Raw genomic sequence first — 54,484 nt, 5'->3', positions numbered from 1 at the left:
ACGCCAGCGCCGTGCCAGCGAGCGCACCTCGCGCTGGCTGCGGTTGCGCTGCGGCGGCCAGACCTATGCGCTGGAACTGCTCAAGGTCCAGGAAGTGGTCCTGCCGGTGCCGCTGCTCGGTCTGCGCGGCACCGCGCCCTCGATGCTGGGCATCATGAACCTGCGCGGCCAGGTGGTTCCGGTGATTGATCTGGGCCTGCACCTGGGCTTTGCACCGATCATCGAGGACAGCCAGACCCGCATCGTGGTGCTGGAAGAGAACGGCGACACCTTGGGACTGCGCGTGTCGGCGGTGGAGGACGTGGCCAACCTGACCGACTCCCAGATCGAGCCACCCGATACCGCGCGCATCTGCCAGATTTCCAACGCGCTGTTCCGTGGCGTGGCCCGCCTTGGCCGGCAACCGATGATCCTGCTGGATGCCGCGCAGCTGCTGCACTGACCCCGGCGCCGCTGCCCTGCCGGCCATCCGGCGCGGCGACAGCGCTAAAGATGCGCCAGAAGCGGCCGCTAATTGCCCTAGTAACGTTCGTCCGGAGCAATGATGAGCACAGTGGCACTGGCACAGGATCTCGGCATCGAGACCAGCAGCGATTTGAAACAACAGCTTGCCCCCTATCTGGAACAGACCGGCGAGCTGCGCGTGGATGCCAGCCAGGTCGGCCGCATCCACACCGCGGCCGTGCAGGTGCTGTGCGCCTTTGTGATCGCCCGCCGCCAGGCAGGCCACAGCACCGTCTTCGACAACGGCACCAACACCTTCCTCGACGCCGCGCGACTGCTCGGCGTCCTCCAGACCTTCGGGCTGGAAGCAACCTCTGATCAACTGAAATCTGTGGAGAACGCCGCATGAGCGCACGTATCTTGGTGGTGGACGATTCGGCGTCGATGCGCCAGATGGTCTCTTTCGCCCTCACTTCGGCCGGCTATTCCGTCGAGGAGGCCGAAGACGGCGCCGTGGCCCTGGGCCGCGCCAAAGGCCAGCGCTTCAACGCGGTGGTGACCGACGTGAACATGCCCAACATGGACGGCATCTCGCTGATCCGCGAGTTGCGCCAGCTGGCCGACTACAAGTTCACCCCGATGCTGATGCTTACCACCGAATCGGCGGCCGACAAGAAGTCCGAAGGCAAGGCCGCCGGCGCTACCGGCTGGCTGGTGAAGCCGTTCAACCCCGAACAGCTCGTCGCCACCGTCCAGAAAGTCCTGGGCTGATCGCCCTCCCCGCCCCCCACCACGGAACCCGCTGATGAGCATGGACCTGCAACGTTTCCACGCCACTTTCTTCGAAGAAAGCCGCGAAGGACTGGACGCAATGGAAGCTGGCCTGCTGGCGCTGGAAGGCGGGCAACTGGATCCGGAGATCATCAACTCGGTGTTCCGCGCCGCCCACTCGATCAAAGGGGGCGCCGGGACGTTCGGCTTCGACGCCATGGCCAATCTGACCCATGTGCTGGAAACGCTGCTGGACGAGCTGCGTGCCGGCAAGCGGGCACTGGAACCGGCCGCCATCGATGCGATGTTGACCTCGGTGGATGTGCTGCGCGCGCTGCTGCGGGAAGTGGAGCATGGCCAGCCGGCCGATCCGCAGGCCGTGCAGGCCGTGACTGCCCGTCTGCAGGCCGTGCTTTCCGGCCAGGCCGCCCCGGTGGCCGCCGCCAAAACCGAAGACGAAACCCCGGACGGCTGGCAGATCGGCTTCACCCCGGCGCCGTCACTGTTCATGAGCGGCAACGACCCGCTGCGCATCATCCGCGAACTGGAGACCCTGGGCTCGTTGCAGGTGGCCGCGCGCGTGGAGCGCCTGCCCGGCTTCAACCAGCTCGATCCGCTGGAAGCCTACCTGGCCTGGGATCTGGGCCTGATCGGCAAGGTGCCACGCAGCAAGATCGAAGACACCTTCGCCTGGGTGGTGGACGACTGCGAGCTGGATATCCGTCCGGCCGCACCGCCGAGTCTGGCGATGCCGGCTGCCGAGAACGGTGCTGTCGCCGAGCCGGCGCGTTCACCGGCCGCCGCGGCCACCCCCAGCGGCAACAGCCACGAAGCCGAAAGCTCGATCCGTGTCAGCGTGGACAAGGTCGATGCGCTGATCAACCTGGTCGGCGAGCTGGTCATCACCCAGGCCATGCTCAAGCAGGTGTCCGGCGGCCTGGATCCGGTCCACGCCGAACAGCTGTTCGCCGGGCTGGACCTGCTCGAACGCAACACCCGCGACCTGCAGGAAGCCGTCATCAGCGTGCGTATGCTGCCGGTGGACGCCGTGTTCCGCCGCTTCCCGCGACTGGTCCGTGACCTGTCCTCGCGACTGGGCAAGCAGGTCCGCCTGCGCACGATCGGCGAAGGCACCGAACTGGACAAGGGGCTGATCGAGAAGATCGCCGATCCGCTGGTCCATCTGGTGCGCAACTCGATCGACCATGGTCTGGAAATGCCCGACGTGCGTCGCGCCGCCGGCAAGGACGAGACCGGCACGATCACCCTGGCGGCCTCGCATCAGGGCGGCCATATCGTGATCGAAGTCAGCGACGACGGCCGCGGCCTGAACCGCGCCAAGATTCTGGAAAAAGCCTACGAGCGCGGCCTCAACGTGCCCGACAACCCGACCGATCCGCAGGTCTGGGATCTGATCTTCCAGCCCGGCTTCTCCACCGCCGATGCGGTGACCGAGCTGTCCGGACGCGGTGTGGGCATGGACGTGGTCCGCCGCAATATCCAGGCGCTGGGCGGCGAAGTGCAGCTGGAAAGCAATACCGGCGCCGGCACCCGTGTGCTGATCCGGCTGCCGCTGACCCTGGCCATCCTCGACGGCATGACCGTGTCGGTGGCCGGTGAAACCCTGATCCTGCCACTGGCCTACGTGCTCGAAGCGCTGCAGCCCCAGGCCGATGACATCCGCACCATGGCCGGCGAAGGCCGTGTGCTGCGCGTGCGGGGCGAGTACCTGCCAATCCTGTCGCTGAGTGAGCACTATGGCTACAGCGGCCGGACCAATGCCGATCCGCTGGTGGTCGTGGTCGAGGGCGATGGCCAGAAGATCGCACTGGAAGTGGATGAACTGGTCGGCCAGCAACAGGTGGTGGTCAAGAACATCGAGAACAACTATCGCCGCATCGCCGGCGTCTCCGGCGCCACCATCCTCGGCGATGGACGCGTGGCGTTGATTGTCGATATCGGCGGACTGGTCCGCTCGCTGCGCATGCAGCAAGCCGCCTGAGCCACGGCTGATCATCCCCGTTCCATCCGCAGCGCCATGATCTTCCGGTCATGGCGCTTCTTCTTGTGCATTTTCCCTGCCGTGGATCCGCATGAAACGTATCGCCCTGCCCTGCCTGCTGTTGTGCGTGACCCTGCCCGCCGCGGCCCAGACCCAGACATGGCCCCCCCGGCTGAAAACCGCCAGCGGCGACGAGCTGACGCTGACCGGCAACGTCGCCTACGACGCCGCCGATTTCTCGGGAAGCGGACATGCCGGTGCCGTGCTGCATGACGACACCGGTTGGCGCCGAAAGGAGTTCGGCATCGGCTACAAGCGCGCCGGCCGCTATGACGTCACTGTCGGCTACGACTTCCAGTCAAAGACCTGGCTGGATGTGGCGCTGCGCCTGGAGACCAAGGCACTGTTCGGTCGGGACCTGGGCAAACTGCGTCTGGGCCAGAGCAAGATGGCAGTGGGATTCGAGGGGGCGACCGCATCACGTGCCGGCAGCTACATCGAAGCCTCGCTGCCGACCCAGGCGTTCTATGAAAGCCGCCGCACCGGTGTGGACTGGGCATACGAGCAGCCTCTGTACATCCTCAACGCCGGGTACTACTTCGGCTCCGATCTGCAGGGCAACAACCGGGGCGACACCGCTGCGGCGCGGTTGGCATGGACACCCTGGAAGGCATCGGGAAACGTTCTCCACCTGGGCGTGTCCGCCTCGAAGGAATCCCCGGAAGGCGAAGTCGACGGACGCGACCAGTACCGCGCACCCACCGCCCGTTGGCGGGCGCGTGCCGGTTCAGCGCTGACCACCGACCGGCTGGTCGACTCGGGCACTGCGGGACATCCAGCAATTGCAGCGTCGGGGGATTGAAGCGCTGTGGATCAACGGGCCGTGGTCGCTGCAGGGCGAATACCAGCAACAGACGGCCCGGCGCGGCAGCGGCCTTCCGGACTACCGCGGGTATGGCGGCTATGCCAGCGCCAGCTGGCTGGTGACCGGCGAATCCCGTCCGTACTCCGCCGGCAATGTCGGCAACCCCAAACCGGGCCATCGCCATGGCGCAGTCGAACTGCTGCTGCGCCGCGATCACCTTGATCTGGACGACGCCGGCATCGCCGGCGGTCGCGCCAGAAGCTGGACGCTGGGTGCCAACTGGTACCTGGGGCCGAACCTGAAGTTCCAGGGCAACTACGTCCGTGCCGACGCCCGGCGGGCTGGGTCCCACGTCGACCCGCATCTGCTGAGCCTGCGCGCACAGCTGCATTTCTGACCACCGCAAAAACCCTGACCGCCGCGCCACCGCGCGGTCCTGGGCGGCAGCCGGCGCCTTCGCAACGCCCTTTCGCGGCCGCACTTCAGGAAATTCCGCGCGCGCCGCTACCCGTATCAGCCCGGCTGCCACCGGGCAAAGAACGCGCTTTCGAACACCTTTTCTCTCCCCCGTTGTGCCCGATCTGGCGCTTCTGGCGGGCATGCCCTACCTGTAGTCGATTCGGAGAGTCTGTAATGGAGTTCTTTCGCAACCTCACGATCGCACGGAAACTTGCGATCGCATTCACGCTGACAACACTGACCACCATTGTGCTGGGCGGTTTTGCCCTGTTGCGACTGGATGCCGCCAACAACCAGCTGCAAGCCGTCAGCAACCGCGACATGCCGTCGGTGCAATACATGGGCGAAATCCGCTCCCAGCTGGGCGAGTACCGCACCTTCGAGATCGCCCAGCTCACCCGTCTGAACGAGCCCGAGGCGGTCGCCGACTACGACCGCCGCATGTCCGAGATCGAAGATGCTGTCGCCAAACTCAAGACCCGCTATGAAGCGCTCCACAGCGACAGCCAGGAAAAAGCCCTGTACGCCAAGGTCGCTTCCGCGCTGGAAGACTATTTCGCCGCGCACCGCCTGATCGAACAGGCCCTGGCCAGCGGTGATCCGGTCAGCGCGCAGGCGGTCTCCGACGAGCAGTCCCGCCCCAAACGCCGGGTACTGTTCGATGCCTTGAAGGCCTTGAACGAGTACAGCGTCGCCACCCTCGACAGCCAGATCGCCAACGCCAACCGCAGCCACAGCCGTAGCAGCATGGCCATCGTGCTGTCGATCATTGCACTGGCACTGTTGTCAGCCGGGTTGGGCATGCTGATTGTGCGTGCCATCGTACGGCCCCTGGGTGATGCCGTCCGCGTCGCCAACGATGTGGCCGCCGGCAAACTCGAAGGAAGCATCGACAGCTCGCGGCAGGACGAAGTGGGCAAGCTGCTCAGCGCGATGCAGCGCATGCAGGCCCAGCTGCGGGCGGTGATCGATGCACAGGTTGAAATGTCACGCCAGCACGATGGCGGCAGCATCAGCTACCGCATCGACGCCGATGCCTTCCCTGGCGACTACAGGGTGATGGTGGCCGAGACCAACAATCTGGTCACCAACCATATCAACGTGAAAATGCAGGCCATCGGGATCGTCCAGCGCTATGCCATCGGCGACCTGACGCCGGATATGCCGGTGTTGCCAGGCGAGAAGCGTGTCATCACCGACACCATGGCGACGATCAAGCAGAACCTGGCCGCCATCAACAGCGAGATCAAGCGCCTGGCCTCGGCCGCGGCCGTCGGCGACTTCAAACAGCGCGGCGATCTGGACGCCTACCAGCACGATTTCCGTGACATGGTGGCCGGCCTGAACAGCCTGATGGAAACCACCGATGACAACCTGCTGGAAGTCTCCCGACTGCTGCAGGCCATCGCCAGTGGCGACCTGAGCGCGCGGATGCACGGCCAATTCCATGGTGTGTTCGCCACCATGCGCGACGACGCCAATGCCACGGTCTCGCAGTTGACCGGCATTGTCGGCCGCATCCAGCACGCGGCATCGAGCATCAACCAGGCCGCCGGCGAGATCGCCACCGGCAACCAGGACCTGTCGCAGCGGACCGAGCAACAGGCCGCCAACCTGGAGGAAACCGCCGCCTCGATGGAGGAGTTGACCTCCACCGTGCGCCAGAACGCCGAATCGGCCCGCCAGGCCAACCAGCTGGCCATCGGCGCGCACACCGTCGCCTCACAGGGCGGTGAAGTGGTCGGCCAGGTGGTGGCCACGATGGATGCCATCGAGGGTTCATCGAAGAAGATCGCCGACATCATCTCGGTGATCGATGGCATCGCCTTCCAGACCAACATCCTGGCGCTCAACGCGGCGGTGGAAGCGGCGCGCGCCGGCGAACAGGGCCGCGGTTTCGCCGTGGTCGCCAGTGAAGTGCGTACCCTGGCCCAGCGTTCGGCCGCGGCTGCCAAGGAGATCAAGGAGCTGATCGATGCATCTGTGCAGAATGTGACCGGCGGCAGCAAGCTCGTCCGCCAGGCCGGCACCACCATGGGCGAGATCGTCTCTTCGGTGCAGCGCGTGACCGACATCATGGCCGAGATTTCCGCCGCCTCGCAGGAGCAAAGCGCAGGCATCGAGCAGGTCAACCAGACGGTGATGCAGATGGACGAAACCACCCAGCAGAACGCCGCGCTGGTGGAGGAAGCCACCGCCGCCGCGCGCGCGATGGAGGAACAGGCCCGGTTGCTGGCCGCTGCTGTGGCGGTATTCCGTTTGGATGCCACCGCTGCCCCCGCGGCGATGGCACACGTGCACCGTGCCCCGGCGATTCCCGCACTGAAACCGGCACGGCAGCCGCGCGCGATGACCGCCAATACACGTCCACTCCCGCTTCCCTCCAGCAACGAGGACAGCTGGCAGGAATTCTGAAACCCGCCGCAGCCGTGTTCGTCGCGCTTGCAGCCCTCGCCCCTTCGGGCGGGGGCTTTTTACTTCAGAAACAGGCCCCTCATGTCGCCGCGCATTCACGCAAGTGATTATTTTGCATAGACATTTCGGACCATCCAAAAGCGTCTTTTACTCAAGCGACACCGTCCCAAGTCGCTATCAGTCCAGGCAACGACGAAGCCGCCTCCCCAGCAGCCTCGGCCCCCTCCCCTGTTCCGATACGAGCACCCGATTCCCATGAAGTGGTTCCTTGACCTTCCCATTGCCCGAAAGCTGGCAGTGGCATTCACCGTAACGACGCTGATGACCATCGCCCTGGGCGTGTTGTCTTTGATGCGCCTGTCCGCACTGAACACGCAGCTGGAGGCGATCCGCGACAACTGGATGCCGGCGGTGGAACATCTGGGCGAAATGCGCGCCTCGCTGGGCGAGTTCCGCACCTTCGAGCTGGCCCGCATCGCCCGCAGGAACGATCCGCAGGAGGCCGACCGTTTCATCGCGCAACTGGCCAGCGCCCGCAGCGTCATCGAGAACGCCGAGAAGGCCTATGACGCGATTCCCAGCGAATCCAGTACCAACGAGCGTGCGATCTACGACCGCGTCATCGCCGCACGGGTAGCCTATTTCGCTGCCCATGAACGTCTGGCTGCGGCCTTGGATGAGCGCGACCATGATGCGGCGGAACTGATCTCGACCACAGAGTCGAATCCGGCGCGCTACGCCCTGTTCGGTGCGGTCAAGGAGCTGTCGGACTACAACATCAAGCATCTCAACCAGCAGATCGATGAGACCAGCGCCATCTATCGCAACACCGTGATTGTCACGCTGGTCGTGATGACGGCACTGGTACTGCTGGCCGTACTGCTGGGTTGGGCAATCGCCCGCTCCATCGTCAGTCCACTGCGCAATGCCAGCCAGGTCGCACACGCCATCGCCCGCGGCCAGCTCGACAACCGGATCCTGATTGAGGCCCGCGATGAATCCGGCCAGCTGCTGCAGAGCATGGACGAGATGCAGAACCAGTTGCGCGCGGTCATCACCGCCCAGCGCGAGATGGCCACACTTCACGACGAGGGCCAGATCAGCTTCCGCATCGACCACAACCGTTTCCCCGGCGACTACGGGCTGATGGTGGCCGAACTCAACGCCCTGGTCGGCAGTCATATCGATGCGGCCAACGCGGTCAGCGCGCTGATGGGGCGCTATGCCATTGGCGACCTGAGCGAAAACTTCCTGCGCTTGCCCGGCGAGAAGGCGGTGCTCACCCAGACCATGGATACGGTCAAGGCCAACCTGCTGGCCATCAGCAACGAGATCGGCACCTTGAGCCAGGCGGCGGTGCGCGGCGATTTCTCCGCACGCGGCGACGAATCGCGCTTCCAGTTCGGCTTCCGCGACATGGTGTCGGACCTGAACCAGCTGATGGCCCGCTCCGATGCCAACCTGCACTCCCTGTCGGTGCTGCTGCAGGCCATTGCCGAAGGCGACCTGACCCAGCGCATGCAGGGGGATTTCCAAGGGGTATTCGCGCAGATGCGCGACGACGCCAATATCACAGTGGAAAAACTGACCGATATCGTCAGCCGTATCCAGGGAGCCGCAGGCAGCATCAACCTCGCCGCCAGCGAGATCGCCACCGGCAACCAGGACCTGTCGCAGCGTACCGAGCAGCAGGCCGCCAATCTGGAGGAAACCGCCGCCTCGATGGAGGAACTGACCTCCACCGTCCGCCAGAACGCCGAGCATGCCCGTCAGGCCAACCAGCTGGCGATCGGCGCGCATACCATCGCGTCCCAGGGGGGTGAAGTCGCCCTGCAGATGGTCACCACCATGACCGCGATCGAGCAGTCGTCGAAGAAGATCGCCGACATCATCACGGTGATCGACGGCATCGCTTTCCAGACCAACATCCTGGCGCTCAACGCCGCGGTGGAAGCGGCGCGTGCTGGCGAACAGGGCCGCGGTTTCGCCGTGGTCGCCTCGGAAGTGCGCACCTTGGCACAGCGTTCGGCCGCGGCCGCCAAGGAGATCAAGACCCTGATCGATGACTCGGTGGAGAAAGTGTCCGAAGGCTCCGCACTGGTGCACCAGGCCGGCACCACGATGGGTGAAATCGTCGGCAGCGTACAACGCGTGACCGACATCATGGCCGAGATCTCCGCCGCCTCGCAGGAGCAGTCGGCCGGCATCGAGCAGGTCAGCCAGACCGTGATGCAGATGGATGAAAGCACCCAGCAGAACGCCGCGCTGGTGGAAGAAGCCACCGCCGCCGCCCGCGCGATGGAAGAACAGGCCAGCGCCCTGAGCCAGACGGTCGCGCTGTTCCGGCTCGACAGCGTCATGCCACGAATGGAATAGCACCAGCAGGTAGCAAGCTGACGGCAAAAGCATCCCGCGCGACAACCAGAGCTCCGATCAAGCCAGCACTTCGCAAAACCGTGCGCGCAGAGCAGGCAATGATCGACGCCGGCAACTGGCAGGAGTTCTGAACGACACCGTAGCCCCGCCAGACGGGGGGCTTGGGTCTTTGCTGAGCGTGATGGTCCTCGTTGCAACCGATATCGGGAAACCAACAAGGAACTGACCCCGCAGCAGCCAGCCTTGCTCCAACCGGATCAGCCAGGACAGGAACCTCGCGTAAGAAAGTGGCTGAGAACCGCGCGCAGAACGCCAGCACGGTGGATATCACTGCAGAAACCCGGCGCCCTGCCGATATCAGGGCGCTGGGGAGCGTTCCGCGAGGAACCAACGTTCCCCGCCGCCCCTTCTTTCGACTCAAGTGCATCCGCCATGAAGTCAAGTCTGTTGCTCCGTGCGTTCCGCAATCTACCTTTGAAAAAGAAGTTCATGCTGATGCTCGCGGTACTGGCTGTCGGCATCGTCACGCTGTGCGTTGTCACCGCACAGCGCAACCACTCCGAGCTGATCCAGAACGAGCGCAACACACTGCATACCCGGGTGGAAGCGGCGCTGGCGTTGGCAAACCGTTACGCTGACCGCGCCGAAGCAGGCGAGCTGAGTGAAGACCAAGCGCAGCACCTGGCCCTGTCCGCACTTGAATCGCTGCGCAGCGCCAACGGCAGCGATTACGTCTGGGTCAATGACCTGCATCCCACCATGCTGATGCACCCCCACCAGAAGGCACTGAACGGCACAGACCTCAGCAACTCGACAAGTGCCGATGGCAAAAAGATCTTCGTTGAGATGGCCCGTCTGGGCCGCGTCAGCGGCGGTGGCTTCCTCGATTACACCTGGCCCAAGCCCGGCACCGATGCCGCCGTGCAGAAAATCTCCTATGTCGGCCTGCACAAACGCTGGGGCTGGATCATCGGCAGCGGTGAATACACCGATGATATTGAAGCCCGCGCCTGGAGCTTCACCCGTGCGCTGATTATTGCCTGCACGCTGGTCATGCTTTCCGCCCTGCTGCCGTGCCTGTATATCGCCCGCTCGATACTTGGTCCGCTGTCCGCCGCATCCAGGGCCGTTCGCGCAGTTGCCGAAGGCGATCTTTCAGTGCGTCCCCTGCCTGAAGCGTGTGACGAGATTGGGCGGATCCATGCCGACATCGGCCACATGGTTGTGCAGCTGCGCTCGCGCAATGAGCGCGACCAGGCGTTGGCCACCGAGAACCTGCGCATCCGTACCGCACTGGATGATGTCACCACCAACATCATGATCTCCGATGCGGACCTCAACATCCTCTATGCCAACCGGTCACTGTTCCAGATGCTGGAAAAGGCCGAACACGATATCCGCCGCGACCTGCCTGCATTCAACACCACAACACTCATCGGCGCCAATATCGACAGCTTCCACAAGAAGCCAGCACATCAACGGCACGTACTGGGTGAGCTGCGTGGCACCCACCGTGGACAGATCTCGCTCGGCGACCACGTGCTGCGACAGATCATCAACGGTCCGCGACGCCGAAGGCACCCTGCTCGGCTTTGTCGTGGAGTGGGCCGACCGGACCGAGGAGGTTCGGGTCGAACGGGAAGTCAGCCACATCGTGGAAGCCGCCGCGCGCGGCGACCTGTCAAAACGCATCGGACTGGAAGGCAAGGAAGGGTTCCTGCTGCAGCTTTCAGATCAGCTCAATGGCTTGCTGGAAACCTTCAACGGCAGCATCGGCCAGGTCTCGAGGGTACTGACAGCGTTGTCCAGCGGCGATCTGACCCAGCGCATGCACGGCGACTTCCATGGCGTGTTCGCGCAGATCCGTGACGATGCCAACACCACCATCGCGCAGCTGACCACGATCATCGGCGATATCCAGGGCGCAGCATCGGGCATCAATCTTGCCGCCCATGAAATCGCTAGCGGCAACCAGGATCTGTCGCAGCGCACCGAGCAGCAGGCCGCCAATCTGGAAGAAACCGCCGCCTCGATGGAGGAGCTGACCTCCACCGTCCGCCAGAATGCCGAACACGCACGTCAGGCCAACCAGTTGGCCATCGGCGCCCATGGTGTCGCCTCGCAAGGAGGCAAGGTGGTTACCCAGGTAGTCACCACCATGACGGCGATCGAACAGTCGTCGAAGAGGATCGCCGACATCATCTCGGTGATCGACGGCATCGCCTTCCAGACCAATATCCTGGCACTGAACGCCGCGGTCGAAGCCGCTCGCGCGGGCGAACAGGGTCGCGGCTTTGCCGTGGTGGCCTCAGAAGTACGTGGTTTGGCCCAGCGCTCGGCCGCAGCGGCCAAGGAGATCAAAAGCCTGATCGACGACTCCGTGGAAAAGGTGTCCGAAGGCTCCGCACTGGTGCGCCAGGCCGGCGCCACCATGGACGAGATCGTCGGCAGCGTTCAGCGTGTGACCGACATCATGGCCGAGATCTCGTCCGCCTCGCAGGAGCAGTCGGCGGCATCGAGCAGGTCAACCAGACCGTGGTACAGATGGACGAGACCACCCAGCAGAACGCCGCGCTGGTGGAAGAAGCCACCGCCGCCGCCCGCGCGATGGAAGATCAGGCCAACGCACTCAGCAAGGCCGTTGCGCTGTTCCAGCTGTCAACGACCGTGCCAGCTCCCGTGGCAAAGGTCGCCAAGGTTGCGAGCAAAATACCGAGCGATGCGGCACGCGCACGGCCGGTGCTGCGCGCGAAAGCCCCATCAGCGCCTCGTTCTGCGATCACAAGCGGCCAGGACTGGAGCGAGTTCTGATGCACCGTCGTGGAGGTGCCCCGGCACCTCCACGGCCGCAGATCGGCCCGGGACGCGTTACGGACCGGGCTAAAGCAATGGGAAAAGTGGCCGATATCACAGTTTGGCGCTATAGATAGCGTCTCCTGCAGCCCTTGGCCTACTTGCTTCCCGATCATGTCCGAGCTTGTACAGACCACCGCCAGCACTCCCTCCTTCGACGGCAATCTCTATGCCGACGACAAATACATTGTCCGCAATCCGCGCCAGATCCAGCTCCTGCTGCAGGCCCTGATCGACCAGCGCGCCACGGTGACGGCCCACCCGGAGGGGCGCGAGAACGGATTCCCGACAGCCGTGCTGGAGCTGGACGGCGACACCCTGCTGCTCGACGGCAGCCCGCTGGCGGCAGTCAACCGCGATGCCGCCAATGCGGGCTACCTGCTGTGCTTCGCCCTGGTGGACAAGGTCACCGTGCGCTTCCGTCTGCCACAGCTGGAACGCATCGAGGAGCACGGCCGGACCGCGTTCCGCGTCGAGGTACCGGACGAGATCCACCACCTGCAGCGCCGCGACTTCTATCGGCTGGAAACGCCAATTGGCGATTCCCCGCACTGCACCCTGCCCATCACCGGCGATGAGGAACCACGCGCCTGGCGGGTGGTCGATATCAGCGCCGGTGGCATCGCCCTGCTGTTCCCCGCGGACACCGTGCCACTGCAACTGCAGCAGCGCTATCGCGGCTGCGAACTCCGGCTGCCCGACACGCCGCCCATTCCCGTCACACTGATCGTATGCAACCAGCGGCTGCAGAAACAGCCCAACGGCAGCGAGCAGCTGCGCGTCGGACTGCGCTTTGATGACCTGCCGCGCGGCGCCGACGCGATGATCCAGCGCTACATCTTCCGCGTGGACCGCGAGCGCAAGGCCCGCCTGAACGGCGACTTCTGAGGCGCGGGACCTAAAGTCCTGGCGGCAAACGCCGATACCGGAGCTGTACCCAGCTCCGCACCGGCTCGACGCCAAGACCAGGAACCGCCATGAACGACACCCGCACGCTCGCCGCCAGCACTGGCGGTGAATACCTCAGCTTCACTCTCGGCAACGAGCACTACGGCGTGGATATCCTGAAAGTGCAGGAAATCCGCGGCTACGATTCGGTCACGCGCGTGCCCGATGCCCCCCACTACATCAAAGGCGTGATCAATCTGCGCGGCACCATCGTCCCGGTGATCGACCTGCGCCTGAAACTGCGCCTGGACGAGGCCCGCTACGACGCCTTCACCGTGATGATAGTGCTCAACGTCGAAGACCGGGTGGTCGGCATCGTGGTGGACAGCGTCTCGGACGTGATTCCGCTGACCGGCGACCAGATCCGCCCGACCCCCGAGTTCGGCGCTGCCGTCGACACACGGGTCATTTCCGGCATCGGTACGCACGACGACAAGATGCTGATCCTGCTGGATATCGAGACCCTGCTGGACATCACCGACCTCGGCCAGACCACCGCCCTGGAAGAAGCGTCCGCCTGAAACTGCGAATTGCATCGCATTTCCAAGCACATCCCTCAAGCACCGGCTCTCGCGGCCGATAGCGACATCATGTCCGCCTCCCCGCGGAACCCCAACACGCCATCCCGGAGATACCGATGTACAAGCATCTGACCCCGCTGCTCACGGCTGCTGTTCTGGCCACCGCCTCGTTCAATGCCGCCGCCGACACCGCGGAGATGATTCCGCCGGAAAACGCCGCGCGCTTTGCCGGCAAGGACGGCATGGTCTGCGGAAAAGTGGAAAAAGCCCGCTACGCGGAAGGTTCCGAAGGCCAGCCGACGTTCCTGCACATGGGCGGCGCGTTCCCGCGCCACACCTTCTCCGCCCGCATCGCCGGTGCCAACCGCGGGAAATTTGGTTTCCCGCTGGAATCGCTGGAAGGCAAGACCGTCTGCGTGATCGGCAAGATCCAGCGCGACGCCTCACGCGCCGAGATCGAGGTCACCGCACCATCGGGCTTGAAGCTGGCAAACATCAAGTAAACCGCATATCCCGCCAGCCATCATGCCGATGGCTGGCGGCATCGCCTTTCTGCCACCTCGGCAGCGTTTGTCACCGGAGATCTCACACTCATGCAGTGGATCCAATCCCTCAAATTGATGCCGAAGCTGATGCTCACCTTCGGCATCGTCCTGCTCTTGATGCTGGTCCAGGGCATCGTCGCCTATCGCGGCCTTAATTCACTGGACAACGTCACCACCGATCTGGTTGAAAGGCGCATGACTGGCCTGCGCACCATCGGTGAGTTGTCCAGCAAGGTCGGCGAGTACCGCAACGCTTTCTATCAGGGCCTAGTCCGCGCCAGTGACGATGTGAAAGCCGATGCAAAAACCCGCGCCACCGAGCTGCGCGGACAGATCGACGAAACCATCGCCAGCTATTCCAAACAGATCGACACGCCGGAACGGCGCAAGCTGTTCGACACCTTTGTCACCGACTGGAACGCCACCAAAGCGTCCTACGACTCGGTGACCGAATTGCTGGATCTGGATCTGCCGGACGATGCCGTCGACACCTTCGTCAGCGATACGCGTCTCCTGCACCGTAAAACCACCGCCTCGCTGGGAGCACTGTCAAACGACTCGAATGCCAGTGCCCAGGCAGCCAGTGAGCAAGCCGCCGCCACCTATACGTCCTCGACGGCGATGACCATGGCCACCGTCGTGATCGGCATCGGTGCCGGCCTGCTGCTGGCGTGGCTGTTCGCCCGCTCGCTGGTCGGCTCGATGCGCAGTGCGGTGAACGCCGCCGATGAAATCGCCAACGGCAAACTCGACGGCATTATCGATACCCGGCGCGCAGACGAAGTCGGCGACCTGCTGCGTGCCATGCAGCGCATGCAACGCGACCTGCGCGAACGGATCGAACGTGATCAGATCATCGCCAATGAGAACCTGCGCATCCGCACCGCGCTGGACTATTCCTCGACCGGCGTCTATCTGACCAACCCGAAGCTGGAAATCGTCTATGCCAACCGTGCGGTGCAGGAAACCATGGACCGCTATGTGGAAGACCTTTCCCATGCGTTGCCGCACTACAACACCGCCACGCCGCTGATGGGCAAGCTCGTCACCGAGCTGGAACCCGGCGGTGAAATCAGCAGCAATGTCCTGGGCACACTCGACAAGACCGGTGTCATCAAACGCGACCTCACTTTCGGCAATGCCCATTTCGCCCAGACCGTCTCGGTCATCCGCGACAATGATGCGTCGCCGTGGGTCATGTCGTGGAGTGGCGTGACCGCACCACCGAAGCCATGGTGGAAAAGGAAGTGGCCAGCGTGATCGAAGCGGCGGCCGCCGGCGACCTGAGTGGCCGTATCGGCACCACCGACAAGGACGGCTTCTTCCTGCAGCTGGCCAGCCAGTTGAACAGCCTGCTCGATGCCAACGCCAGCAGCCTGGAGCAGATTTCCAGCTTGTTGTCGGGCCTGTCGCAAGGCGATCTGACTGTTCGCATGCATGGCGATTTCCAGGGTGTGTTCGCCACCATGCGTGACGACGCCAATGCCACCACCGAGCAGCTGTCAGGTATCGTCAGCCGCATCAAGCAGTCGTCGGCCTCGATCAACTCGGCGGCCACCGAGATTGCCAGCGGCAACAACGACCTGTCCCAGCGTACCGAGCAGCAGGCCGCCAATCTGGAAGAAACCGCCGCCTCGATGGAGGAACTGACCTCCACGGTACGCCAGAACGCCGAGTCGGCCCGTCAGGCCAACCAGTTGGCCATCGGTGCGGCATCGGTCGCCTCGCAAGGCGGTGAGGTGGTCGGCCAGGTGGTGACCACCATGAGCCAGATCGAGCAGTCCTCGAAGAAGATCGCCGAGATCCTCTCGGTCATCGACGGCATCGCGTTCCAGACCAATATCCTGGCCCTGAACGCGGCGGTGGAAGCTGCACGTGCCGGTGAGCAGGGTCGCGGCTTTGCGGTCGTGGCGTCGGAAGTGCGTACGCTGGCACAGCGTTCGGCCGCTGCGGCCAAGGAAATCAAGACGCTGATCGACGAATCGGTAAGCAAGGTTTCCGATGGTTCGGCTCTGGTGCGCAAGGCCGGCTCCACCATGGGCGAGATCGTGGCCTCGGTACAGCGCGTGACCGATATCATGGCCGAGATCTCCGCCGCTTCGCAGGAGCAGTCGGCCGGCATCGAGCAGGTCAACCAGACCGTCGTGCAGATGGATGAAACCACCCAGCAGAACGCTGCGCTGGTGGAAGAAGCCACCGCTGCGGCACGCTCGATGGAAGAACAGGCCGGCCACCTGGCCGACGTGGTGTCGGTGTTCCAGCTGGAGGAAAGCCAGCTGGAGACCCGCGCGCCGTCCACCATCGCCGCTGCCCAACCTGTGCCGCGCAAGCCGGCCCCTGCCCCGGAACCCACGCCACGGCGCCGCAGCGCCAGCCCCAGAACCGCAGTGGCCGAACTGGCCGACTCGGACTGGCAGGAGTTCTGATCCACCCAAAACCCCGGCAAACGCCGGGGTTTTGCTTTGATGACGCTCAACTTTTCCTTGACAGCGCCGATACACAGGTATCCCGCTTACGCCCTGCTGCCCACAACCTCCTGTCAATGAATATCTATCGTCTCTGGTCGAGTTACATCAGCAACATCTCCGTACGCGGCAAGCTGAACCTGCTCACCGTACTGATCGTACTGGGCGTCATTGCCCTGTCGGTGATCGCCGCACGCATGCAGTACGTGGACCTGTATGAAACACGCAAGGACACGCTGCGCACGCAGGTGGAGCTGAGCTACGGCGTGCTGGACCACTATGCCCAGCTCGCCGAGAACGGCAGCGTGCCACTGGCCGACGCGCAGGAGCAGGCCATCGCCGCAGTGCAGGCCATGCGCTCGGATGGCGACGTCAACTACTTCAACATCTATTCCACCGATTACACGGTCCTGATGCATCCTTTCCGCAAGGATCTGCTCGGCAAGCCGATGAAGGACTTCCGCAGCGAGGACGGGGTGGCCGTCTACTTCGAACAGGTGGAGGCGGCCAAACGCGGCGGTGGCTATGTCGGCTACACATGGGCCAAACCCGGTCACGAAGAGCCGGTGGAAAAACTCGCCTACGCCGGCATGTACAAGCCGTGGAACTGGATCGTTTCCAGCGGTGTGTACATGGACGATGTGCAGTCGCAGGCACTGAGGTTCACCGCGATCATGACCGTGGCGGGTGGTTTTCTGGTGCTGCTGGTCGTGGCGCTGAGCTGGATCATCGGCAACCGTATCGTGCTGCCCCTGCGCAACGCCACCGCTGTTGCCAACGCCATCGCCCAGGGCCGCATGGACAACACCATTGCCGCAGCCACCCGCGATGAGACTGGCCAGCTGCTAGACAGCATGCGGCGCATGCAGGACCAGTTGCGCGCGGTGATCGATGCCCAGAATGAAATGGCCCGCCAGCACGATGCCGGCGCCATCGGCCACCGCATCGACGCCAGTGCCTTCCCGGGCAGCTACGGGGTGATGGTCGCCGAGACCAACACGCTGGTCGCAAGCCATATCGACGTGAACATGCAGGTCATCGCCATCGCCCAGCGCTACGCCATTGGCGACCTGAGTCCGGACATGCCGCTGCTGCCGGGCCAGAAGCGTGTCATCACCGAAACCATGGCGACGATCAAGCAGAACCTGGCCGCCATCAATGGCGAGATCAAGCGCCTGGGTAGCGCGGCCGCCGCCGGCGACTTCAGCCAGCGTGGCGACGAAAGCCGCTTCGAACATGACTTCCGCGAAATGGTGGAAAGCCTCAACGCCATGATGCAGGTCAGCGACCACAATCTGACCCGGATATCGGATCTGCTGCGCGCCATCGCCCAGGGCGACCTGACCGTACGCATGGACGGCAAGTTCAATGGCGTGTTCGCCCGGATACGTGACGATGCCAATGCCACCGTCGACCAGCTCGCAGGCATTGTCGGCCGCATCCAGAACGCCGCGTCCAGCATCAACCTGGCCGCCTCGGAGATCGCCACCGGCAACCAGGACCTGTCGCAGCGCACCGAGCAGCAGGCCGCCAATCTGGAAGAAACCGCCGCTTCGATGGAGGAACTGACCTCCACGGTGCGCCAGAACGCCGAGCACGCCCGCCAGGCCAACCAGCTCGCCATCGGCGCCGCGTCGGTCGCCTCGCAGGGGGGCCAGGTGGTTCATCAGGTGGTGACCACGATGAGCGGGATCGAGACCTCCTCCAGGCGCATCGCCGACATCATCTCGGTGATCGACGGCATCGCCTTCCAGACCAACATCCTGGCGCTCAACGCCGCGGTGGAGGCGGCGCGGGCCGGCGAGCAGGGCCGCGGTTTCGCCGTGGTCGCCAGTGAAGTGCGCACCCTGGCACAACGCTCGGCCGGTGCCGCCAAGGAGATCAAGGGGCTGATCGATGATTCCGTCGAGAAGGTGTCCGAAGGCTCGACGCTGGTGCACCAGGCCGGCGCCACCATGGGCGAGATTGTCAGCAGCGTGCAGCGCGTGACCGACATCATGGCCGAGATCTCCGCCGCCTCGCAGGAACAGTCCGCCGGTATCGAGCAGGTCAACCAGACCGTGGTGCAGATGGATGAAACCACCCAGCAGAACGCCGCCCTGGTGGAGGAAGCCACCGCCGCCGCGCGCTCGATGGAGGAACAGGCGCTGCTGCTGGACGAGGCGGTGTCCGCATTCCGCTTGACGGCAGAGGCCGGCCCATCCGCGCGGATGAACGCCACCCACACCCTCGCACTGGCCAGCTGACGCCGGATCATGACGACACTTCACTCCCCCAGCGCCGGCCGGGATTTCGAGTTCGACGACCGGGATTTCCGTCGCGTGTGCGAACTGATCCACCAGCGGGCCGGCATCGCGCTGGCACCGGCAAAGCGCGACATGGTGTACGGCCGCCTGTCCCGCCGTCTGCGCGTATTGGGCCTGCGGGACTTCAAGGACTATCTGGACAAGCTCGAACAGGACGGTGGCGACGAGTGGCAGGCGTTCACCAACGCACTGACCACCAACCTCACCTCGTTCTTCCGCGAACCGCATCACTTCGAGCGTTTGCACGACGAGCTGCGCGAACGCGCCGCTCACGCACCCTTGAATATCTGGTCCTGTGCGGCGTCCACCGGTGAGGAACCCTATTCGATCGCCATCACCGCCTGCGAGGCGTTCGGCAGCCTGACGCCGCCGGTGCGCATCCTCGCAACGGATGTGGACACGCAGGTGCTGGCGACCGCCGCGCAGGGCGTGTATCCGATCGAGCGTATCGCCGCGCTGGAGCCTGCAGTGAAGAAGCGCTACTTCCAGCGGGGCACCGGTCCCCATGAAGCAAATGCCGGGTGGTGCCGGCGCTGCGCGCACTGATCGATTTCCGCCCCCTGAATCTGCTGACCCCGCGCTATGACGTGGGCGGACCGTTCGAGGCGCTGTTCTGTCGCAACGTGATGATCTATTTCGACAAGCCGACGCAGCGGGCGATCCTGTCGCGACTGGTGCCGCATCTTGCCGAAGATGGATTGCTGTACACCGGCCACTCGGAGAACTACCTGCACGCCGCGGATCTGATCCAGCCGTGCGGTCGCACCCTGTACCGGCGCGCGAAAGGAACCCGTGCATGAAGTCCAGCACCCGCCACGACGACGGCGTGATGCGCTACCGCGACAGTCGTTTCCAGACGATTGCCGCCAAACTGCTGCCTACCCAATACCTGGTGGTCGATGACGACACCGCACTGACGACGACGCTGGGTTCGTGCGTGGCCGCCTGCATCCGCGATCCCATTCTCGGTATTGGCGGCATGAACCACTTCCTGCTGCCCGACGGCACCGTAAGCGACGGAGCTCCTGCGCGCTACGGCAGCTATGCGATGGAACTGCTGATCAACGATCTGCTCAAGCGCGGCGCCAACCGCAAGCGGCTGGAAGCCAAGGTCTTCGGCGGCGCAACGTGCTCAAGGGATTCACCAGCAACCCGGTGGGCACCCGCAATGCCGAGTTCGTCCGCCAGTACCTGCTGGCCGAGAAGATTCCGGTCATCGCCGAGGATCTGTGCGGCATCCATCCGCGCAAGATCTGGTTCTTTCCCATCACCGGCCGGGTGGTGGTGCAACGTCTGCCACATGCCCATGATGATGCCGCCGCCGTTGCCGCAACCGAATCGGCCGTCCGCGCGCAGCTCTCGCGCACGCCGGTCAGTGGTGGCGTGGAGTTGTTCGAATGACGCTGCAGCCTCCCTGCCGCGTGTTGATCGTCGACGACTCGGCGCTGGTGCGCCAGCTCCTGTCGGAAATCCTCGCACGCGATCCTGGCATTGAAGTGGTCGGCACCGCCGCCGACCCGCTGCTCGCCCGCGAGAAGATCAAGCGCCTGAATCCGGACGTGTTGACCCTGGATGTGGAAATGCCGCGCATGGATGGACTGGCATTTCTGGAAAACCTGATGCGGCTGCATCCGCTGCCGGTGGTGATGGTTTCCTCGCTGACCGAGCGTGGTGCCGACACCACCCTGCAGGCGCTGGCGCTGGGTGCCGTGGATTTCATCGCCAAGCCCAAACTCGACGTCGCGCGCGGACTGGAAAGCTACGCGGACGAGCTGTGCGAAAAGGTAAGAGCGGCGGCGCGTTCGCGCGTGCGGGCAATCGGTGCGCACCCCGGAAACCGTCGCCTGTCCGCACAAAGCACTGTCCCGGCGCCCACCCGTTTTCGCACCACCGACCGGCTGATCGCAATCGGCGCCTCGGCCGGTGGAACCGAAGCGCTGCGGGTGGTGCTTGAAGGCATGCCTGCCGACGCACCGGCGATAGTGATAACACAGCATATTCCCGCCAGTTTCAGCAGGGCCTTCGCCGAACGCCTGGACCGGCATTCGGCCATGTCGGTGCGCGAAGCGACCGACGGCGAAGCCATCCTGCCGGGCCACGCCTATCTTCCACCGGGCGGACGGCATCTGCGCATCATCCGCGACGGTGCGCGCTGGCGCTGCCGGATCGATGATTCCGCTCCGGTCAACCGGCATAAACCGGCAGTCGATGTCCTGTTCCGCTCCGTCGCGCTGGCCGCAGGTGCCAATGCCATCGGCGCGATTCTTACGGGGATGGGCGACGATGGCGCGCGGGGGCTGCTGGAGCTGAAACAGGCCGGCGCACCCACACTTGTGCAGGATGAGGCCACCAGCGTTGTCTGGGGGATGCCCGGCAGCGCGGTACGTCTGGGCGCAGCGGAGGAGATGCTGCCGCTGGAGCAGATCGCCAGCCGGCTGGTCACGCTTTCCCAGTCCTGACAGTCCCCACCCTACGCCATGGCCGGCAACGCAGCAGCTCCACTCAACCTACGGAAGAACGCATGGCAGCAATGCGGGAAGTGACGCCTGCTTCAAACGCTCCATCCACGCCCACCGTGGATGCACGCCAGCTGGCACTGGCGCTGGACCACAGCGCCAATGCGATCCTGCTGTGTGACCGCAATGCCGTCATCCAGTACAGCAACGACGGTTTCTTCCGCATGTTCGGCTATACCCGCGAAGAGGCTTGCGGCCGCCAACCGCAGCATCTGCTGTTGGGCACACACACCGATGCGGAGACGATCCGCCAGCTGGGGGCACATCACCTTGCCGGAAAGCCGCATCGTGCCGATGTGCTGGGCTATCGCCGTGATGGCAGCCCGCTGTGGGTGTCGGTGGTCGCCACACCGGTACCGGCTGCCGATGGAACGGTCGATTGCTTCATCAATGTCCTGACCGACATCACCGCGGCCAAGACCCACGAAGTGCTGCAGAACAAAGTGCTCGATGCGCTGGTGCGCGAAGTCTCGCTGGCCGAGACGATGAGCCTGATCTGCCGCGAGATAGAACGTGTGGCACCCGATCTGCGTGCCTCGGTCAGCCAGATCGATGCAAACCACATGTTGCGGATCATCGCCGCACCCAGCCTCCCCACGGCGCTGGTCGACTATCTCAATGGGCAACCGGTCGGCGTCGGCGGCGGCATCTGCGGTGTCGCAGCGTGGCGCAACCGTCCGCTCATCGTCGCCGATATCGCCACCGATCCCCTGTGCGCCGCGCATGCCGGCGAACTGCTGTCCTCCGGTTTGCGCGCCTGTTGGGCCAACCCGATCCGTTCCAGCAGCGGGCAGGTGCTGGGCACGCTGGCTTTCCACTACCTTGAAGCGCGCGAGCCTGCTCCCTGGCACCGCGCGCTGGTCGAACTGAGCCTGCATCTGTGCGCGCTCGCGCTCGAACGCGAACACACCCGCGCGCGGGTACACCAGCTGGCGTTCTACGATGCGCTGACCGGCCTGCCCAACCGGATGATGTTCACCGCCCGCGCCGAGCAATTGCTCGCCAGTTGCGAACAGAACGGGCAACAGGTCGCAGCGCTGTTCATCGGTCTGGACCGGTTCAAGCGCATCAACGAAAGCCAGGGCCATTCCGCCGGCGATGGTCTGCTGCGGGACGTGGCCCAGCGCATGGCCGGCGTCGTCGGCACCTCCGCCCTGTTCGGCCGGCAGGTCGGTGATGAATTTCTGCTCCTGGTACCCGGCTGCAGTGCGGTGCAGACCGCGGCCATCTGCGAGCGCCTGCTCGGCGCCATCGCCGCGCCACTGAACGTGGGCCAGATCACCGTCAACGCCAGTGCCAGCATCGGCGTAGCGATGTATCCGGTGGATGGTCGCGACATCGACACCCTGCTCCGCCACGCCGATCTGGCGATGTATCGCGCCAAGGACGAGGGCGGCTCGGGCTTCCGTTTCTTCAGCCTGGACATGAACCGCGTCGCACAGGAACGGGTGGTGATGGAGGCCGCCCTGCGCGAGGCCCTGCGCGGTGACCAGCTCACGCTGCATTACCAGCCGCAACTGTGCAGCCGTACCCAGCAGCTCTCCGGCGTGGAAGCCCTGCTGCGCTGGGAACATCCGCATATGGGCAGTGTCTCGCCGGCCCGGTTCATTCCGATGGCCGAGGAATGCGGCTGATGGACGAGCTCAGCCTGTGGGTGCTGCGACAGGCCTGCGATGACCTGGGCCACTGGCGGCAACGTGGCGTACCGGTTCCACGGATCTCGGTGAACCTGTCGGCGAGCAATTTCGACAACGCCACGCTGCCGGACCAGCTGCGCGGGCTGCTGCAGGAATACCACCTGGGGGCGGGCGACCTGGTGCTGGAAATGACCGAAAGCGTGATGCTCTCGGCGCATGCGCGCGTCCTGCGCAACCTGGATGCGCTGCACGCATTGGGTTTCTGCCTGTCGCTGGACGATTTCGGTACCGGCTATTCCAGCCTCAGCCACCTGCACCGCCTGCCAATCAGCGAGCTCAAGCTCGATCGCAGCTTCGTGCAGGACATCGAACACAGTGAAACCGCCCGCTCGCTGATCGTGTCGATCCTGCGCATCGGCGAGAACCTGAACAAACTGGTGGTCGCCGAAGGGGTAGAAACCGAGTGCCAGCGCCAGTTCCTGGCCGCGCACGGTTGCGACCTGCTGCAGGGCTTCCTGTTCTCACCCGCCCTGCCGGCACCGGCACTGGAGTCGTGGCTGGAACACCACCGAGGCGCCCTGCCAGCGGCCTGATACCGCCTCTTTCGGCGCAGCCACAACAAAGGAAGCCCGGCGATCGCCGGGCTTTCTTCTGTTGCTCAACCGTCAGTGTCAGGAGGTGACGGTGTCGGCCACATCCTGGTATTCCTGGATCTGGTCGAAGTTCATGTAGCGGTAGATCGAATCGCCGGCACCGGCCAGCACACCGGCCGCTTCCATGTACTCCTCACGGGTCGGGATGCGACCCAGACGCGAGCAGATCGCGGCCAGCTCGGCCGAACCCAGGTACACGTTGGTGTTGCGACCCAGGCGGTTCGGGAAGTTGCGGGTCGAGGTCGACATCGCCGTGGAGCCTTCACGGATCTGCGCCTGGTTGCCCATGCACAGCGAGCAGCCCGGCATTTCCATGCGGGCACCGGCGGCGCCGAAGGTGCCGTAGTGGCCTTCCTTGGTCAGTTCGGCGGCATCCATCTTGGTCGGCGGAGCGATCCACAGACGGGTCGGGATGTCGCGCTTGCCTTCCAGCAGCTTGGCCGCGGCACGGAAGTGGCCGATGTTGGTCATGCACGAACCGATGAACACTTCGTCGATCTGCGCGCCGGCCACGTCCGACAGGGTCTTGGCATCGTCCGGATCGTTCGGGCAGCAGACGATCGGCTCGACGATTTCGGCCAGGTCGATCTCGATGACCGCGGCGTACTCGGCATCGGCATCGGCTTCCAGCAGCTGCGGGTCGGCCAGCCAGGCTTCCATCTTCTCGATGCGGCGCGCCAGGGTGCGGGCATCGGCATAGCCTTCGGCAATCATCCACTTCAGCAGGGTGATGTTGCTGGTCAGGTATTCGATGATCGGAGCCTTGTCCAGCTTGACCGCGCAACCGGCGGCCGAACGCTCGGCCGAGGCGTCAGCCAGCTCGAACGCCTGCTCGATCTTCAGGTCCGACAGGCCTTCGATTTCCAGGATGCGGCCGGAGAAGATGTTCTTCTTGCCCTGCTTGGCAACGGTCAGCAGGCCCTGCTTGATCGCGTACAGCGGGATGGCGTGGACCAGATCACGCAGGGTCACGCCCGGCTGCATCTTGCCCTTGAAGCGGACCAGCACCGACTCGGGCATATCCAGCGGCATCACACCGGTGGCGGCGGCGAACGCGACCAGGCCGGAACCGGCCGGGAACGAGATGCCGATCGGGAAACGGGTGTGCGAGTCGCCACCGGTGCCGACGGTGTCGGGCAGCAGCATGCGGTTCAACCACGAGTGGATGATGCCGTCGCCCGGACGCAGCGAGACGCCGCCACGGGTGGAGATGAACTCCGGCAGGGTGTGGTGGGTCTTCACGTCCACCGGCTTCGGATAGGCGGCGGTGTGGCAGAACGACTGCATCACCAGATCGGCCGAGAAGCCCAGGCAGGCCAGGTCCTTCAGTTCGTCACGGGTCATCGGGCCGGTGGTGTCCTGCGAGCCGACGGTGGTCATCTTCGGTTCGCAGTAGGCACCCGGACGCACGCCCTGGCCTTCCGGTAGACCGCAGGCGCGGCCGACCATCTTCTGCGCCAGGCTGAAGCCCTTGCCGGTATCGACCGGTGCGGTCGGCTGGCGGAACAGGTCGGTGACCGGCAGGCCCAGCGCTTCACGCGCCTTGGCGGTCAGGCCGCGGCCGATGATCAGCGGAATACGGCCACCGGCGCGCACTTCGTCAAACAGCACGTCGCTCTTGACCTGGAACTCGGCGATGACTTCGCCGTTCTTCAGCGCCTTGCCGTCGTACGGACGCAGCTCGACCACATCACCGTGGTTCATCTGCGACACGTCCAGCTCGATCGGCAGCGCGCCGGCGTCTTCCATGGTGTTGTAGAAGATCGGGGCGATCTTCGAACCCAGGCACACGCCGCCGAAGCGCTTGTTCGGGATGAAGGGGATGTCTTCACCGGTGAACCACAGCACCGAGTTGGTGGCGGACTTGCGGCTGGAACCGGTGCCGACCACGTCGCCGACGTAGGCGACCAGGTTGCCCTTTTCCTTCAGCGACAGGATTTCCTGGATCGGGCCGCGCTTGCCGTCTTCCTCGGGCACGAACGGCGCGTCGGGACGCTTGTTCTTCAGCATCGCCAGCGCGTGCAGCGGAATGTCCGGGCGGGTGGTGGCGTCCGGTGCCGGCGACAGGTCGTCGGTGTTGGTTTCGCCCGGCACCTTGAACACGGTGATGGTCAGGCTCTGCGGCACTTCCGGCTTGGAAGTGAACCACTCGGCATCGGCCCAGCTCTGCAGCACGGACTGGGCGTTGGCGTTGCCGGTCTTTGCCTTTTCCTGCACGTCATGGAACGCATCGAACACCAGCAGGGTGTGCTTGAGCGCATTGGCGGCAATGGCGCCGACTTCGGCATCGTCCAGCAGCTGGATCAGCGGCGCGACGTTGTAACCGCCAAGCATGGTGCCCAGCAGTTCGGTGGCGCGCGCACGGCTGATCAGCGCATTGGTCTCGGTGCCGAAGGCAACGGCGGCCAGGTACGAGGCCTTGACCTTGGCGGCATCATCGACGCCGGCCGGCACGCGGTGGGTGATCAGGTCCAGCAGGAACTCGGCCTCGCCGGCGGGCGGGTTCTTCAGCAGCTCGATGACGTCGGCCGTCTGCTGTGCGGTCAGCGGCAGCGGCGGGATGCCAAGCGCGGCGCGCTCGGCTACGTGGTGGCGGTAGGCTTCCAACATGACAACTCCCGGGGGTACGGTTTGAGAATGGATGGGATCAGGCTTGCGGCACGATCAGCTTCAAGCCCTTGAAGTAATCGCGGTAAAACGTGTCGTTCCAGGTGATCAGCCCGTCGCACTGCAACAGGGCATGGGCACCGACCATGAAATCGTCGATGCGGCGGGTATCGCCGCTGCGCTGCCGGTGGCGGCGGTGCATCTCGCCGGCGCGCAGCGCGGATTTGGCTTCCAGCGCGTTGAAATGGACGCCCATTTCCTCCAGCGCTTCCTGCACCTCGGCACCGCCACGCAACGAGGCGCAGATCTCGGCGAGGGTTGTCCCGCAGATGACCACCCGGCCACCGACCAGCGCCTGCCGCAGGCAGGCCTCCACCGCGTCGGCACGCGGGCCGTCGCTGAGCAGTTCGATCAGGACCGGGGAGTCGACGGCGATCATGCGCCGTCCGTCTCGTCGCGGACGGTGCGCACCGCCTGCTCGGCCGATTCAAATCCGTCCAGCGCGAACTTGCCACGCGCGCGGGAAATGGCGTCGTCCACGCTTTTGCGCAGGATGATGCGGCTGCCGTCCAGCTCGACCTTCAACTGGGTGCCCTTGGTCAGGCCCAGTGCATCGCGTACCGCCTTGGGCAGGGTGATCTGCCCGCGTTCAGCTACGGTGGCTTCCATGGGACCTCCAGCAAAGTATGCATGAATTATACATACCTTGACCGGCATACCCCAATCGACCCGCTACCGTCCCGGTCCGTTGCGGCCGGATGTCGCGCTGGGCGCCGTTACATGGCCGCAACATGGCCCTGCCTAGACTGCGGCGGCTGGCAGCGCCCACCCAATCCGGCTTCGGCCATACTCGGGTACGCATTCACATCACCGGGCGCCGGCCCGGAACGCCCGCGCGGCCCTGCCGCGGCAAGCCATCTGCATGCAACAAGGAGCAAGCCCTATGAACGACTCATTCTCCACCCGCAGCGAGCTGGAGGTTGGCGGTCAGCGTTACACCTACTGCAGCCTGCCCACGCTCGGCCGGAAGTTCGACATCTCCCACCTGCCCTATTCGATGAAGATCCTGCTGGAGAACCTGCTCAGGCACGAGGACGGCGGCCAGACCGTAGGGCCGGAGCACATCGAAGCGGTGGCGACATGGAAGCCGACGGCGGAACCGGACACCGAAATCGCCTTCATGCCAGCGCGTGTGGTGCTGCAGGACTTCACCGGCGTGCCATGCGTGGTCGACCTTGCCGCCATGCGCGATGCGGTGACCCGGCTGGGCGGCAACGCCGAGCAGATCAACCCGCTGATCCCCTCCGAGCTGGTCATCGACCATTCGGTGCAGGTGGACGTGTTCGGCCGTCCGGATGCGCTGGACCTCAACGGCAAGATCGAATTCGAGCGCAACCGCGAGCGCTACAGCTTCCTGCGCTGGGGTCAGAAGGCCTTCGAGAACTTCAAGGTGGTGCCCCCCAACACCGGCATCGTCCACCAGGTGAATCTGGAGAACCTGGCCCGCGTGGTGATGGAGCGCGAGATCGACGGCACCCGCTGGGCATTCCCGGACACCGTGTTCGGCACCGATTCGCACACCACCATGATCAACGGCATCGGCGTGCTGGGCTGGGGCGTGGGCGGCATCGAAGCCGAGGCGGCGATGCTCGGCCAGCCCTCGTCGATGCTGATCCCGCAGGTGGTGGGCTTCAAACTGACCGGCAAACTGCCCGAAGGCGCCACCGCCACCGACCTGGTGCTGACCGTTACCCAGATGCTGCGCAAGTTTGGCGTGGTCGGCAAGTTCGTCGAGTTCTACGGCGACGGCCTGCAGCACCTGCCGCTGGCCGATCGCGCCACCATCGCCAACATGGCGCCGGAGTACGGCGCCACCTGCGGCATTTTCCCGATCGATGCCGAATCGTTGAATTACCTGCGCCTGTCCGGCCGCAGCGAGGCACAGATCGCCCTGGTGGAGACCTACGCCAAAGCGCAGGGGCTGTGGCATGACGCCGGCAGCGCGCCTGCGCAGTACAGCGCCACCTTGGAACTGGACATGGCCGAGGTGAAGCCATCGCTGGCCGGGCCCAAGCGTCCGCAGGATCGCGTACTGCTGGAGGACGTGCACAGCAATTTCGCCGAAGCGCTCAAGGGCCTGATCGCCCACCGCAAACCCAGGGTCGGTTGCGCGGTGGAAGACTTCAAGGAGGAAGGCGGCGCCCAGCCGCAGGCCACCCACCTGGCTGCCAAACCCATCTCGAAGATCCGCATCAACGATGAGGACGCCGAGCTGTGCGACGGCTCGGTGGTGATCGCCGCGATCACCTCGTGCACCAACACCTCCAATCCGGCGGTGATGCTCGGTGCCGGGCTGCTGGCCCGCAATGCCGCGCGCCTGGGCCTGAAGGCCAAGCCATGGGTGAAGACCTCGCTCGGACCCGGCTCACGGGTGGTCACCGACTATCTTGAAAAGGCGGGCGTTCTGGCCGATCTGGAGAAACTCGGCTTCTACGTGGTCGGCTATGGCTGCACCACCTGCATCGGCAACTCCGGCCCACTGCCCGAAGCGGTATCCGTGGGCATCGGCCAGAACGAGCTGGTGGTGGCCTCGGTGCTGTCGGGCAACCGCAACTTTGAAGGCCGCGTGCATCCGGAAGTGAAGGCCAACTATCTGGCCTCGCCGCCGCTGGTGGTCGCCTATGCCATCGCCGGCACGGTCAACATCGACCTGACCACCCAGCCACTGGGCAAGGGCAGCGACGGCAAGGACGTGTACCTGCGCGACATCTGGCCCAGCAACAAGGAAATCGGCGACACCATCGCCGCCACCGTCGGCCCGGAGATGTTCAAGCAGAACTACGCCGACGTGTTCAAGGGCGACAGCCGCTGGGCGCAGATCGCCTCGCCGGAAGGCCAGGCCTATCAGTGGAATTCGGACTCCACCTATATCAAGAACCCGCCCTACTTCGATGGCATGACCATGCAGGTCGGCAACATCGCCGACATCCACGGCGCGCGCGTGCTGGGCCTGTTCGGCGATTCGATCACCACCGACCACATCTCCCCGGCCGGCAACATCAAGAAGGACTCGCCAGCCGGCCGCTTCCTGCAGTCGCGCGGCGTGCAGCCGGTGGACTTCAACAGCTACGGCAGCCGCCGCGGCAACGACGATGTGATGGTCCGCGGCACCTTCGCCAACATCCGCATCAAGAACCTGATGTTTGGCGGCGAGGAAGGCGGCAACACCCTGTATTACGCCCCGGGCAGCCAGAGCGGCGAGAAACTGGCGATCTACGATGCGGCGATGAAGTACAAAGCCGATGGCGTGCCGCTGGTGGTGCTGGCCGGCAAGGAATACGGCACCGGCTCCTCGCGCGACTGGGCGGCCAAGGGCACCAACCTGCTGGGTGTCAAGGCGGTGATCGCCGAGAGCTTCGAGCGCATCCACCGCTCCAACCTGGTCGGCATGGGCGTGCTGCCGCTGCAGTTCCGTGACGGCCAGAACGCACAGAGTCTGGGCCTGGATGGCTCGGAGGTGTTCGATGTGACCGGGCTGGACGACGGCAAGGCCAAGACCGCGACGGTCACCGCGACCAGGGCCGACGGCAGTACCAGCACGTTCACTGCCAACGTGCTGCTGTTGACGCCCAAGGAGGTGGAGTACTTCCGCAACGGCGGTCTGCTGCAATACGTGCTACGCCAGCTGGCCGCGAAGAAAGCGGCCTGATCTTGGCAGGAAGCGCCCTTGACCGGGCGCTTCCTGCCCAGGCGCTGATGAGGCCTGGGGCGACACGGTGCGGCCCGGCTTAAAGCTCCGGCTCACCTGCCCTCTTCCACGAAGCGCTATACACCTGCCAGCGGCCATCCTCATCGCGCCAGCCGCTGACCACCTCCTGCATTTCGCCGCGCTCGGGCAGGAACCGCCCGCTGCCACCGACCATCAGCACCGTGAAACGCACCGTGGCAGTGCGCATGTCGTCGCCCATCGCCACCGTGACCGGGCCGGTCTGCACCGTCACCCGGTGGTTCAGCAGCAGCTGTGCCTTGAGCAGCCGCTCCAGCCCTGCGCGGTCCAGACCCTCGTTGCCGACGAAGTCGGCCGAAACGGACGCCATGAAGTCCCCAGGCGCCCCCCGCTCCACCGCTTCCTGCATTGCGGCAACCGTCTGGCGCAGCCGCTGCTCGGGAGGCGCCGCCTTGCAGGCGGCCAGTAAAAGCAAAATCAAGACACAAAGCAGGTAATTCGGGGCCGTTCGGGCCATATCTCCCTTCGCCTTTTCCATTCTGGACGGTATGCTGCCGACAACGGCCCGTGTCGCTGACGGCCGGTCGATGTCCAACTAGACCACATCCATTTCCTGGAGGGGAAGATGAATCAGGAACGTCCCTGGCTGCAAAGTTACCCGGCTGGTGTACCGGCCGAGATCGACGTCAACGAGTTCCGCTCCGTTGCGGCAGTATTCGATACGTCTGTGGCCAAGTTCCGTGATCGCCCTGCCTACTCCAACTTCGGCAAGACGCTGACCTACGGCGAAACCGATGCGCTGGTCAGCCAGTTCGCGGCTATCTGCTGGGCGAGCTGCAGCTCAAGAAAGGTGATCGCGTCGCGGTGATGATGCCCAACTGCCTGCAGTATCCGATTGCCACTTTCGGCATCCTGCGCGCCGGTCTTACCGTGGTGAACGTCAATCCGCTCTACACCCCGCGCGAACTGAAGCACCAGCTGGTCGACGCCGGTGTGGTGGCGCTGGTGGTGGTGGACAATTTTGGCGACACCGTGCAGCAGGTGATCGCCGATACACCGGTCAAGCAGGTGATCACCACCGGGCTGGGCGACCTGCTCGGCTTCCCGAAGGGCGCGATAGTCAACTTCGTGCTGAAGTACGTGAAAAAGATGGTCCCGGATTACCGCCTGCACGGCGCGATCCGCTTCAAGGAGGCGCTGGCGCTGGGCAAACGCCACCGGCTGCCGGCCGTGGACATCGACCACGACGACATCGCATTCCTGCAGTACACCGGCGGCACCACGGGCGTGGCCAAGGGCGCCATGCTCACCCACCGCAATCTGGTGGCGAACATGCAGCAGGCCTCGGCATGGATCAGCGGCTCCGGCGTGGAGCCGGGCAAGGAAGTGATCATCACCGCGCTGCCCCTCTACCATATCTTCGCATTGACGGCGAACGGCCTGGTTTTCATGAAGATCGGCGCGCTGAACTACCTGATCACCAACCCGCGCGACATGAAGGGCTTCGTCAAAGAGCTCAAGAACAACCGCTTCACCGCCATCACCGGCGTCAACACGCTGTTCAACGGCCTGCTCAACACCCCCGGGTTTGACGAGGTCGACTTCTCCGGCCTCAAGGTCACGCTCGGCGGCGGCATGGCCGTGCAGCGTTCGGTCGCTGAACGCTGGAAGAAGACCACCGGGGTGACGCTGATCGAGGCCTACGGCCTGACCGAGACCTCGCCGGCCGCCTGTATCAACCCGCTGGATCTGAAGGAATACAACGGCTCGATCGGCCTGCCGATCCCCTCCACCGACGCCTGCGTGAAGAACGACGACGGCCAGCAGGTTCAGGTCGGCGAAGTGGGCGAACTGTGCATTCGCGGCCCGCAGGTGATGAAGGGCTACTGGCATCGCCAGGATGAAACCGACCAGGCCATCGATGCCGATGGCTGGCTGCATACCGGTGACATGGCTCGCATGGACGAGAAGGGCTTCTTCTATATCGTCGATCGCAAGAAGGACATGATCCTGGTCTCCGGCTTCAACGTGTATCCGAACGAGATCGAGGACGTGATCGCCATGATGCCCGGGGTGCTGGAGGTTGCTGCAGTCGGCGTGCCCAACGAGAAGTCCGGCGAAGCGGTGAAAGTGGTCATCGTCAAGAAGGATCCGAACCTGACCGAGGAACAGGTCAAGGAATTCGCCCGCGCCAACCTGACCGGCTACAAGCATCCGCGCATCGTCGAGTTCCGCAAGGAGCTGCCCAAGACCAACGTCGGCAAGATCCTGCGCCGCGAATTGCGGGATGCGCCAGCGAGCACCTGAACCAGGCGAAATCGAGCGAACAGGACAGGGCCTCTCCGGAAACGGAGGGGCCCTTCGCATTTACGGTTGTCAAAGCCCGTGTAGCATCGCCACGTGCCAGCGTTTCGCCCGCCGCCCACGTCCCCTTCAGCGGGCCTTTGCAAAGGACCAAGCCATGAGCCTGATCGAACTGCTGCCTGCAACCCCCTCCTACGCCACCGTCCGCACCCGCAGCGATGCCACCCGCAGCGTGCATTGGCTGCACATGCACGCCGATGCCGCACCGGGCGTACGCCCGTGTTTCCGCAAGCCCCTGATGACGGACATGCACGCCTTCCTGGACAGCATCAGCGCCAAGCAGCCGGGGGAGCCGCGCCGGCTGCAGCACCTGGTACTTGCTTCCGATGCCGATGCCTTCAACCTCGGCGGCGATCTGGATGTGTTCTCAGCCTTGATCCGGGCCCGTGATGCCGAGGGCCTGCTGCGCTACGCCCGCAGCTGCATCGATGGCGTCCACCGTTTCGACCGTGGCCTCAATGGCGACTTCCGCACCATCGCCCTGCTGCAGGGTGACGCGCTCGGTGGCGGGCTGGAGATGGCCCTGTCGTGCCACACCATCGTGGCCGAGGAAGGTGTCGGCATGGGCCTGCCGGAAGTGCTGTTCGGGCTGTTCCCGGGCATGGGCGCCTACAACTTCCTCAGCCGCCGGGTATCGCCGCAACTGGCCGAGCGCATCATTCTGGAAGGCCGCGTCTATACGGCCGAAGAGATGCACGCCATGGGCGTGGTCGACATCCTGGTACCGCGCGGACAAGGCGAGCAAGCGGTCAACGACCTGATCCGCCAGCAGCAGCGCATCCCCCATTCCTGTCTGGCAATGAATGCCGTGCGCGGCATTTCCCACGCGGTCAGCTACCAGGAATTGCTGGACATCACCAAGGTCTGGGTCGAGGCCGCGCTGGCACTGGACGAGAAGTCGCTGCGCACCATGGACCGCCTGGTCAAGGCACAGACCCGCCGCAGCGGGCAGACCGCACGCTGATCAGCCTGCGGTTTCATCACCCTGGGGGTGCGTGCGCCGTGCCGCGCGCGCATCCAATGCCTGCCGCCCCTCCAGCAGCGCCGCCTGGAGACGGGGCAGGCACTGTGCGCCTTCACTGCGCAACTGCCAGTCGGCCATCGCCATCAGCTCGCCGCCCAGCGCTGCCACCCGGGTCAGACCCAGATTGCCGGCCACGCCCTTCACCGCATGGGCCTGCTCGCGCATACGCTCCCAGTCACCTTGCTCGCTGGCTGCCCCCACCGCGTCGCTGCAGGTGACAAGATCGGTCATGCACTGGCGTATGAACTCGCGCTCGAAGCCTTCGCCCAGGCCCAGCGTCGCCAGCTCATCCAGCACATCCGGGTTCAACACGTCATCGCCGGTCACCGGCGCTTCGATGACGGTGCGGGTCGCCGGGCTGCGCGCGTCACCTTCACCTGCGATGATTGCCAGGGTTTCCAGCAGTTTGGCCGCTACCACCGGCTTGGCCATGAACGTGTGCGCACCAGCCTGCGTACAGCGCTGGATCGCATCCGGGGTCACATCGGCACTGAGGATCACGACCGGGGTGCGCGGTCCACCACCGGCCTGCATCACACGCAGCTGCCTGAGCATGTCCAGACCACTCATGCCGGGCATGTGCAGATCGACAATCACCACATCGAACTCACACTCGGCGAGCAGATCAAGGACCGCCTCGGCACCGTTGACGCACTGCACGCGATGACCGGCTTTCTGCAGCATGCGCTGCAGCACCATCCGGTTGGCCTCGTGGTCATCGGCCACCAGCACCTGCAGGCTGGGAACCCGTGCCCGATGGCGCCGGAACGGGTCGGAAAACGAGATGACATTGGGGAACGCCTCGGCGATGGCCTCCGGGCTATCCAACGCGACCGGCGCACGCGCGACGTCCCCGGCCTGCGCCGGGACAAGCGGCACTTCCACCCAGAAGCAGCTGCCGCCGCCCGGGTTGTCCTGGTAGCCGATCTCACCTCCCAACGTCTGCGTCAACCCCTTGGCGATGGCCGTTCCCAGCCCGGTCCCTTCATAGCGCCGGGCCAGGGACACGTCCGCCTGCTCGAACGGCTCGAACAGGCGCGGGCGCAATGACGGGGCCACGCCAATACCCGTATCCAGAACATCGAAACGGATCCGCAGTGCATGATCGCCCGCTGCCGCCCGCATCGACACCCGGATTTCAACCCTGCCGCTGTCGGTGAACTTCACCGCATTGCCAGCAAGATTGAGCAGGATCTGGCGCAGGTGCGCAGCGTCGCCGTGCAGGCCATCGGGTACGCCGGTTTCCACGAACACCCGGTAGTCCAGCTGCTTGGCACGCGCTTGAGGCTGGAGAATCAGGCCGATGGACTGGATCAGCTCGGCCAAAGAGAAATCGCGCGCGTCCACGCGCAGCTTGCCGGCCTCGATCGCCGAGATATCCAGCACCTCCTCCACCAGCGCCAGCAGGCTGCTGGCCGATGCCTGGATCGTGTTCAGACACTCGCGCTGCTCATCATCCAGCCGCGTGGTGGCCAGCAGTTCGGTCATGCCCGACAGGCCATTGAGCGGCGTGCGGAACTCATGGCTCATATTGGCCAGGAACCGGCTTTTGGCATCACTGGCGCGGCGTGCCTCCGCCATCGCCTCGGTCAGCTGCTTCAACAGACTGGCGAAATACAGCGGAATTGCCGCCAATCCCACCAGCAGACCAACGCCCAGACCCAGATTGCGCTGCCAGTAGTCGCTCAGCGTGAGCGTCACCCCGAAACTGAGTGTCGCCATGGCCACTGCAAGCCACAGATAGCGGTTGCCATAGCGCATACCGTTGCCAACAGTGACCCACATCACCACGACATAGATGGGGGCCATCGGTTCGCCGATCGCACTCATCGCGATGGACATCAGCGCATAGTCATCGACCATGCCGAGAATGCGGCGCAGATCCGAACGCGCCGGACGCCACAGCAACCAGCCCATCAGCACCAGCGACAGGCCCTGGGCGATCAGGATCAATGTCACCACCAGCCGCAGCTGCCCGGCTGGCAAGCCCCAGCTAGGGGATGACAACAGCACATAAGCCAGGATCAGCGCGATCAGCACGATCCGCACGAACGCCTGTGCGTGCTCGCTATCGGTGCGCTGCGAAAGCCGCCGCTTCAGCCCGGCGAACACCGCACGCATCTCAGGCTTCCGGTCTCGGGAACGCGGACGAATACTGCGCGCAGACCTGTTCCAGCTCTTCGCGCGCACGCAGCAACGCATCGACACAGCGCGGGCAGAACAGACGCCCACGCTGGGCGTACAGATACGCAAGAGTTGCATCCATCGTCCACGCCTCCTTGTATGGCCGCGGCGAGATCAGTGCATCGAACACGTCGGCCACCGCCACGATCCGCGCTTCCAGAGGAATCGCCTCACCGACCAGGCCATCAGGATAGCCGCTGCCATCAAAACGCTCGTGGTGACGCAGCGCGATCGTGGCTCCCAGCTGGATGAAGCGGCTGTTGCTGCCACTGAGCAGCTCGTAGCCGATGCGGGGATGACGTCGCATGACCGCCATTTCGGCCTCGTCCAACTTGCCGGCCTTGAGCAGGATGGCATCGGGAATGGCGATCTTGCCCATGTCATGCAACGGCGCCGCCATCTCGATGGCGCGTGCTTCTTCGGGCGGCAGCCCGAGCTGCTCGGCGATCAGCCCGGCAACATGCGACATCCGCTCCAGATAGGCGCTGGTACCGGCATCGCGATATTCGATGGCCCGAGCCAGCCGCGACAGGGTTTCGCGCTCGCGCTCTTCGACCTCGTTCATGCTGGCCAGCAACCGCTGCTCCAGCGACAGCGCCCGCTGCTTCACGCTCTGCCCTTGCTGGCGCAGCTGCAGGAGGTTGTGGCAACGCGCCCTCAGTTCACGGGGGCGGATCGGCTTGACCAGAAAATCGATAACCCCGGCCTCCAGCGCCGCCTGGCGCAGCGGCTCATCACCCACCACCGTAATCAAAACGATGGGTATATCGCGATTGTGCGGGAGCCGCCGCAAGCGCCGGGCGAACTCCAGGCCATCCAGCTCCGGCATGCGGTAGTCCAGCAGCAACAGGTCGGCCTCATGGGTGTCACACCAGGCCAGCGCTTTGAGCGGGTCTGCAAAATCATGCACCCGCAGTTCGGATGCGATGTCCTCAATCACATGCCGAAGCATGGTCCGCGCAGACGTCTGGTCATCGACGATGACGATATCCAAGCCCATGTGGTTGTAGTGTCCGGTGAAACTGCTGTGATCTGGAAGTTGAGCAGCCTCGCAAGCATCGCGGGCTACCTGCTGCATGTCACACGCCATTTTCGCGCTGCCCCTGTGCGGCCTGATCGCTGCAACATATTCGACCGGGCCCGCGCACTGTGCAACATGCCACATCACAGATACGCACCAGCGGCACGGCCAGCGGCTATCGCTGGCCGTCACACTAGACCATATCCATGGACAGGCGCCATGCCTGCCGCGGAATGCCTCAGTTTTCCGGGCGCATGTAGGGGAACAGCAACACGTCGCGGATGGAGCTGCGGCCGGTCAGCAGCATCACCAGTCGGTCGATACCGATCCCCAGGCCGCCGGTCGGCGCCATGCCGTACTCCAGCGCACGGATATAGTCCGAGTCGTAATGCATGGCCTCGTCGTCACCCCCCTCCTTCGCCTCCACCTGCGCCTGGAAACGCGCCGCCTGGTCCTCGGGATCGTTCAATTCGGAGAAGCCGTTGGCCAGCTCCTTGCCATTGATGAACAACTCGAAGCGGTCGGTATAGCCGGGGCGGGTGTCGCTGGCGCGGGCCAGCGGCGAGACTTCGATCGGATGATCGGTGATGAAGGTGGGTTGGACCAGGGTGTGCTCGACGGTCGCCTCGAAGATCTCCAGCAACAGCCGACCCCAGCCATATGACGGCTTGACCTTGAGCTTGAGGCGTTCGCAATGACGCAGCAGTGCCGCATGGTCGGTGCAATCGGCCAGGCTGATTTCCGGATTGTGGTGACGCACTGCCTCATCCATGCGCCAACGACGGAACGGCGCGCCCAGATCGATGCTCGCTCCGTCCCACTCCACGATGGTGGTGCCCAGCACCTGCTGAGCGACATCGCGGATCACCCCTTCGGTCAAGTCCATCACTTCGTTGTACGTGGCGTAGGCTCGTACAGCTCCATCATGGTGAATTCCGGGTTGTGGCGGGTGCTGACGCCTTCGTTGCGGAAGTTGCGGTTGATTTCGTACACGCGCTCCAGGCCACCAACGACCAGCCGCTTCAGGTACAGCTCCGGCGCCACACGCAGGTACAGGTCCAGATCCAGCGCGTTGTGATGGGTGGTGAACGGCTTGGCCGTGGCGCCGCCGGGGATGTAATGCATCATCGGCGTCTCGACTTCCAGGAAGTCGCGGCTGTCCAGCCAGGCACGCATCGCACGGATGATCTTGGAGCGCTTGATGAAGACCTCGCGCGACTCCGGGGTCACGATCAGGTCCACGTAGCGCTGACGGTAGCGCTGCTCCACGTCGGCCAGGCCATGCCACTTGTCCGGCAACGGACGCAGCGATTTTGTCAGCAGGCGGATGCTATTGGCCTTGACCGACAACTCGCCGGTCTTGGTACGGGTCAGGCCACCTTCCACGGCAATGATGTCGCCCACGTCCCAGCCCTTGAAGGCGGCGTAGGCATCGCCCAGCGCGGTGGACTGCAGGAACAACTGGATGCGGCCGCTCTCGTCCTGGATCTGGGCAAAGCTGGCCTTGCCCATCACCCGCTTGGCCATCAGGCGACCGGCCATCTTCACCGTGCGACCGGAGGCTTCCAGCGCCTCGGAGGTCCAGGTCTCGGCGTCGGCAAACTCGGCCTGCAGCGCGCCGGCGAAATCCTCGCGGCGGAAATCATTCGGGTACGCGATGCCCTGCCCGCGCAGCGCCTTGAGTTTCGCGCGACGCTCGGCGATGAGGCTGTTCTCGTCGACGGGAGGCTGCGGCGTTACCGGAGTCTGTTCGTTCATGGCTTTGGTATTCACTTGGGGGAGAGAACAAAGTGCGACGACCAGAGGGTGTCGCCGCACTGTACAGCGATGGAGGGCCCATGCCGGGCCACTCCGGATTACGCGTCGTTGCGTTTGGCGCCCGCTTCCAGGCCGGACTTCAGACTGGCCTCGATGAACTCATCCAGGTCGCCATCCAGCACCTTCTGGGTGTCGGTCCGCTCGATACCGGTACGCAGATCCTTGATACGGCTCTGGTCGAGCACGTAATTGCGGATCTGGCTGCCCCAGCCAATGTCGGACTTGGTCGCTTCCAGTGCGTCACGCTCGCTGTTGCGCTTCTGCACTTCCAGCTCATAGAGCTTGGCGGCCAGCATCTTCATCGCGGTGTCGCGGTTCTGGTGCTGGCTGCGACCGGTCTGGCAGGCGACCACCGTATTGGTCGGGATGTGGGTGATACGCACCGCCGACTCGGTCTTGTTGACGTGCTGGCCACCCGCGCCGGAAGAGCGATACACGTCGGTACGCAGATCGGCGGGGTTGATGTCGATTTCGATGTTGTCATCGACTTCGGGCGACACGAACACCGAGGTGAAACTGGTGTGCCGGCGGTTGTCCGAATCGAACGGCGACTTGCGCACCAGCCGGTGCACGCCGATCTCGGTCTTCAACCAGCCGTAGGCGAACTCGCCTTCGACCCGGAACGTGGCCGATTTGATGCCAGCCACGTCGCCGCCGGACACTTCCATCAGCTCGGTCTTCCAACCGCGCGACTCGCACCAGCGCAGGTACATGCGCAGCATGATTTCCGCCCAGTCCTGGGCTTCGGTACCGCCCGCGCCCGCCTGGATGTCGACGAACGCGTTGCAGCTGTCCATCTGCCCGGAGAACATGCGCTGGAACTCCAGCTTCTCGATGTGGGCCTGATGCTTGTCCAGGTCAGCGACCACCGACAGCGCGGTGTCCTCGTCCTGCTCGCTTTCCGCAAGCTCCAGCAACTCGGTGGCATCGGTCATGCCATCGAGCACCGCGGCGATGCCGCTGACGGTCTTGTCCAGCATCGAACGCTCCCGGCCCAGGGTCTGGGCGTACTCGGGATTGTTCCAGATGTCGGGGTTTTCCAGTTCGCGGGTTACTTCTTCAAGACGCTCTTTCTTGACGTCGTAGTCAAAGATACCCCCTGAGCGAGACCACGCGATCGGTCAGATCGGTGATTCGCTGGCGGATGGGATTCAGTTCGATCATGGGTCGGTCTATCAAACAGGCAGACAAGGCGGGAATTCTACCATCGGCGGGGCCTCGCCAGCGCCGGACACGCCCGCCGTTTCACGCGGTGCGTGGATCCGGCACGCGGTGCCGTTAGAATTCATGAATGGACCCGCCAACGGCGGGAAACGGACACCGCCTGCATGATCAAGGACTCCAGCTTGAAAACCCGCCCCACCCGTATTTTTGCCGCCATCGCCCTGACGCTGGCTCTGGCCGCATGTCAAAAACTCGGTATCGGCGCCGCTGCCGACAGCGCCCCCACCCTGGCGGTAGGCGATGCGACCTCCGGTGAAATCACTTCCTCCAGCCGTTTGAATTACAACGACGGCAGCCGGCACCAGGGCTACAGGATGACCCTGAAAAACGGTGAGGCGGTAGCGCTGGAACTGGGCGGCGCACTCAATGGCCAGCTGGCGGTGTTCGACGGGCAGAACATGATCGCCAGCGCCTCCGCCAGCTACGAAGGTGAAGGTGACGACTCCGCCGGCGCGGTCGGCCTGGCCTTCCGCGCGCCCAAGGACGGCACCTATCTGATCGCCGTCAACAGTGCCAGTTCCAGCAGCTTCGGTCCGTTCAAGCTCAAGACCGCCACGGTCGTGCCCTATGACGGCAAACCGCTGGGCGCCGACAGCCGCATCACCGACTGGCTGGTCGGCACCGACAAGCAGGAATACAAACTCACGGTTGCCAAGGCCGGGCTGTACACCGTCACCATGGAGTCCAGCGCGTTCGACTCCTATCTGCGTCTGAACGGCCGCAATGTGGAAGTGGAGGATGACGACAACGGCGGCCAGCTCAATGCCCGCATCCGCGCCTATCTGGAGCCGGGCGACTACACCATCGCCGCCTCCTCGCTGAACGGAAGCACCGGCTCGTTCAAGCTCGGCGTGGCGATGACGGCCACCGACCAGGGCCTGATCACACGTGACGGCACCGCGCTGACTGTCGGCCAGACCGCGCAGTCGATGATGGATTCGCGCGGCCGCCGCACCTTCATTCTGAATCTGGACAGCGCCAGGCACATCCAGTTCGATGCGATCGCCGATGGCTTCGACTCGGTACTGCATGTCACCGGCCCGGGCGTGGACGCCGAGGACGACGACGGCGGCAACGGCACCAATGCCCGTCTGTCGCTGCCGCTGGGCCCGGGTCGCTACACCGTCGCGGTCACCGGCTTCGGCAACCAGCAAGGTGTTTTCGAACTGGAAACCACCGACTTGGGGTCTGATGTGACCACTCCGGCCAACAGCAACCGCAAGGATGCCGCCACCGAGGCTGCAGCAGCCGCCGCTGATGCTGCTGCCGCAGTAGAAGTGGACTGAGGATTCAATGACCCGCCGGCGCTGCTGCCGGCTGGTGGTCGCCGCCCCACGTCAAAAATTTCCGGCGCCGCCAGGGCTCCTGGGCGATGCCGCTGGAACACCGCCGTTTCCCCAACGTTCTCCATAAGGAAGTCCAAGTGAAGCGATTTGCAGCAGGATTGCTGTCTCTGGCCATTGCCACCGCCATGAGCTCCCCCGTCCACGCGGCCCCCTCCGCCCGTCCGCTCGCCAGCAAGGGCGATGTGTCTGGCGAGATCACTTCCACCAGTCCGATCAACTACAGCGATGGCACCCGCAGCCAGCTGTTTTCGCTGCAGCTGGGCGCCGGCCAAGCGGTTTCGCTGAAGCTGCAGGGCGCTCTCAACGGTGCACTGTCGGTGTTCCACCGTGATGTGCTGGTGGCGCGCTCCGAATCCGACGACCGCGGCAATGCAGCGCTGAGCGTGCGCGCCGACAAGGCCGGCCCCTATCTGGTGGCCGTCAGTGGCGCCGACTCGCGCGCGTTCGGTCCCTTCCAGCTATCGGCCAAACCGATCGTAGCCTATGACGGCAAGCCGTTGACCGCCGGCCGTCGCATCACCGACTGGCTGGAGAACGGCAGCAAGACCTACACCCTGGAAGTCGACCAGGCCGGGCTGTACACCCTGGACCTGGAATCCAGCGAGTTCGACAGCCGCATGGAACTGAGTGGCAATGGCGTCAACCTGGAAGATGACGACGGCGGCAACCAGCTCAACTCCCGCCTGGTGGCCCCCCTGCAGCCGGGCCGCTACACGGTGACCGCCAGCGGCTTCTCGCAGGCCTCCGGCGCGCTCTATCTGGGTGTGGAACGGGCCGACTTCCCCGAAGGGCTGGTATTCGCCGACGGCTCGGCGTTGCCGGTCGACGGCATGGCCAGCGGTTTCGTCAGTGCCGACGAAACCCGCAGCTTCACTTTCAACCTTGCCGATCGCCGCCGCGTGCAATTCGATGCCAGCAGCCGCGAGCTGGACACCGTGCTGACCGTGCAGGGGGGCGACATCACCCTGAGCGACGATGACGGCGGCGGCGGCGTGAACTCGCGCCTGTCGCAGGTGCTGGATCCGGGCGAGTACACCGTCTCGGTGCGCTCGGTGAACGGTCGCGGCGGCATTTTCCAGCTTGCCTCTTCCACCGCGCCGGCACCGGACGGTCCGATCCGTCCCCAGCTGGCGATCGGCCGCGAAACCCAGGGGCAGCTGCGTCCGGGCAACCGCGACCTGTACACACTGGAAATTCCGCGCAAGGGCACGTACGTGATCAGCATGACCGGCACTTCAGGCCTGGATGGCCTGATCACCCTGATGCGCGACGGCGAGGAGGTCGCGCAGCAGGATGACAGCGACACCAGTCTTGATCCGTCACTGGAGATCGAGCTGGATGCTGGCCGCTATGTACTGCTGGCCCACAGCTTCGACTCCCGCGCCAGCGGCGGATACCGGCTGCTGGTACGGCGCAAGTAACGCGGCCGGGCGGTTCACACAGAAGCCGGCGCAATGCCGGCTTCTTTTCCGCTCCTGCCGGGACGCACGGCACTCATGCCGGCTGGGCGTGCTCGACCATCAACTGGATGGCCTGACCCCCACGGTAGTCATCACTTGCCAGGCGATAGGCGACATGCAGATGCTGGCTTGGCGCATTGCCGGCCCAACCGCCGAACTGGATCGCGTTCAGACGTACCGGGCTACCCGGCTGGCGCAGTACCAGCTTCAGATGGCGCTCCTTCAGCACGCGCCACTCCAGCACCTCGAACACACCATCAAACAAGGGCTCAGGAAAGCCCTGCCCCCAGGGACCCGCCAGTCGCAGCGCTTCGGCATGGGCGAAATCCAGCTCCGCGGTTGACAGCTCGCCATCACTGAGCAGCTGCTGTTGCAGCAAGGCCGGGTCCAGCGTGGTTTGCACCTGCTGCGCGAAGGCGCGCTTGAAGGGCTCCAGATGGGCCAGCGGCAAACTCAATCCTGCCGCCATGGCGTGGCCGCCAAACTTGTCCATCAAGCCGGGATGACGGGCATTGATCGCTGCCAGCGCATCGCGGATATGGAAGCCGCTGATCGAGCGCGCCGATCCCCGCAGGGCATCGCTCCCCGGTTCGGCCGGCGCAAAAGCGATCACCGGCCGGTGCAGCCGGTCTTTCATCTTCGAGGCGACCAGCCCCACCACGCCCGGATGCCACTCGGCATCGAACAGGCACGCCGCAACCGGCCGCTGACCATCGTCCGCGAGCAGGGCCCTGGACACTGCACGCTCGGCATCGTCGGTCATCAACTGCTGCACCGCGCGCCGCTCGGCATTGATCTCTTCCAGCATCGCGGCGATCTGTCGCGCCTGCGCCGGGTCTTCGGTGAGCAACAGCTCGATGCCAAGTGCCATGTCTTCCAGACGGCCGGCCGCATTCAGGCGCGGCCCCAGGGCGTAGCCGATGTCGCTGGCGGTCAGCCGCCGCGGATCCCGGCCACTGGCGTCGATCAGTGCACGCAGGCCGACACTTCCCTTGCCGGCGCGCAGCGACGCAGGCCAGCGGCAACCAGGGCACGATTGTTGTCATCGAGCACCACCAGGTCCGCGACGGTACCCACCGCGACCAGATCCAGCAAGGTCAACAGATCCGGTTCGGGCTGGGCCTTGAACGCACCGGCCTCGCGCAGATGCCGCCGCAGCGCCATCAACACATAGAAAATCACGCCCACCCCCGCCAATGCCTTGCTCGGGAATGCATCACCGTCCACGTTCGGATCGACGATGGCATCGGCAGGCGGCAGCTGCTCGCCCGGCAGATGGTGGTCAGTGACCAGCACCTGCCAGCCCAGCGCCTTGGCCGCACGGACACCCGCATGACAGGCGATACCGTGATCGACGGTCACCAGCAGATCTGGCTTGAGCGCGACGAGCTCCTCAACCAGCGATGGCGACAACCCGTAACCGTGCAGCATGCGATTGGGCACGGCGTGCACCACGTCGCGCGCACCGAGCATGCGCAACCCGCGCACACCGACCGCACAGGCAGTCGCGCCGTCACAATCAAAATCGCCGACAACCAGAATGCGCCTGTCGCCACTGATGGCGGCAGCCAGCAACTCGACCGCCTTGTGCATGCCGCCCAGCAGGTCCGGCGCGTGCAGCTGGGCCAGACGCGGCTGCGCCTGCTCGGCAGACAGTGCGCCACGCGCGGAATAGAGCCGCTGCAACAGCGGCAGAGTGCCGTCACCCCAGTGCCCGGCCTGGGCCGGATCACGCCGGACGATCTTCAACACATCACTCATCGGCCAGCGTCGCGACCGGCCTCTTCCAGAAGTGCCAGCGCTGTCCTCGTGTCAGGCGATAGCGGACGCCATCCTCAAAGTCCAGCAGCAGCTCGCCCAGCTCACCGCGCTTCATCGCATCCAGCAAGGGAGTGATCGCATCACGGACCAGCTGCTCCAGGGAGCGCAGCTGGCGCAGATCCACCAAGGCATCCACCGCCTGCTCGCCGCCAAGCCGCACCCCGGCGGCTTGGCCAGCCCCTGCAACAACGCGTCGCGACTGCGCACCTGCGCGTGCGACGTACGCACCGAATCGGGCAATCGCCCCGGGCCCCAGAACCACAGCGAGTTGACCGCCCGTTTGCCCTGCGCGATCCGCGCTTCATTCCACGGATGCTGGTGCAGCACCACCTGCGCTTCGGTCAGCAAGGCACGCCAGCGCCGGCCAAGATCGCCGTCGGGCAGGTGCGCGAACAGATCATCCCCCAGCACCGCCTCGGGGGCGGCGAATGCGGGCAATGGCGTGTCCTCGGGCAGACGCAGATACCAGCGTGACGCCGACGGCGCATCCAGCTGGAAACCGAATCCGGCAAACAACGGCTGCAGCGCGGGCAGCAAAGCATCCACGTCGCCTTGTTCCAGTCGCAGCGTCTCGGCCACCGCCATCATCCGCGCGCCGTGCATATCCGGCACGACATTGGCCGGATCGGCGCGCAACCAGAAACCACCGGCAGCATCGCCCGCATCGACCTCCCGGGTCAGCGCCGCTGCCGACCACTCCACCGGGATTGCACTGAAATGCCGGCGCAGTTGTGCCAGCTCACCGGCCGCGCCGGGCGAACGCTCGGCACGGCCCAATGCCGCAGCCACCTGTGCCGGCAGCGTACCGGCCGGGAAACGGCTGCGCGCAGGCAGCAGCAACGTGGCTTTGGCCATCGTCAGTCGAGGTATTCGACGTTGACGATTTCGTACTCGCGCTGACCTGCCGGCGCGTCGATGACGATCGAATCGCCTTCGTTCTTGCCGATCATTGCCCGCGCCACCGGCGAGGAAATGGCGATCAGACCCCGTTTGATGTCCGCCTCCAGGTCGCCCACGATCTGGTAACGCTTCTCCTCGTCGGTTTCCACGTCAGCCAGCGTCACCGTCGCCCCGAACACCACCTTGGAGCCCGCATTGAGCTTGGTGATGTCGATGACTTCGGCGTGCGACAGCTCACCTTCCAGCAGCTTGATGCGGCCTTCGATGAAGCTCTGTTCCTCGCGCGCGGCGTGATACTCGGCATTCTCCTTCAGGTCGCCGTGCTCACGGGCTTCGGCAATGGCGGCGATGACCTTGGGGCGCTTCTCCGACTTGAGATGATCGAGCTCATCGCGAAGACGCTGCGCGCCTTTCAGGGTGATCGGGGCTCTCATGCTTCCAACTCCTTGTGCAGTTCCTGCAGCGACCACACCGGGCCGGTACCGCGGAATTCCAGTGATTGCACCAGCGCCTTGGCACCGGCAACCGTCGTCGAATACGTGACACGATGCTGCAGCGCCTCGCGACGGATCGAGAACGAGTCGGTGATCGCCGCGCGGCCTTCGGTGGTGTTGACGATATAGACGATCTCGCCGTTCTTGATGCTGTCCACGATGTGCGGACGGCCTTCCACCACCTTGTTGACCACCTCGCAGGTATAGCCCTGCTGCTGCAGCCATGCCGCGGTACCGCGGGTGGCGACCAGCGTGTAGCCACGCTCGACCAGGCCCTGCACCGCCGGCATCACGCGCGGCTTGTCGGCATCCCGTACCGAGATGAACACCTTGCCGACCGGCGGGGTCTTGATGCTGCCCGCTTCCTGCGCACGCGCGAAGGCGGCGCTGAAGCTGCGGCCGACACCCATGACTTCACCGGTCGAGCGCATTTCCGGCCCGAGGATCGGATCCACGCCCTGGAACTTGGCAAACGGGAAAATGGCTTCCTTGACCGAATAGTAGTCCGGCACGATTTCCTTGATCGCGCCCTGCTCGACCAGCGTCTTGCCGGCCATGCAGCGGGCGGCGATCTTGGCCAGCGGCATGCCGGTGGCCTTGGACACGAATGGCACGGTGCGCGAGGCACGCGGATTGACCTCCAGCAGGTAGATCACATCGTTGCCGTCGGCGTCGGTCTGGATCGCAAACTGGGTGTTCATCAGGCCCACGACCTTCAGCGCCTTGGCCAGCTCGGTGACCTGGCGACGCAGTTCGGCCTGGGTTTGCGCCGACAGCGAGTACGGCGGCAGCGAGCAGGACGAGTCACCGGAGTGCACGCCCGCTTCTTCGATGTGCTCCATCACGCCGCCGATCAGGACGTTGCCGCCCCTGTCGCAGATGATGTCCACATCGGCTTCCACCGCCGCATCAAGGAAGTGGTCCAGCAACACGGGCGAGTCATTGGAGACCTTCACCGCGTCGCGGACATAGCGCGCCAGGTCCGATTCGCCATAGACGATTTCCATCGCCCGGCCGCCCAGCACGTAGCTGGGACGCACCACCAGCGGATAGCCGATCTCGCGCGCCAGCACCAGCGCATCTTCTGCATTGCGGGCAATGCGGTTCGGCGGCTGCTTCAGCCCCAGCTTGTCGACCAGCTGCTGGAAGCGCTCACGGTCTTCGGCCAGATCGATGGAATCCGGCGAGGTGCCGATCACCGGCACGCCATTGGCTTCCAGCGCACGCGCCAGCTTCAGCGGGGTCTGCCCGCCGTACTGCACGATCACGCCCTTGGGCTGTTCCAGCTCGACGATTTCCAGCACGTCTTCCAGCGTCAGCGGCTCGAAGTACAGACGGTCGGAGGTGTCGTAGTCGGTGGAGACGGTTTCCGGGTTGCAGTTGACCATGATGGTTTCATAACCGTCCTCGCGCAGGGCGAGTGCGGCATGCACGCAGCAGTAGTCGAACTCGATGCCCTGGCCGATACGGTTCGGACCACCGCCCAGGATCATGATCTTGTCGCGGTTGCTCGGCGCCGCTTCGCACTCGTCCTCATAGGTCGAATACAGGTACGCGGTGCTGGTGGCGAACTCGGCCGCACAGGAGTCCACGCGCTTGTACACCGGGCGCACCTTGTGGGCACGGCGCAGCGCACGGATCGCCGCCTCGTTGGTACCGGTCAGCTCGGCCAGACGCGCATCGGAGAAACCGGCGCGCTTGAGCTTGCGCAGACGCGCAGCGTCGAGCGCATCGATACCTTCGGCATGCACCTGCTTTTCGTCGGCGATGATCTCCTCGATCTGGTCCAGGAACCAGGGATCGATATAGGACAACGCGAACACTTCTTCGACGCTGAAGCCGGCACGGAACGCGTCGCCGACAAAGAACAGGCGTTCCGGGCCCGGAGCCTTGAGCTCACGCTTGAGCGTGGTGATGTCCTCTGCGTTGCCCAGATCCAGGCCGGTCGGGTCCAGGCCGATCTTGCCGGTTTCCAGGCCGCGCAGGGCCTTCTGCAGCGATTCCTTGAAGGTGCGGCCCATCGCCATCACCTCGCCCACCGACTTCATCTGGGTGGTCAGGCGCGCGTCGGCGGCCGGGAACTTTTCAAACGCAAAACGCGGAATCTTGGTGACGACATAGTCGATGGATGGCTCGAACGAGGCCGGGGTCAGGCCGCCGGTGATCTCGTTCTTCAATTCATCCAGGGTGTAACCCACCGCCAGCTTGGCCGCGACCTTGGCGATCGGGAAGCCGGTGGCCTTGGAAGCCAGTGCCGAGGAGCGCGACACGCGCGGGTTCATCTCGATCACCACCACGCGGCCGGTAGTCGGGCTGATGCCGAACTGCACGTTGGAGCCGCCGGTATCCACGCCGATCTTGCGCAGCACCGCGATGGAGGCATCGCGCAGGCGCTGGTATTCCTTGTCGGTCAGGGTCTGTGCCGGGGCCACGGTGATCGAGTCACCGGTGTGCACGCCCATCGGATCGAGGTTCTCGATCGAGCAGACGATGATGCAGTTGTCGGCGGTGTCGCGCACCACCTCCATCTCGAATTCCTTCCAGCCCAGCACCGACTCTTCCACCAGCACTTCACTGGTCGGCGACAGCTCCAGACCCCGGCCGACGATCTCGATCAGCTCTTCGCGGTTGTAGGCGATACCGCCACCGCTGCCGCCCAGGGTGAAGGACGGGCGGATGATGGTCGGATAGCCGACCGTGGCCTGGATCTCCAGCGCCTCCTCCAGCGTGTGGGCGACCGCGGCCTTCGGGCATTCCAGTCCGATCTCGCCCATCGCCACGCGGAACAGTTCGCGGTCCTCGGCCATGCGGATGGCTTCGCGCTTGGCGCCGATCAGCTCGACGTTGTACTTCTCCAGCACGCCGTGGTCGGCCAAATCCAGCGCGCAGTTCAGCGCGGTCTGTCCGCCCATGGTCGGCAGCAGCGCATCGGGGCGCTCCTTCTCGATGATCTTCTCGACGGTCTGCCAGTTGATCGGCTCGATGTAGACGGCGTCAGCCATCTCCGGGTCGGTCATGATCGTGGCCGGGTTCGAGTTGACCAGCACCACGCGGTAGCCCTCGTCGCGCAGCGCCTTGCACGCCTGCGCGCCGGAGTAGTCGAACTCGCAGGCCTGGCCGATGACGATCGGGCCGCGCCGATGATCAGGATGGTTTTTAGGTCGGTGCGCTTTGGCATTTCAGTACTCGAATTGGGGGCTGCGTGTGACCGCAGTGAGTGAACGTGTGCGCTGGATTGCCGCGTCTGCCGTTACGGCATTGCCGGAACGGCGGACCGGTCCGGCAATGCGATTACTTGGCCTCACCCATCAGGGTGATGAAACGGTCGAACAGCGGGGCGACGTCCTGCGGACCTGGCGAGGCTTCCGGGTGGCCCTGGAAGGAGAACGCCGGCGCATCGGTCAATGCGATGCCCTGGATGGTCTGGTCGAACAGCGAGCGGTGGGTGACACGGACATTGGCCGGCAGCACGCTCTCATCGATGGCAAAGCCGTGGTTCTGCGAGGTGATCATCACCCTGCCGCTGTCCAGATCCTGCACCGGATGGTTCGCGCCGTGGTGGCCGTGGCCCATCTTCATGGTCTTGGCACCACAGGCCAGACCCAGCAGCTGGTGGCCCAGGCAGATGCCGAACGTCGGAACCTTCCTGGCCACGAACTCCTTGATCGCCGCGATGGCGTAATCGCACGGTTCGGGGTCACCCGGGCCGTTGGACAGGAAAACGCCGTCCGGCTCCATCGCCAGCACGTCGGCCGCAGGCGTCTGCGCCGGCACCACGGTGAGCTCGCAGCCACGCTCGGCCAGCATGCGCAGGATGTTGGCCTTCACGCCGAAGTCGTATGCCACCACCTTGAACTTCGGTGCCACGCGCTGGAATTCATTGCGGTCCAGATCCAGCTGACCTTCGCTCCAGCTGTACGGCGTGTCGGTGGACACCACCTTGGCCAGATCCATTCCCTTCAGGCCCGGGAACTTGCGGGCGGCTTCCAGCGCCTTCTCCACATCGATATCACCGGCCATCAGCGCGCCATTCTGTGCTCCCCGCTCACGCAGGATGCGGGTCAGCTTGCGGGTATCAATCCCGGCGATGGCGACCACACCGCGCTGGAGCAGCCAGTCCTGCAGCGACACCTGGCTGCGCCAGCTGCTCGGACGACGTGGCACATCGCGCACGATCAGACCGGCGGCCCAGACCTTGCTGGCCTCGTCGTCCTGGTCGTTCATGCCGGTGTTGCCGATATGCGGATATGTCAGGGTGACCATCTGCCGTGCATAGGACGGATCGGTCAGCATTTCCTGATAACCGGTCATGGCGGTATTGAACACCACCTCACCCACGGACAGGCCGGGCGCGCCTACGGATTCGCCCTCGAATACGGTGCCGTCTTCGAGCACGAGAATTGCGGCTTGGGTCACGGGAATCTCACTTTGGCTACCGAGGGGGACTCCGAAGCCACGCCTGCGTCCACGGCAAAAACCGGTTGCAAAAAAGCGCGGACGGCGGTCTGGAACCGGTCCGGCTGACGTGTTTCGGCGAGCGGGAATTGTAAAGGCAAGGGCCCCAAGCACCAGTCTCCCGCCGGTGCCGTGTCATGTTTGATTGACCCTGGACCGCTGGCGCCCGTGCCGCTCGCCCCATTCAGGCGTTTGCCGGCGGCGCCACCAGATCCCGTACCCGGTACTGCCCCGGCGCACGCCGGACCAGCTGCCCGGCCACATGAAGCGCGCCCCGGGCAAAAATGTCGCGATTGGTTGCCCGATGCACCAGCTCCACCCGCTCGCCCAGCCCGGTGAACTGGACGAAATGCTCGCCGATGATGTCGCCGGCGCGCAGGCTGGCATAGCGCGGATCGGCGCCCCCATGCTGTGCCGCCTCCCCCAGGGTCAGCGCGGTACCGGACGGCGCATCCTTCTTGTGTACATGATGGGACTCGACGATGTCGCAATCCCATCCCGCAATGCCAATGCCGCACGCTCGACCAGCTCGGCCAACACCGCCACGCCCAGACTGAAATTGGTCGCCCAGACCAGCGGAATGCGGGTGGCAGCAGCGGTCAGCGCGGCCTGCTGCCGCTCACTGATGCCGGTGGTGCCGGATACGAAGCCTGCGCCGCGCTCCGCACACAACGCCAGAACCGGATCAAAGCCCTCCGGCAGGCTGAAATCTATGGCCACATCGAACGCGGGCACCCCGGCCAGCTCACTGGCCGCAAAATGCGGAATGCCGTCCACTACCCGTTGCGCCGGCGGCTTGCGCACCACGGCCGCCACCACCTGCAACAGGGAATCTTCTGCCGCAAGACGCAGCAGGGCCTGACCCATCCGCCCGGAGGCACCATGGATCAGCAAACGAGTCGGAGTGTTGTTCATGGCAGGAAAACTAACGCCTTGGCGCCGGATCCGACAAGCACCACCGGTGCATCAGTGATTCATCCCGGCGTGCACCAGCGCCGCACTGTGCGTGCCCAGCACCCTGCTCGCAGACGCCAACCACCACCGCGCCCCGCCCGCTCACGGATAACGGACCTTCCTCCACGTCAGTCCGGGAGGGAGGATGGTCTGGCCGGGCACGGATGGGGCAAAAGAAACGCCGGGCTGGCCCGGCGTTTCTTTTCAATGCTGCTTGGGCTCTCCTGGACCGCAACCGTCGCAACCGCCGCAGGCACCTGACGTACTGGAGGGCGGTGGTGCCAATTGCCGGCCCCAGGCCTGCAACCGGAGCGAGTGCCGTTTGACCAGCCACAGCGCCAGTGCGCCACGCAGCTGGCGCAGCAGCCCCGGAAACTGCTTCTTCAGCACCACCCACGCGCTGACCAGCACCGCCAGCGCGATGACCAGGTATTGCAACAGCAGGCCGGTGTCCATGCTCAGCCGGCCCCGAGCGCCTTGGCCACCTGGTAGGTCACCAGCGCCGCCAGATAGGCGGCTGCAAACAGGTACACCGTGGCGAAGGCCATCTGCTTCCAGGAATTGGTCTCGCGCTTGATGGTGGCCAGGGTCGAAATGCACATCGGCGCGTAGATGAACCACACCATCAGCGACAGGCCGGTAGCCAGGGTCCAGCCATCGCTGATCACCGGGGTCAGCGCCTGGATCGCCGCGTCATCGTCCGCGGCGGAAAGCGCATAGATGGTCGCCAGCGAGGACACCGCCACTTCACGGGCGCCCATGCCCGGAATCAGCGCGATGCAGATCTGCCAGTTGAACCCCAGTGGCGCGAAGATCACCGCCATCGCGTGGCCGAGCTGACCGGCGAAGCTGTAATCGATGGCCGGCATCGTGGCGTTCTCGGGCGCACCCGGGAACGACAGCAGGAACCACAGCAGGATGGTCAGCGCCAGGATGATGCCGCCGACGCGCTTGAGGAAGATCATCCCGCGCTCGTACAGCCCGACCAGCAGATCGCGCGGATGCGGCACGCGGTAGGACGGCAGTTCCAGCAGCAGCGGGTGTTCCCCCTTGTCGCGGCGGAACTTCTTCATCGTCCACGACATCGCCAGCGCACTGAGGATGCCGGCAACATACAGCGCGAAAAGCACCAGCCCCTGCTGGTTGAAGATGCCACCCACGGTCTTTTCCGGGATGAAGGCACCAATCAGCAGCGCGTACACCGGCAGCCGTGCCGAGCAGGTCATCAGCGGCGCGACCAGAATCGTCGCCAGGCGGTCACGCGGATCCTGGATCGAGCGGGTGGACATGATGCCCGGTACCGCACAGGCGAAGCTGGACAGCAACGGGATGAACGAACGCCCCGACAGCCCGGCCGCCGCCATCATGCGGTCCAACAGGAAGGCCGCGCGCGGCAGATAGCCGGATTCCTCCAGCGCCAGGATGAAAGCGAACAGGATCAGGATCTGCGGCAGGAACACCACCACACCACCGACACCGGCGATGATGCCATCCACCAGCAGGCTGCTCAGCGGCCCCTCTGGCAGCGAAGCGGCCACCAGAGGACCGAGCCAGCCGAAAAACGCCTCGATCCCGTCCATCAGCGGCGCGGCCCACGCATAGACCGCCTGGAAGATCAGGAACATCACCACGGCCAGGGTCAACAACCCGTACACCGGGTGCAGCAGCCAGCGATCCAGGGTGTCGTCCACCTTGGCGGTGCGCGCAGGCATGCTGACCGCCGCAGCAGGATGGAACGCACCTGCGCGTGGTAATCCATACCGGCTTCCGTAGGTGGCGGCGGCAACGAGGCCAGCTGCGGCACCAGCGTATCGATCCGCTCCACCAGCGCGCGCGCGCCGTTGTGCTTGACCGCCACGGTCTCCACCACGGGCACGCCCAGCGCCTTTTCCAGCGCCGGCACATCGATTCCGATACCACGTCGACGCGCCGCATCGACCATGTTCAGCGCCACGATCATCGGCTTGCCCAGCTCGCGCACTTCCAGCGCAAAACGCAGGTGCAGGCGCAGATTGGTCGCATCGATCACGCATACCAGCGCATCCGGCGCGGCCTCACCCGGATAGAACCCCCGACACAGGTCCCGGGTGATCGCCTCGTCCAGGCTGGCCGGTTGCAGGCTGTAGGCGCCGGGCAGATCCAGCACCGCGTATTCACGTCCGGACGGCCCGCGCATGCGGCCTTCCTTGCGCTCCACGGTCACACCGGTGTAGTTGGCCACCTTCTGCCGACTGCCGGTGAGCTGGTTGAACAGTGCGGTCTTGCCGCTGTTCGGGTTGCCGACCAGCGCCAGCCGTGCCACCGCTGCCGAGGAACTCATGCGCGCACCTCTTCAGAGGTCTGCGAGGCCGCATCGACGCCGCTGAGCTGGACCCGGCTTGCCTCCGAACGGCGCAGCGCGAAACGGGTGAAACCCACCTGGATCAGCAGCGGCTCGCCACCCACCGGGCCGCGGGCGACCATGCGGACTTCTTCTCCATTGACGAAGCCCAGTTCGCGCAGGCGGCGGGCAATCGCATCATTGGCATGCAGGTCATGCACGCTTTCCACTTGCGCGGAGGCATGCAGTGGCAAATCTGACAACGTCACTGAAGGGCGCCTATGAATGAGTTGATAAGAATGGTTATCAATTCTAGCATCGCCGCGGCGCGTCATGGCGTCCCGCCGGCACACCGCTATGATTCGCAGGATTACCTGTCAGCTATGGATTTCCCGATGAGCGATACCCTGCTCGTGCAGCATGAGCGCGGCGTGGCGACGTTGTGCCTGAACCGCCCGGAACTGCACAACGCCTTCGATGCCGGGCTGATCGCCACCCTGACCGCCGCGCTGGAGCGCGTCGGCGCCGATCCGGAGGTGCGCGCGGTGGTGCTGACCGGCAGCGGCGCGTCGTTTTCCGCCGGCGCCGACCTGCAATGGATGCGCGCCATGGCCAGCGCCAGCCAGGAGGAAAACCGGACCGACTCGCTGGCGCTGGCGCGCCTGATGCGCACCCTCGACGAGCTACCCAAGCCCACCATCGCCCGCGTCCATGGCGCAAGCTTCGGTGGCGGCGTTGGCCTTGTGGCCTGCTGCGATATCGCCATTGCCGTGGACGGTGTCCGCTTCGGCCTGACTGAAAGCCGTCTCGGACTGCTGCCGGCCGTCATTTCTCCGTATGTGATCGCCGCCATCGGCCCCCGCCAGGCGCGGCGCTGGTTCGCCACCGGCGAGCATTTTGATGCCACCACCGCCCGCGATATCGGCCTGGTGCACCAGGTCGTCCCCGCTGCCGGGCTTGATGCCGCCGTGCAGGCGCAGCTGGACCTG

At 64.8% G+C, this 54,484-nt stretch carries 29 protein-coding genes and 13 pseudogenes; 25 read left to right on the top strand and 17 right to left on the bottom strand.

Going from position 1 to position 54,484, the window contains the following annotated elements; all coding sequences use genetic code 11:
* The 19 genes and pseudogenes from JCM9942_RS00210 to JCM9942_RS00120 form a co-directional block, all read left to right on the top strand.
* A partial coding sequence (locus tag JCM9942_RS00210; RefSeq protein WP_172675014.1) for a chemotaxis protein CheW occupies nucleotides 1-442 on the top strand: 442 nt, incomplete at its 5' end.
* A 102-nt stretch (nucleotides 443-544) separates the two neighbouring features.
* On the top strand, nucleotides 545-853 hold the full coding sequence (locus JCM9942_RS00205) for an STAS domain-containing protein (RefSeq protein ID WP_054656754.1): 309 nt from the start codon (nucleotides 545-547) through the stop codon (nucleotides 851-853).
* Nucleotides 850-1,215, top strand: coding sequence for a response regulator (locus JCM9942_RS00200; RefSeq protein ID WP_054656753.1), 366 nt, complete (start codon nucleotides 850-852; stop codon nucleotides 1,213-1,215). Before JCM9942_RS00205 ends, JCM9942_RS00200 begins: the two co-directional genes overlap by 4 nt.
* Before the next feature lie 34 nt (nucleotides 1,216-1,249).
* Nucleotides 1,250-3,217, top strand: a complete 1,968-nt coding sequence (locus JCM9942_RS00195) for a chemotaxis protein CheA (protein WP_054656752.1) — start codon at nucleotides 1,250-1,252, stop codon at nucleotides 3,215-3,217.
* 91 nt (nucleotides 3,218-3,308) lie between these two features.
* On the top strand, nucleotides 3,309-4,079 hold the full coding sequence (locus JCM9942_RS00190) for a porin (RefSeq protein ID WP_089153114.1): 771 nt from the start codon (nucleotides 3,309-3,311) through the stop codon (nucleotides 4,077-4,079).
* Nucleotides 4,060-4,479: a porin gene (locus JCM9942_RS18575; RefSeq protein ID WP_157722725.1), complete on the top strand. Its 420-nt coding sequence runs from the start codon at nucleotides 4,060-4,062 to the stop codon at nucleotides 4,477-4,479. The genes JCM9942_RS00190 and JCM9942_RS18575 overlap by 20 nt, the downstream gene beginning before the upstream one ends.
* Nucleotides 4,480-4,715: 236 nt before the next feature.
* Nucleotides 4,716-6,956, top strand: a complete 2,241-nt coding sequence (locus JCM9942_RS00185) for a methyl-accepting chemotaxis protein (RefSeq protein ID WP_054656751.1) — start codon at nucleotides 4,716-4,718, stop codon at nucleotides 6,954-6,956.
* 255 nt (nucleotides 6,957-7,211) lie between these two features.
* Entirely contained in the window at nucleotides 7,212-9,332 is a 2,121-nt protein-coding gene (locus JCM9942_RS00180) for a methyl-accepting chemotaxis protein (RefSeq protein WP_083468341.1), read from the top strand.
* 432 nt (nucleotides 9,333-9,764) lie between these two features.
* A pseudogene (locus JCM9942_RS19760) lies at nucleotides 9,765-10,346 on the top strand (cache domain-containing protein); the annotation flags it as partial.
* A gap of 18 nt (nucleotides 10,347-10,364) precedes the next feature.
* Nucleotides 10,365-12,143, top strand: a pseudogene (locus JCM9942_RS19755) (methyl-accepting chemotaxis protein); the annotation flags it as partial.
* A gap of 156 nt (nucleotides 12,144-12,299) precedes the next feature.
* Nucleotides 12,300-13,073 carry a flagellar brake protein gene (locus tag JCM9942_RS00160; RefSeq protein WP_054656747.1) on the top strand — a complete coding sequence of 258 codons (774 nt, stop codon included), beginning with the start codon at nucleotides 12,300-12,302 and terminating at the stop codon, nucleotides 13,071-13,073.
* Nucleotides 13,074-13,162: 89 nt separating this feature from the next.
* Nucleotides 13,163-13,654, top strand: coding sequence for a chemotaxis protein CheW (locus JCM9942_RS00155; protein ID WP_054656746.1), 492 nt, complete (start codon nucleotides 13,163-13,165; stop codon nucleotides 13,652-13,654).
* A gap of 116 nt (nucleotides 13,655-13,770) precedes the next feature.
* Entirely contained in the window at nucleotides 13,771-14,157 is a 387-nt protein-coding gene (locus tag JCM9942_RS00150) for a hypothetical protein (protein ID WP_054656745.1), read from the top strand.
* Nucleotides 14,158-14,247: 90 nt separating this feature from the next.
* A pseudogene (locus tag JCM9942_RS19750) lies at nucleotides 14,248-16,625 on the top strand (methyl-accepting chemotaxis protein).
* Between the two features lie 116 nt (nucleotides 16,626-16,741).
* Nucleotides 16,742-18,910: a methyl-accepting chemotaxis protein gene (locus JCM9942_RS00140; RefSeq protein ID WP_054656744.1), complete on the top strand. Its 2,169-nt coding sequence runs from the start codon at nucleotides 16,742-16,744 to the stop codon at nucleotides 18,908-18,910.
* A 9-nt stretch (nucleotides 18,911-18,919) separates the two neighbouring features.
* Nucleotides 18,920-19,770 (top strand): annotated as a pseudogene (locus JCM9942_RS00135) (CheR family methyltransferase).
* Nucleotides 19,767-20,371, top strand: a pseudogene (gene cheD, locus JCM9942_RS20560) (chemoreceptor glutamine deamidase CheD). The pseudogenes JCM9942_RS00135 and cheD overlap by 4 nt, the downstream one beginning before the upstream one ends.
* The gene (locus JCM9942_RS00125; RefSeq protein ID WP_054656743.1) at nucleotides 20,368-21,429 is read left to right on the top strand and encodes a protein-glutamate methylesterase/protein-glutamine glutaminase; all 1,062 of its coding nucleotides are present in this window, start codon (nucleotides 20,368-20,370) and stop codon (nucleotides 21,427-21,429) included. Before cheD ends, JCM9942_RS00125 begins: the two are co-directional and overlap by 4 nt.
* 71 nt (nucleotides 21,430-21,500) lie before the next feature.
* Nucleotides 21,501-23,716, top strand: a pseudogene (locus JCM9942_RS00120) (sensor domain-containing protein).
* Nucleotides 23,717-23,794: 78 nt separating this feature from the next.
* Here the strand turns inward: JCM9942_RS00120 and acnB are convergent.
* From acnB to JCM9942_RS00105, 3 genes are read right to left on the bottom strand one after another with little or no spacing between them, the layout of a single operon-like run.
* Nucleotides 23,795-26,386 (bottom strand): bifunctional aconitate hydratase 2/2-methylisocitrate dehydratase, encoded by a 2,592-nt coding sequence (gene acnB / locus JCM9942_RS00115; protein ID WP_054656742.1) that lies wholly within the window; start codon nucleotides 26,384-26,386, stop codon nucleotides 23,795-23,797.
* Between the two features lie 37 nt (nucleotides 26,387-26,423).
* The gene (locus JCM9942_RS00110) at nucleotides 26,424-26,822 is read right to left on the bottom strand and encodes a type II toxin-antitoxin system VapC family toxin (protein WP_054656741.1); all 399 of its coding nucleotides are present in this window, start codon (nucleotides 26,820-26,822) and stop codon (nucleotides 26,424-26,426) included.
* Nucleotides 26,819-27,052, bottom strand: a complete 234-nt coding sequence (locus tag JCM9942_RS00105; RefSeq protein ID WP_054656740.1) for an AbrB/MazE/SpoVT family DNA-binding domain-containing protein — start codon at nucleotides 27,050-27,052, stop codon at nucleotides 26,819-26,821. Before JCM9942_RS00105 ends, JCM9942_RS00110 begins: the two co-directional genes overlap by 4 nt.
* 274 nt (nucleotides 27,053-27,326) lie before the next feature.
* Between JCM9942_RS00105 and acnA the strand changes: the two genes are divergently transcribed.
* Nucleotides 27,327-30,092, top strand: coding sequence for an aconitate hydratase AcnA (gene acnA / locus JCM9942_RS00100; protein WP_054656739.1), 2,766 nt, complete (start codon nucleotides 27,327-27,329; stop codon nucleotides 30,090-30,092).
* A gap of 79 nt (nucleotides 30,093-30,171) precedes the next feature.
* Here the strand turns inward: acnA and JCM9942_RS00095 are convergent, their stop codons facing one another.
* On the bottom strand, nucleotides 30,172-30,648 hold the full coding sequence (locus tag JCM9942_RS00095) for a Cif family virulence factor (RefSeq protein ID WP_241772746.1): 477 nt from the start codon (nucleotides 30,646-30,648) through the stop codon (nucleotides 30,172-30,174).
* 87 nt (nucleotides 30,649-30,735) lie between these two features.
* Between JCM9942_RS00095 and rpfB the strand changes: the two are divergent.
* Nucleotides 30,736-32,417 (top strand): annotated as a pseudogene (gene rpfB / locus JCM9942_RS00090) (fatty acyl-CoA ligase RpfB).
* Nucleotides 32,418-32,571: 154 nt separating this feature from the next.
* Nucleotides 32,572-33,438, top strand: coding sequence for a crotonase/enoyl-CoA hydratase family protein (locus JCM9942_RS00085; protein ID WP_054656738.1), 867 nt, complete (start codon nucleotides 32,572-32,574; stop codon nucleotides 33,436-33,438).
* Here the strand turns inward: JCM9942_RS00085 and JCM9942_RS00080 are convergent, their stop codons facing one another.
* From JCM9942_RS00080 to prfB, 4 genes and pseudogenes are all read right to left on the bottom strand, one after another.
* Entirely contained in the window at nucleotides 33,439-35,619 is a 2,181-nt protein-coding gene (locus tag JCM9942_RS00080) for a response regulator (RefSeq protein ID WP_054656737.1), read from the bottom strand. It lies immediately after the preceding gene.
* A gap of 1 nt (nucleotide 35,620) precedes the next feature.
* Nucleotides 35,621-36,682: a cyclic di-GMP phosphodiesterase response regulator RpfG gene (gene rpfG, locus JCM9942_RS00075; RefSeq protein WP_425478280.1), complete on the bottom strand. Its 1,062-nt coding sequence runs from the start codon at nucleotides 36,680-36,682 to the stop codon at nucleotides 35,621-35,623.
* Between the two features lie 259 nt (nucleotides 36,683-36,941).
* Nucleotides 36,942-38,461, bottom strand: a pseudogene (gene lysS, locus JCM9942_RS00070) (lysine--tRNA ligase).
* A gap of 98 nt (nucleotides 38,462-38,559) precedes the next feature.
* Nucleotides 38,560-39,685, bottom strand: a protein-coding gene (gene prfB / locus JCM9942_RS00065; RefSeq protein ID WP_096144979.1) for a peptide chain release factor 2 whose coding sequence is annotated in 2 segments (ribosomal slippage) — nucleotides 38,560-39,609 and nucleotides 39,611-39,685 — 1,125 coding nt in all. Because the reading frame shifts where the segments join, the coding sequence is not laid out codon by codon here.
* Nucleotides 39,686-39,867: 182 nt separating this feature from the next.
* On the opposite strand from prfB, the gene JCM9942_RS00060 reads away from it, so the two are divergent.
* On the top strand, nucleotides 39,868-41,031 hold the full coding sequence (locus JCM9942_RS00060) for an ABC transporter substrate-binding protein (protein WP_172675012.1): 1,164 nt from the start codon (nucleotides 39,868-39,870) through the stop codon (nucleotides 41,029-41,031).
* Between the two features lie 185 nt (nucleotides 41,032-41,216).
* Nucleotides 41,217-42,512: a hypothetical protein gene (locus tag JCM9942_RS00055; protein ID WP_157722722.1), complete on the top strand. Its 1,296-nt coding sequence runs from the start codon at nucleotides 41,217-41,219 to the stop codon at nucleotides 42,510-42,512.
* Nucleotides 42,513-42,585: 73 nt separating this feature from the next.
* Here JCM9942_RS00055 and recJ read toward each other — a convergent pair.
* From recJ to JCM9942_RS00010, 9 genes and pseudogenes are all read right to left on the bottom strand, one after another.
* Nucleotides 42,586-44,312: pseudogene (recJ, locus tag JCM9942_RS00050) on the bottom strand (single-stranded-DNA-specific exonuclease RecJ).
* Nucleotides 44,305-45,227, bottom strand: a pseudogene (locus tag JCM9942_RS00045) (phosphoglycerate mutase). Before JCM9942_RS00045 ends, recJ begins: the two co-directional pseudogenes overlap by 8 nt.
* 2 nt (nucleotides 45,228-45,229) lie before the next feature.
* Nucleotides 45,230-45,706, bottom strand: coding sequence for a transcription elongation factor GreA (gene greA / locus JCM9942_RS00040; RefSeq protein ID WP_054656733.1), 477 nt, complete (start codon nucleotides 45,704-45,706; stop codon nucleotides 45,230-45,232).
* Nucleotides 45,703-48,944, bottom strand: a pseudogene (gene carB, locus JCM9942_RS00035) (carbamoyl-phosphate synthase large subunit). The gene greA and the pseudogene carB overlap by 4 nt, the downstream one beginning before the upstream one ends.
* A 113-nt stretch (nucleotides 48,945-49,057) precedes the next feature.
* Entirely contained in the window at nucleotides 49,058-50,182 is a 1,125-nt protein-coding gene (gene carA, locus JCM9942_RS00030; RefSeq protein WP_054656732.1) for a glutamine-hydrolyzing carbamoyl-phosphate synthase small subunit, read from the bottom strand.
* 223 nt (nucleotides 50,183-50,405) lie between these two features.
* Nucleotides 50,406-51,136 (bottom strand): annotated as a pseudogene (gene dapB / locus JCM9942_RS00025) (4-hydroxy-tetrahydrodipicolinate reductase).
* A 243-nt stretch (nucleotides 51,137-51,379) separates the two neighbouring features.
* Complete coding sequence (locus JCM9942_RS00020) at nucleotides 51,380-51,631, bottom strand: DUF6587 family protein (RefSeq protein WP_054656731.1); 252 nt, start codon at nucleotides 51,629-51,631, stop codon at nucleotides 51,380-51,382.
* A gap of 2 nt (nucleotides 51,632-51,633) precedes the next feature.
* Nucleotides 51,634-53,495: pseudogene (gene feoB, locus JCM9942_RS00015) on the bottom strand (ferrous iron transport protein B).
* Complete coding sequence (locus JCM9942_RS00010; RefSeq protein WP_054656730.1) at nucleotides 53,492-53,764, bottom strand: FeoA family protein; 273 nt, start codon at nucleotides 53,762-53,764, stop codon at nucleotides 53,492-53,494. The pseudogene feoB and the gene JCM9942_RS00010 overlap by 4 nt, the downstream one beginning before the upstream one ends.
* A gap of 126 nt (nucleotides 53,765-53,890) precedes the next feature.
* Here JCM9942_RS00010 and JCM9942_RS00005 point away from each other — a divergent pair.
* A partial coding sequence (locus tag JCM9942_RS00005) for an enoyl-CoA hydratase-related protein (protein ID WP_054656755.1) occupies nucleotides 53,891-54,484 on the top strand: 594 nt, incomplete at its 3' end.

The organism is Stenotrophomonas pictorum JCM 9942 (assembly GCF_001310775.1).
GTDB lineage: Bacteria > Pseudomonadota > Gammaproteobacteria > Xanthomonadales > Xanthomonadaceae > Stenotrophomonas > Stenotrophomonas pictorum.
Note: the sequence above shows the minus strand (reverse complement) of the source record. Positions and strands in the feature narration are given on the sequence as shown.

Bases quoted from the DNA above. Each gene is read 5' to 3' on its own strand.
- JCM9942_RS00195 (WP_054656752.1), top strand. From the start codon at position 1,250: ATGAGCATGGACCTGCAACGTTTCCACGCCACTTTCTTCGAAGAAAGC.
- JCM9942_RS00140 (WP_054656744.1), top strand. From the start codon at position 16,742: ATGAATATCTATCGTCTCTGGTCGAGTTACATCAGCAACATCTCCGTA.
- JCM9942_RS00055 (WP_157722722.1), top strand. From the start codon at position 41,217: ATGAGCTCCCCCGTCCACGCGGCCCCCTCCGCCCGTCCGCTCGCCAGC.
- JCM9942_RS00125 (WP_054656743.1), top strand. From the start codon at position 20,368: ATGACGCTGCAGCCTCCCTGCCGCGTGTTGATCGTCGACGACTCGGCG.
- JCM9942_RS00180 (WP_083468341.1), top strand. From the start codon at position 7,212: ATGAAGTGGTTCCTTGACCTTCCCATTGCCCGAAAGCTGGCAGTGGCA.
- greA (WP_054656733.1), bottom strand. From the start codon at position 45,706: ATGAGAGCCCCGATCACCCTGAAAGGCGCGCAGCGTCTTCGCGATGAG.
- acnA (WP_054656739.1), top strand. From the start codon at position 27,327: ATGAACGACTCATTCTCCACCCGCAGCGAGCTGGAGGTTGGCGGTCAG.
- rpfG (WP_425478280.1), bottom strand. From the start codon at position 36,682: ATGGGCTTGGATATCGTCATCGTCGATGACCAGACGTCTGCGCGGACC.
- JCM9942_RS00185 (WP_054656751.1), top strand. From the start codon at position 4,716: ATGGAGTTCTTTCGCAACCTCACGATCGCACGGAAACTTGCGATCGCA.
- JCM9942_RS00080 (WP_054656737.1), bottom strand. From the start codon at position 35,619: ATGCGTGCGGTGTTCGCCGGGCTGAAGCGGCGGCTTTCGCAGCGCACC.
- JCM9942_RS00160 (WP_054656747.1), top strand. From the start codon at position 12,300: ATGTCCGAGCTTGTACAGACCACCGCCAGCACTCCCTCCTTCGACGGC.
- JCM9942_RS00110 (WP_054656741.1), bottom strand. From the start codon at position 26,822: ATGATCGCCGTCGACTCCCCGGTCCTGATCGAACTGCTCAGCGACGGC.
- JCM9942_RS00105 (WP_054656740.1), bottom strand. From the start codon at position 27,052: ATGGAAGCCACCGTAGCTGAACGCGGGCAGATCACCCTGCCCAAGGCG.
- JCM9942_RS00190 (WP_089153114.1), top strand. From the start codon at position 3,309: ATGAAACGTATCGCCCTGCCCTGCCTGCTGTTGTGCGTGACCCTGCCC.
- JCM9942_RS00150 (WP_054656745.1), top strand. From the start codon at position 13,771: ATGTACAAGCATCTGACCCCGCTGCTCACGGCTGCTGTTCTGGCCACC.
- acnB (WP_054656742.1), bottom strand. From the start codon at position 26,386: ATGTTGGAAGCCTACCGCCACCACGTAGCCGAGCGCGCCGCGCTTGGC.
- JCM9942_RS00205 (WP_054656754.1), top strand. From the start codon at position 545: ATGAGCACAGTGGCACTGGCACAGGATCTCGGCATCGAGACCAGCAGC.
- JCM9942_RS00085 (WP_054656738.1), top strand. From the start codon at position 32,572: ATGAGCCTGATCGAACTGCTGCCTGCAACCCCCTCCTACGCCACCGTC.
- JCM9942_RS00020 (WP_054656731.1), bottom strand. From the start codon at position 51,631: ATGGACACCGGCCTGCTGTTGCAATACCTGGTCATCGCGCTGGCGGTG.
- JCM9942_RS00155 (WP_054656746.1), top strand. From the start codon at position 13,163: ATGAACGACACCCGCACGCTCGCCGCCAGCACTGGCGGTGAATACCTC.
- JCM9942_RS00200 (WP_054656753.1), top strand. From the start codon at position 850: ATGAGCGCACGTATCTTGGTGGTGGACGATTCGGCGTCGATGCGCCAG.
- JCM9942_RS00095 (WP_241772746.1), bottom strand. From the start codon at position 30,648: ATGGAAAAGGCGAAGGGAGATATGGCCCGAACGGCCCCGAATTACCTG.